This is a genomic window from Paenibacillus sp. BK033 (assembly GCF_004345425.1).
Classification (GTDB): Bacteria; Bacillota; Bacilli; order Paenibacillales; family Paenibacillaceae; genus Pristimantibacillus.
The window spans coordinates 57,672-115,342 of sequence record NZ_SLVP01000005.1 but is presented as its reverse complement, the minus strand read 5'-3'; the positions used below and the strand labels follow the sequence as shown (position 1 = coordinate 115,342).

General features: G+C 51.9%; 55 protein-coding genes and 2 riboswitches (2 of these 57 cut by a window edge). Of the genes, 10 read left to right on the top strand and 45 right to left on the bottom strand.

From position 1 onward, the window contains the following. Positions 1-177, bottom strand: the 5' portion of a protein-coding gene (locus EV294_RS17880; protein WP_207918163.1) for a DUF2935 domain-containing protein. 621 nt of this gene lie to the left of the window's left edge; the window shows 177 of its 798 coding nt (coding positions 1-177); its start codon is at positions 175-177; its stop codon lies beyond the left edge, outside the window. 64 nt (positions 178-241) lie between these two features. Then, positions 242-1,438 carry an MFS transporter gene (locus EV294_RS17875; protein ID WP_132309166.1) on the bottom strand — a complete coding sequence of 399 codons (1,197 nt, stop codon included), beginning with the start codon at positions 1,436-1,438 and terminating at the stop codon, positions 242-244. Between the two features lie 154 nt (positions 1,439-1,592). On the opposite strand from EV294_RS17875, the gene EV294_RS31005 reads away from it, so the two are divergent. Next, complete coding sequence (locus tag EV294_RS31005; RefSeq protein ID WP_132309164.1) at positions 1,593-2,012, top strand: hypothetical protein; 420 nt, start codon at positions 1,593-1,595, stop codon at positions 2,010-2,012. Between the two features lie 47 nt (positions 2,013-2,059). Here EV294_RS31005 and EV294_RS17865 read toward each other — a convergent pair whose 3' ends face one another. From EV294_RS17865 to EV294_RS17825, 9 genes are all read right to left on the bottom strand, one after another. Continuing rightward, on the bottom strand, positions 2,060-3,166 hold the full coding sequence (locus tag EV294_RS17865) for a Ger(x)C family spore germination protein (RefSeq protein ID WP_132309162.1): 1,107 nt from the start codon (positions 3,164-3,166) through the stop codon (positions 2,060-2,062). After that, positions 3,159-4,256 carry a GerAB/ArcD/ProY family transporter gene (locus EV294_RS17860; protein ID WP_132309160.1) on the bottom strand — a complete coding sequence of 366 codons (1,098 nt, stop codon included), beginning with the start codon at positions 4,254-4,256 and terminating at the stop codon, positions 3,159-3,161. Before EV294_RS17860 ends, EV294_RS17865 begins: the two co-directional genes overlap by 8 nt. 4 nt (positions 4,257-4,260) lie before the next feature. Next, positions 4,261-5,751 carry a spore germination protein gene (locus EV294_RS17855; protein ID WP_243711697.1) on the bottom strand — a complete coding sequence of 497 codons (1,491 nt, stop codon included), beginning with the start codon at positions 5,749-5,751 and terminating at the stop codon, positions 4,261-4,263. A 112-nt stretch (positions 5,752-5,863) separates the two neighbouring features. Beyond that, positions 5,864-6,244, bottom strand: coding sequence for a hypothetical protein (locus EV294_RS17850; RefSeq protein ID WP_132309158.1), 381 nt, complete (start codon positions 6,242-6,244; stop codon positions 5,864-5,866). A gap of 90 nt (positions 6,245-6,334) precedes the next feature. Then, the gene (gene modA / locus EV294_RS17845; RefSeq protein ID WP_132309156.1) at positions 6,335-7,186 is read right to left on the bottom strand and encodes a molybdate ABC transporter substrate-binding protein; all 852 of its coding nucleotides are present in this window, start codon (positions 7,184-7,186) and stop codon (positions 6,335-6,337) included. Positions 7,187-7,387: 201 nt separating this feature from the next. Next, the gene (locus EV294_RS17840; protein WP_132309154.1) at positions 7,388-7,927 is read right to left on the bottom strand and encodes a GNAT family N-acetyltransferase; all 540 of its coding nucleotides are present in this window, start codon (positions 7,925-7,927) and stop codon (positions 7,388-7,390) included. Positions 7,928-7,932: 5 nt separating this feature from the next. Then, a complete protein-coding gene (locus EV294_RS17835; RefSeq protein WP_132309152.1) occupies positions 7,933-8,490 on the bottom strand; it encodes an NADPH-dependent FMN reductase in 558 nt (185 codons plus the stop codon). Between the two features lie 61 nt (positions 8,491-8,551). Next, positions 8,552-10,564 (bottom strand): Na+/H+ antiporter, encoded by a 2,013-nt coding sequence (locus tag EV294_RS17830; RefSeq protein WP_132309150.1) that lies wholly within the window; start codon positions 10,562-10,564, stop codon positions 8,552-8,554. A gap of 74 nt (positions 10,565-10,638) precedes the next feature. Next, the gene (locus EV294_RS17825) at positions 10,639-11,532 is read right to left on the bottom strand and encodes a manganese catalase family protein (RefSeq protein ID WP_481856080.1); all 894 of its coding nucleotides are present in this window, start codon (positions 11,530-11,532) and stop codon (positions 10,639-10,641) included. Between the two features lie 87 nt (positions 11,533-11,619). On the opposite strand from EV294_RS17825, the gene EV294_RS17820 reads away from it, so the two are divergent. After that, entirely contained in the window at positions 11,620-12,471 is an 852-nt protein-coding gene (locus EV294_RS17820) for an MBL fold metallo-hydrolase (RefSeq protein ID WP_243711696.1), read from the top strand. A gap of 49 nt (positions 12,472-12,520) precedes the next feature. Here EV294_RS17820 and EV294_RS17815 read toward each other — a convergent pair whose 3' ends face one another. The 9 genes from EV294_RS17815 to EV294_RS17770 form a co-directional block, all read right to left on the bottom strand. Then, on the bottom strand, positions 12,521-13,228 hold the full coding sequence (locus EV294_RS17815; RefSeq protein WP_132309146.1) for an MOSC domain-containing protein: 708 nt from the start codon (positions 13,226-13,228) through the stop codon (positions 12,521-12,523). Positions 13,229-13,242: 14 nt separating this feature from the next. Further along, positions 13,243-13,701: a putative immunity protein gene (locus EV294_RS17810; RefSeq protein WP_132309144.1), complete on the bottom strand. Its 459-nt coding sequence runs from the start codon at positions 13,699-13,701 to the stop codon at positions 13,243-13,245. A 7-nt stretch (positions 13,702-13,708) separates the two neighbouring features. After that, a complete protein-coding gene (locus EV294_RS17805; RefSeq protein WP_132309142.1) occupies positions 13,709-14,224 on the bottom strand; it encodes a DinB family protein in 516 nt (171 codons plus the stop codon). A gap of 276 nt (positions 14,225-14,500) precedes the next feature. Further along, a complete protein-coding gene (atzF, locus tag EV294_RS17795) occupies positions 14,501-16,270 on the bottom strand; it encodes an allophanate hydrolase (RefSeq protein WP_132309138.1) in 1,770 nt (589 codons plus the stop codon). After that, positions 16,267-19,914, bottom strand: a complete 3,648-nt coding sequence (gene uca / locus EV294_RS17790) for an urea carboxylase (protein WP_132309136.1) — start codon at positions 19,912-19,914, stop codon at positions 16,267-16,269. Before uca ends, atzF begins: the two co-directional genes overlap by 4 nt. 27 nt (positions 19,915-19,941) lie before the next feature. Beyond that, positions 19,942-20,592 (bottom strand): urea amidolyase associated protein UAAP2, encoded by a 651-nt coding sequence (locus tag EV294_RS17785; RefSeq protein ID WP_132309134.1) that lies wholly within the window; start codon positions 20,590-20,592, stop codon positions 19,942-19,944. Positions 20,593-20,708: 116 nt separating this feature from the next. Further along, positions 20,709-21,428, bottom strand: a complete 720-nt coding sequence (locus EV294_RS17780; RefSeq protein ID WP_132309132.1) for an urea amidolyase associated protein UAAP1 — start codon at positions 21,426-21,428, stop codon at positions 20,709-20,711. 40 nt (positions 21,429-21,468) lie between these two features. Then, a riboswitch (guanidine-I (ykkC/yxkD leader) is annotated at positions 21,469-21,591 on the bottom strand. A 98-nt stretch (positions 21,592-21,689) separates the two neighbouring features. Next, positions 21,690-23,042 (bottom strand): APC family permease, encoded by a 1,353-nt coding sequence (locus EV294_RS17775; RefSeq protein WP_132309130.1) that lies wholly within the window; start codon positions 23,040-23,042, stop codon positions 21,690-21,692. 115 nt (positions 23,043-23,157) lie between these two features. Beyond that, a riboswitch (guanidine-I (ykkC/yxkD leader) is annotated at positions 23,158-23,263 on the bottom strand. Between the two features lie 209 nt (positions 23,264-23,472). Next, the gene (locus tag EV294_RS17770; protein ID WP_132309128.1) at positions 23,473-25,050 is read right to left on the bottom strand and encodes a bifunctional metallophosphatase/5'-nucleotidase; all 1,578 of its coding nucleotides are present in this window, start codon (positions 25,048-25,050) and stop codon (positions 23,473-23,475) included. Positions 25,051-25,222: 172 nt separating this feature from the next. Between EV294_RS17770 and EV294_RS17765 the strand changes: the two genes are divergently transcribed. From EV294_RS17765 to yjcZ, 6 genes are all read left to right on the top strand, one after another. Then, on the top strand, positions 25,223-26,230 hold the full coding sequence (locus tag EV294_RS17765; RefSeq protein WP_132309126.1) for a phosphate/phosphite/phosphonate ABC transporter substrate-binding protein: 1,008 nt from the start codon (positions 25,223-25,225) through the stop codon (positions 26,228-26,230). Positions 26,231-26,346: 116 nt separating this feature from the next. Beyond that, positions 26,347-27,120, top strand: coding sequence for a phosphonate ABC transporter ATP-binding protein (gene phnC, locus EV294_RS17760; RefSeq protein ID WP_132309124.1), 774 nt, complete (start codon positions 26,347-26,349; stop codon positions 27,118-27,120). 14 nt (positions 27,121-27,134) lie between these two features. Further along, positions 27,135-27,932 (top strand): phosphonate ABC transporter, permease protein PhnE, encoded by a 798-nt coding sequence (gene phnE / locus EV294_RS17755; RefSeq protein ID WP_165930747.1) that lies wholly within the window; start codon positions 27,135-27,137, stop codon positions 27,930-27,932. Continuing rightward, complete coding sequence (phnE, locus tag EV294_RS17750; protein WP_132309120.1) at positions 27,929-28,723, top strand: phosphonate ABC transporter, permease protein PhnE; 795 nt, start codon at positions 27,929-27,931, stop codon at positions 28,721-28,723. Before phnE (EV294_RS17755) ends, phnE (EV294_RS17750) begins: the two co-directional genes overlap by 4 nt. A 190-nt stretch (positions 28,724-28,913) precedes the next feature. Then, complete coding sequence (locus tag EV294_RS30340) at positions 28,914-29,081, top strand: hypothetical protein (protein WP_165930718.1); 168 nt, start codon at positions 28,914-28,916, stop codon at positions 29,079-29,081. 248 nt (positions 29,082-29,329) lie between these two features. Then, positions 29,330-29,452, top strand: a complete 123-nt coding sequence (gene yjcZ, locus EV294_RS17745; protein ID WP_132309118.1) for a sporulation protein YjcZ — start codon at positions 29,330-29,332, stop codon at positions 29,450-29,452. 43 nt (positions 29,453-29,495) lie between these two features. Here the strand turns inward: yjcZ and EV294_RS17740 are convergent, their stop codons facing one another. The 5 genes from EV294_RS17740 to pdxR form a co-directional block, all read right to left on the bottom strand. Next, on the bottom strand, positions 29,496-30,278 hold the full coding sequence (locus EV294_RS17740) for an SDR family oxidoreductase (RefSeq protein WP_132309116.1): 783 nt from the start codon (positions 30,276-30,278) through the stop codon (positions 29,496-29,498). Between the two features lie 127 nt (positions 30,279-30,405). Further along, positions 30,406-31,299 carry an anti-sigma-V factor RsiV gene (gene rsiV / locus EV294_RS17735; RefSeq protein ID WP_132309114.1) on the bottom strand — a complete coding sequence of 298 codons (894 nt, stop codon included), beginning with the start codon at positions 31,297-31,299 and terminating at the stop codon, positions 30,406-30,408. Continuing rightward, complete coding sequence (locus EV294_RS17730; protein ID WP_132309113.1) at positions 31,296-31,802, bottom strand: RNA polymerase sigma factor; 507 nt, start codon at positions 31,800-31,802, stop codon at positions 31,296-31,298. The genes rsiV and EV294_RS17730 overlap by 4 nt, the downstream gene beginning before the upstream one ends. Before the next feature lie 27 nt (positions 31,803-31,829). Beyond that, the gene (locus EV294_RS17725; protein WP_132309111.1) at positions 31,830-33,854 is read right to left on the bottom strand and encodes an acyltransferase family protein; all 2,025 of its coding nucleotides are present in this window, start codon (positions 33,852-33,854) and stop codon (positions 31,830-31,832) included. Positions 33,855-33,975: 121 nt separating this feature from the next. Beyond that, a complete protein-coding gene (pdxR, locus tag EV294_RS17720; protein ID WP_132309109.1) occupies positions 33,976-35,415 on the bottom strand; it encodes a MocR-like pyridoxine biosynthesis transcription factor PdxR in 1,440 nt (479 codons plus the stop codon). A gap of 124 nt (positions 35,416-35,539) precedes the next feature. On the opposite strand from pdxR, the gene EV294_RS17715 reads away from it, so the two are divergent. After that, a complete protein-coding gene (locus EV294_RS17715; RefSeq protein ID WP_132309107.1) occupies positions 35,540-36,154 on the top strand; it encodes a LysE/ArgO family amino acid transporter in 615 nt (204 codons plus the stop codon). A gap of 52 nt (positions 36,155-36,206) precedes the next feature. Here the strand turns inward: EV294_RS17715 and EV294_RS17710 are convergent, their stop codons facing one another. The 6 genes from EV294_RS17710 to EV294_RS17685 all read right to left on the bottom strand — a co-directional run bounded on the left by EV294_RS17710 (position 36,207) and on the right by EV294_RS17685 (position 42,202). Further along, positions 36,207-37,433, bottom strand: a complete 1,227-nt coding sequence (locus tag EV294_RS17710; RefSeq protein ID WP_132309105.1) for a Ger(x)C family spore germination protein — start codon at positions 37,431-37,433, stop codon at positions 36,207-36,209. Further along, positions 37,430-38,833: a spore germination protein gene (locus EV294_RS17705; protein WP_132309103.1), complete on the bottom strand. Its 1,404-nt coding sequence runs from the start codon at positions 38,831-38,833 to the stop codon at positions 37,430-37,432. Before EV294_RS17705 ends, EV294_RS17710 begins: the two co-directional genes overlap by 4 nt. Then, positions 38,830-39,921 (bottom strand): GerAB/ArcD/ProY family transporter, encoded by a 1,092-nt coding sequence (locus EV294_RS17700; RefSeq protein ID WP_243711717.1) that lies wholly within the window; start codon positions 39,919-39,921, stop codon positions 38,830-38,832. Before EV294_RS17700 ends, EV294_RS17705 begins: the two co-directional genes overlap by 4 nt. After that, a complete protein-coding gene (locus tag EV294_RS17695) occupies positions 39,905-40,171 on the bottom strand; it encodes a hypothetical protein (RefSeq protein WP_132309099.1) in 267 nt (88 codons plus the stop codon). The genes EV294_RS17700 and EV294_RS17695 overlap by 17 nt, the downstream gene beginning before the upstream one ends. A gap of 107 nt (positions 40,172-40,278) precedes the next feature. Continuing rightward, positions 40,279-40,575 (bottom strand): chorismate mutase, encoded by a 297-nt coding sequence (locus tag EV294_RS17690; RefSeq protein WP_132309097.1) that lies wholly within the window; start codon positions 40,573-40,575, stop codon positions 40,279-40,281. A gap of 151 nt (positions 40,576-40,726) precedes the next feature. After that, positions 40,727-42,202, bottom strand: a complete 1,476-nt coding sequence (locus EV294_RS17685) for a DHA2 family efflux MFS transporter permease subunit (RefSeq protein ID WP_132309095.1) — start codon at positions 42,200-42,202, stop codon at positions 40,727-40,729. A gap of 252 nt (positions 42,203-42,454) precedes the next feature. Between EV294_RS17685 and EV294_RS17680 the strand changes: the two genes are divergently transcribed. Further along, positions 42,455-43,036 carry a TetR/AcrR family transcriptional regulator gene (locus EV294_RS17680; protein WP_165930721.1) on the top strand — a complete coding sequence of 194 codons (582 nt, stop codon included), beginning with the start codon at positions 42,455-42,457 and terminating at the stop codon, positions 43,034-43,036. 62 nt (positions 43,037-43,098) lie between these two features. On the opposite strand, the gene EV294_RS17675 is transcribed toward EV294_RS17680, so the two are convergent. From EV294_RS17675 to EV294_RS17610, 14 genes are all read right to left on the bottom strand, one after another. Then, complete coding sequence (locus tag EV294_RS17675) at positions 43,099-43,548, bottom strand: VanZ family protein (protein ID WP_132309091.1); 450 nt, start codon at positions 43,546-43,548, stop codon at positions 43,099-43,101. 61 nt (positions 43,549-43,609) lie between these two features. After that, on the bottom strand, positions 43,610-43,807 hold the full coding sequence (locus EV294_RS17670; protein ID WP_132309089.1) for a helix-hairpin-helix domain-containing protein: 198 nt from the start codon (positions 43,805-43,807) through the stop codon (positions 43,610-43,612). Between the two features lie 18 nt (positions 43,808-43,825). Continuing rightward, the gene (locus EV294_RS17665; protein WP_132309087.1) at positions 43,826-44,728 is read right to left on the bottom strand and encodes a DMT family transporter; all 903 of its coding nucleotides are present in this window, start codon (positions 44,726-44,728) and stop codon (positions 43,826-43,828) included. A 182-nt stretch (positions 44,729-44,910) separates the two neighbouring features. Beyond that, complete coding sequence (locus EV294_RS17660; RefSeq protein WP_132309085.1) at positions 44,911-45,759, bottom strand: NAD-dependent epimerase/dehydratase family protein; 849 nt, start codon at positions 45,757-45,759, stop codon at positions 44,911-44,913. Between the two features lie 18 nt (positions 45,760-45,777). Beyond that, on the bottom strand, positions 45,778-46,716 hold the full coding sequence (locus EV294_RS17655; protein WP_132309083.1) for an aldo/keto reductase family protein: 939 nt from the start codon (positions 46,714-46,716) through the stop codon (positions 45,778-45,780). A gap of 210 nt (positions 46,717-46,926) precedes the next feature. After that, the gene (locus EV294_RS17650) at positions 46,927-47,643 is read right to left on the bottom strand and encodes a YebC/PmpR family DNA-binding transcriptional regulator (RefSeq protein ID WP_132309081.1); all 717 of its coding nucleotides are present in this window, start codon (positions 47,641-47,643) and stop codon (positions 46,927-46,929) included. A 98-nt stretch (positions 47,644-47,741) separates the two neighbouring features. Continuing rightward, positions 47,742-49,973, bottom strand: a complete 2,232-nt coding sequence (locus tag EV294_RS17645; RefSeq protein WP_132309079.1) for a heavy metal translocating P-type ATPase — start codon at positions 49,971-49,973, stop codon at positions 47,742-47,744. A 183-nt stretch (positions 49,974-50,156) separates the two neighbouring features. Continuing rightward, positions 50,157-51,713: an ABC-F family ATP-binding cassette domain-containing protein gene (locus EV294_RS17640; protein ID WP_132309077.1), complete on the bottom strand. Its 1,557-nt coding sequence runs from the start codon at positions 51,711-51,713 to the stop codon at positions 50,157-50,159. Between the two features lie 120 nt (positions 51,714-51,833). After that, positions 51,834-53,276, bottom strand: coding sequence for a bifunctional 2-methylcitrate dehydratase/aconitate hydratase (locus tag EV294_RS17635; protein WP_132309075.1), 1,443 nt, complete (start codon positions 53,274-53,276; stop codon positions 51,834-51,836). 36 nt (positions 53,277-53,312) lie between these two features. Further along, entirely contained in the window at positions 53,313-54,431 is a 1,119-nt protein-coding gene (locus tag EV294_RS17630) for a citrate synthase/methylcitrate synthase (protein WP_132309073.1), read from the bottom strand. Between the two features lies 1 nt (position 54,432). After that, positions 54,433-55,332 (bottom strand): methylisocitrate lyase, encoded by a 900-nt coding sequence (gene prpB, locus EV294_RS17625; protein WP_132309071.1) that lies wholly within the window; start codon positions 55,330-55,332, stop codon positions 54,433-54,435. Positions 55,333-55,343: 11 nt separating this feature from the next. After that, complete coding sequence (locus tag EV294_RS17620; protein WP_132309069.1) at positions 55,344-56,468, bottom strand: acyl-CoA dehydrogenase family protein; 1,125 nt, start codon at positions 56,466-56,468, stop codon at positions 55,344-55,346. A gap of 27 nt (positions 56,469-56,495) precedes the next feature. Beyond that, entirely contained in the window at positions 56,496-57,359 is an 864-nt protein-coding gene (locus EV294_RS17615; protein ID WP_132309813.1) for a 3-hydroxybutyryl-CoA dehydrogenase, read from the bottom strand. Between the two features lie 32 nt (positions 57,360-57,391). Next, positions 57,392-57,671, bottom strand: the final stretch of a protein-coding gene (locus EV294_RS17610; protein ID WP_132309067.1) for an acetyl-CoA C-acetyltransferase. 899 nt of this gene lie beyond the right edge of the window; the window shows 280 of its 1,179 coding nt (coding positions 900-1,179); the start codon falls outside the window, past its right edge; its stop codon occupies positions 57,392-57,394.

Below are 57,671 nucleotides of genomic sequence, written 5' to 3'. Positions count from 1 at the left end.
CGTCTCCGATGAGGATTGTCTTGCATACTCGAGCAGCTGATCAAAAGCCGTTATAAAATAGTTGGCAAGCTTGATATCATTGCTCTCTACCGGCGACAGGGTATTTAAAATAAACCTGCCATGATCGCCCAAAATTTGCAGCCAGAAGCGATGCTCATACCATTCAGACTTGGCCAATCGCTGATCCCTCCTCCGCTTCATTCCTATAGATGGTATGAAGGGAACCGCCCGGATATAACGTTTAACCTTGCTTTGGCTTGATTGTAAATAGAGCGATAAGCGCGGCGGCAACGCAGCATGCGGTTAACAGCCAGAATAAGGAGGATTTCGTATGCGCGATAAGCAACGCGGCTAAGGGAGGGCCTGCCGCAACGCCAAGAAACCGGATACTGCTGTATATGGAGGTGATCGTGCCGCGCTGCTCCTTCTCAATTCCTTCCGTCAGCAGGGCATCAAGGCTTGGCAATGCCGCTCCAAGGCCAATGGAACCCGCGAAGAGGATGATAATAATGAACCATATCGAGTCCCTTCCTCCAAATGCCAAAAAAATAAAGCTGCCTGCCGCTTCAATGAACCCTATGACGCTAATCCATTTCATCAGCTTCTTGTTCTGACCGATCCATTTGCCGATCGCCCATGAGGTGGAACAGAGGGCAGCAAGCGGAATAGCAACGAGACAGCCCTTCAGAATGCCGTGACTCCCCCGTTCCTCCAAAATCTCGGATAAATAAAACAAGGAAGCGAATATCGCAAACATATTGATTCCGCCCGCCACGTATACGCCCCAAATCCATCTTCCCTTTTCATGGAACAAGGAAATGACATTCCGCACGAACTGGCCAAAAGGAACAGCCGGTTTTTTATCCTTCGGAGCTTTAACCCATATGGCAACTAAAAGAAAGGAGATCAGGCTGAATACCGGAATGAACCAAAATGGCATATACCACGTCCACATGGCCAAAGCCGACCCTATAATCGGGGCAAGTACTTTCCCAAACGTATTTGCCGTTTCGACAAGGCCAAGTCCGTTGCTTACATCCTCTTCCTTCTTGAATAAGTCCCCGACAAGCGGAAGCACGACCGGGAAGCAGCCTGCCGCTCCCAATCCCTGAAATAATCTCCCCGTCATAACAAGAGCATACGGTTTATCGAACGAAATAGCGGCAAAGCCGCAAAAAGCGCCGGCGGCCGCAACAAGCAGCAGCCCGGGCAGAATTACTTTTTTCCGGCCAATGCGGTCTGACAAATATCCGGCAATCGGAATAAATATGATGGCTACAGCCGCATAAGCCGTAATTAGCAAACTGGATTGTACCGCGGTTATTCCCATCGCTTTCTGCATGGAAGGAAGGACTGGAATCAAAATGGAATTCGCCAAGGTCATCGTTAAAGGAATAGTTGCGATGGAAGCCAAATCTAATTTTTTCTTCTTCTCCATTACATCCTCCAAGTAAATCAGTCGGGATTAAGTTGAGCACCGCTTATTAGAATGTCCTCTGCCGCGCAGTTTATGACGGAGAAAAATAATTGAATAGTAATTGAGTTGCTTGGGACTCTATACGTGTTCGTCAAACCAAAGGAGGAATTAATCCATGCAATTCGCAAACAACAATCAAGCAAGCCAGTCCCTTCATCAATGCGAGCAAATGATTCAACAGCTGGTTAACCAAACGCAGCAAGCCAGCCAAAATTATTCGATGCTGCTTCAGCAAGAGCAGCAAAACGCGCAGCGTCTTCAAGAGCTTGCGGCCCGCGAGCAAAAAGCAGCCCAAATCATTCAGACCGCTCTTCAAGGTCATCAAACGGCTATCCAGCAGCTACAACAAGTATCGCAGATTTGCAAACAAGTGGAGAGCATGATTCATACGCAATTCAACTCCTCCGTTTCGCAATCCTTTAACGCCCATACTCCGTCCTACAACACGGGTTATGCATCGCAGCATTCGTATACGAATTCGAACTTCAACTCCAACAACGAAGGCATGAACTCGCCATACCGTTCGATGCAATAAGACACAAGAGCCCGCTTAAGGCTGGTGCCTGAAGCGGGCTTTTTTATTTACCTGATTTTTCCGTAATCCTTCGCTTTGAATTGAAGCTTGCATTCAATCTCTACTTTGGGATACTCCTCGCGCCAATCCAGCTTCTTCCACGCTTCGTATGACATGCTGTTTCGGACATGCATGCCGATGCCAAGACTGTCCACCTTGTGCTGCTGCAGCTGCTTCACCAGCCGATTCGCGCTTTCGGACATTATCTCCGAAACTTTACGTTCCACCTCATGTCTCTGAGCGTCGATGCTAAGTTTTTTGTTCCCGATGTATTCATGAACAGAGCCTTTGAAATAGGCCTTGATCGTAACGTGCATCTTGCCGCCGGCTTTGCGTTCAACATGTACCTTGCGGTTGCTGAGAACGGAAGTGAACATGATGTATTCCGGCGAACGCCCGTCTTCGCCGTTGCTCAAGTCCAAGCTCATGTCCCCTTTCTTGAATTTCCCCTTCAAAATCGAAAACAACAAGGCATCGCGATTCGGGATTTTGGCGATATATTTGTAATCCTGAAATAAAGCAATGCCATCAACCGTAATATCTTCGCCCGTTTCCTTCAGAATGGGTGCGACCGGATCGATTCCGTCCTCATAATAATCCCGCTCAAACTCGTATAGCGTTGTTTTCGGAATGCGGTTGTTGCTGCTCGATTTCTCCAGCAGCCGATTGATGTATTTGTCTGTAGACAAATGCTGCTTGTAATTCTTGATCAGCATTTCCTTCGCGTTCCCGTTTACCAAAGTGATCTTGACTAAGGGGGAAATGGAGGTGTCCCTTAATATGCTGTTTATCTCATTCGACAGGTCTTTGCGAGCAAGCGCCTCGGAATAAAGCAGTACGCGGATTTGTCCGTTAACAAGCAGCAGATCGGTTTCGTTGGCAAATTTAACTCTCGCGTCCTTTGAGCTTTTTCCGATTGCGGAATGGACTTCCCTTTTCACTTTTATCGTCGGTTCGGCTCTTGGTATACTGACGGTAATTTCCACCTGGTTCTCCGGAGCCGTATCATAACTGGCCGCGTAGGTAAAACCAATGCGCTCCAATATCCGGTAATCGCATCCGGGAAGAACGACAAGCATCAATATCGCCAGCAAGCTTATCAGTAATTTATTCATGAGCGGCACTTCTCCCCATATTCTGAAACATAAGAACGACCAATAACAGAATGGGCAGACCAAATGCGATTCCGCATTCGATCATGCTCAGCGTGCTTAGCCAATCCCCAACCTCGTTTAGCGTCTCCGGAATATAAGCGATCAGAAAGCATGTCAACATGACTATAAAAGCAAGGAAGTTTGCTTTCAATTTCGGGAAAATTTGCTTCAGTACCTCCAGAGCGCACCATTCGTACATCAGGATCGAGAATAAGACGGTAAACAATATAAACCCGTACAGCAAATTCTCCATCCGCTCCATAAACGGAAAACGGATATAGGCTAACATTTCAAGCACGGGAAATGCCTTGTTCTTCAATTGCTCGAGACTATATACCCCGAAAGTAACGATCGAGAGATAGGTATAAGTCATGGTGGTCATGCCATTGCCGATCAGGACCGATTTTACGAACTTAGTCTTCTGGTTCGTATAGGCAAACATGAGAAGGACAACCTCGTAACCAAGAAGCGACGAAAAAATATCCAGGCTTTCAAGATAAGTGAAATGCCCTCCTTTGAATAAGTATGGCGTAAGCCTAGACCAGTTGAAATCCGTATAGAAAAAGAACAGAAGAAAGAACATCCACACAAACAGCCAAAAAAATACCGTTGAGGCTTTCGTAATATTGTATAAGCCTTTTGTTAGCAGCCAGAAGACCAGGAGATCCATGATGAAGTTGAATTCCATCGGATCCGTAGTCGGGAAGGCATACATCTGGAAAATAAGAATATATTCCTTCCCCGCCATGCAGCCAAGCATGATCCATACCAAAGCCAAAGCCAAATAAACGGGTACCAGCATAAATTTGGGAATCGACTGCTCCAGGATTTGAAATATTGATCGCCCTTTCCCCAGCTTGTATACCGCCGCAATCAATAAAATATTTATGGTGGCGATAAGACCAAACCCCAGCATCGTAATCCAGCCGTTAGTGCCGAAGGTCTCCGCGAGCAGCTGCGGAAGAATTAACGCCATGACACCCGTTTGAATCATATGGACGAGGATGGTGGTATGGAATGGGGAGAGCTTTTCCTTCGTCTCCGTATTCATATGGTCACTCCTTGGTTTTATTTCGCACCATATTCGGGGAAGAGCTTTGCGAAGGTCTTTCCCGCAAGGCTGTGAAGGGAGCACGAATAAAAATGTCCTTCCAATCTTTTGGCTTAAACGGGGCAACCGGATTCAGATATGACGTCCCCATGCTGGTTAAGCCGCTCAAGTGAATGACGATAGCCGCGATGCCAAACACCAGTCCCAGATTGCCTAAGAAGCCTGCCAGCATGATGAGTCCAAACCGGATTAACCGAATCGAAGCACTCATCACATAACTCGGAATCACGAAAGACGCAATGGCGGAGGAAGCAACGGCAATGATAAGAATGTTACTGGTCAGCCCCGCCTGTACGGCTGCCTGTCCGATAACGATACCGCCTACGATGCCAATCGTCTGTCCGATTTTGGTTGGAAGTCTGGCTCCCGCTTCGCGAAGCAGCTCAATGGTTACTTCCATTAACAAAGCCTCGTATAATGGCGGGAAAGGCACCCTGCTCCGGGATTCCGTTAACGTCATGAGCAAATTTTCCGGAATCATCTCGTAATGAAACGTCGTAACCGATACGTACAACGCGGTAAAACTGATCGTAATAACAAACGCGATGAAGCGAAGCAGTCTGATGGCGCTGCCCAGTATCCACCGCTGATAGTAATCGTCCGATGAAGAGAAAAACTCGAAAAACGAGGTAGGCAGGGTCATGACGGACGGGCTTCCGTCCACGATTCCCGCTACGCGTCCCGCCACCAGCTTCGAGACAATCGCGTCTGGACGCTCGGAAGTCAGATACTGCGGGAAAATCGAATATTTATTGTCGTCCATGTACTGAATGAGCATATTCGTGTCAAGAATGGCATCAACCTCGATTTGCTGGATGCGCTTCTTCGCCTCTTCGACAAACTTCATATTGACGATATCCTTCACGTAGAGCAGATACACGTCCGTCTTGGAAACCTCGCCAACGGAGAGCTTAATCACCTTGAGATGCGAGCTCTTCAGCCTGGCGCGAATCATCGCGAGGCTTGCATTGATTTGCTCGGTGAAGGCATCATGAGGGCCTGTAATGACCGTTTCCGTCTCCGATTGGCTAATCGCTCTTGCTTCCGGGCTATAGACATTGAATACATAAGCATCCGGACCGTGAAAGATGGCTATGCCGCCGGACAATACATCCAGAATCAGCGTTTTGCTGCTGGTTGTTTTAAAGGGTTGCAGATGCTTGAGCATCTTAGCGACATCCTCATCGCTACCGCTTAGCAACGGTGACAAAATATGCCGGCTGAGCTTATCCTTATCCGTCAGTTGATCGAAATAAACAAGATCAACAAGGTGATCCGGAAACGTTCGGTGCGTAATATCGCTGCAGTCTATAAACTCGTCCATCGTGTGCGCAAGCGTCGGCGGCTGGGAGTTCTGCTCGGGCGGAGGCTGCTTATCCTGATTGTTCGCCGATTCTTTAATGATCATGTTTCGCAATGCTTTAGAAAAGGTCATCCGCGCATCCTCCTGACAAGGATAGAATAAAACTTAGTTTGCATAATCTTCCTGAAAATTAACCAAAAAAAACCGCGATCCGAGATCGCGGCTTCTTAATATAGTCATCAGCTTAATAAAGTTGGTTATCTGTTTTCACCTTGACCTGCAGCGCACCGTTAACCGCTATCGAATCAATCGTGACGTCGGCTTTTCCTCTATAATTATTTTCGATGTAGCCAAAAATCGTGATTTCCTGTTTCGTAAGCTCATCCTCATACCTTAGCGTTATGGAGCCCTCACCGAAATTTTGGGGTAGGACATGGAGTTTTTGCTCCGAATGAGCCTTCAACCCGAAGGTTTGCGTACCGTTGGGAAAAACAAGAACCAGCTGGGAAATGTCCTCCTCCAGTTGATTGTGGACCGTAATCCGAAAGCCCTCGTCACTCTTATGGGATAAGACCATAATCGCCAGAGTAAACAAAATAAATGCGGCAGCAACAATTTTACGCATGACTACCTCCTCTTCTCGCTAGTTACCAGTGTAATCTCATTGCCGCCGCATGTAAAATAAACCAAAAAGAGAAGTTTGCCCGTTCTTTTGTTAAGCTCCTTGTTTTGCAGGTACGGAGAAGCCGAATTTCAAAAACACGTCAAGCGCTTCCTGCGTTTGCAAATAGGTATAGAAATCTTCCGCTTCCTTGCCGTGCTTCGTTGCTTTCACGATTCCCACCGGATACTGGATAGCCATGTAGGTTGCCGGATCTACGGTAAACGCGATTTTTACTTTATCCGAGGTTAAGGCATCGGTCTTATACACAAAGCCTGCATCCGCGTTGCCCGTCTCTACATATTGAAGCACTTGCCTAACGTCCTTGCCCTGCACGGCTTTGGATTGCAGCGAATCCCACAGCTTTGCATTCGTTAACGACTCTTTCGCGTAATTGCCGGCAGGAACGCTCTCCGGAATACCGATCGCAACATGCTTCACTTCCGCATTGGTTAGATCGGCTTCCGTTGCAAGAGCTGCGCCGCCATCAGCCGGAACTACGACAACAAGCTCATTGCTGAGCAAATTCGTTTGCTTATCCGTATCGATAAGCTGCTTGTCAACCAGTGTCTTCAAGTTCTTCGCAGCGGCGGATAGGAACAGATCTGCCGGAGCACCTTGTTCAATTTGCCGCTGCAGAGCGCCCGACGCGCCGAAGTTGAAATTCAGCTTCACATTCGGATTTTTCTCTTTGTACGTGTTTTGGATTTCGATAAGCGCGTCCGTCAAGCTCGCCGCCGCGGATATCGTAAGCTCAACTTGCGTTGTGCCGGCATGACTGCTGTCTGCGTTGGTCCCGGCTGCGTTCTTGTCTGCCGCCGTGTCGTTGTTCCCGCAAGCCGCCATAACGAGAACGGTGATAGCCAGACCTATTAAAACCAAACTGCTTTTAAACGTTTTCCTCATCCGGTCTCCTCCAAATATATCTGTTTATATCTATTTTTAACTAGTTTATATCATAGGTCATTATGCATTCCATCAGAAAATTGACTGTTTGCTACGGATGCGATCGCCATTGCTCGTGGATTCCTTCAATAAGTTATAGCGTTGGAATTCACGAGCAAAAGCGAACGGCTGTGCAGATTACAGCTGCACAGCCGTTTTTTGTTAAGTCAAGTCTTCTTTCGTGATTGCAAATAAGAGATGATCTTCCCATTGACCGTTAATTTTTAGATAACGCTGAGCCAAGCCTTCTTGCCGAAAGCCGGCTTTTTGGAGGACGCGGATCGAACGCTCGTTTTTTGGCATTACGCCAGCCTGAATACGGTGGAGCTGCAGCTCGGCGAAGGCTTTGCTGACCGCTTCCGATACGGCTGATGTGGCATAACCGCGACCGTTATGAGCCTGATCGATAAAGTAGCCCATATACGCATTCTGGAACACGCCGCGGGATACGCTCGTCAGGGCAATCCGGCCTATCAGCTCGTCCCCTTCCCTCAGGAATACGCCGTAAAAATAAGCCTGCTCCCGCTGTGCCGCGGAAATACCGTTGCTAATTTCCTTCACCTGTTCTTCGAGCGTATAATGCCCTTCCCCTCTAATAGGTTCGAAAGGCTGGGAAAAAGCGCGGTTCCTCAGCTTCAATTCAAGCATCGGCTTGGCATCTCCGAGCTCGAGCAAGCGCAAGTAAATCCCGTTCGTACTCATTGGCGCTATTCCTTCGAACGCTCGACCTTATGGACGAATTTATCCACTAATTGCTGCAGCACTTGCAAGGTGGCAAAGTCCGTTAACCGGCCGTCATCGTCAAATTTCAAATGCGCCTGGGCAAGCTTCAGCTCAGGACGGTTCACCGGATCCATATCGAGGGCGAAAATGAGCTGGCGCAGGTTGGTTTGCGCGCGTGCCGTGCCGCTTGGACCGGTTGTAGCACCCATTACGGCCACCGGCTTCGCAGCTAGCGGCGCGCCGATATTTTTCCGGGATACCCAATCAAGCGCATTCTTGAGAACGCCCGTGATAAGGCCGTTGTATTCGGGAGTACTGATCAGAAAACCGTCTGCGGAGCTGCACAGCTCGGCGAACTGCTTGACGGATTCCGGCAGATCCTCCTCGAGATCCTGGTTGTACAGCGGCAGATCGCCAAGGTCGGCGTAGGTGTATGTATAATTTTCCGGTAGAAACACCGCCGCGTTTTTCAGCAGCGTTTTGTTCAGGGAAGCCTTGCGCAAGCTGCCTGTCAGGCCAACAATATGATAGGATTGCGTCATGATGTGCATCTCTCCTTCAATTCTTAAAGTATACGGTGCAAATTACGGCACAGCTTTAAGATTAACCGATTTCATCCTCCTCGTACATAGCCGCCTCGCGGTCCCGGATATGCCGCCGCAGATTTGAAGCAAGCTCCCGGTCGATGGTTCCTTTCTCGTACAAGGTCTGAACCTCATCCCTTTCGGCCTGAATGGCCACCCAGTGCAGCTCTTTCCTCGCTTCGTTGAAATCATGCGTCTTGTTTTTCGTATGAACAGGCATCGCCTTCATCCGTTTAATAATCTGATGATAATACGCCGTTACGCATTCGGTGGGATCGTCTTTCGTGTCGGGCTGGCATCTGGCATCCATCTCTTCAAGGACGGCCTCCGAACATTGAAGTCTTAATCCGCGCAGCGTGGCAATATCCGCATCGGTGAACGCCAATTTTCGGCCCGCGCTTGTAAAGTTTGCTTTCACTTTGCTCCATAAACCCTTCAGCACCATTCGCCATAGATGGAGCCGGTTGGCCAAAATCAGCTCGATTTGATCCAGCATCTTATAATAGAAATTCGCATGCTTCTCGCTGATCGTACCTTTCTCGAGCTGCTCGTTAACGTATTTCCGCTCGATATCGAGCGCGATCATCCGCATTTCCAGCTCCTGCTGGCGGCGGCGGGGCAGCGGCCGGTTCTGATTTTCAATCATCTCCAGCTCCAGAATCATCCTGCGGTATTCCGCAATAACGGACTCGATCGCCTCCTCGTTGGCCTCATGAGTTACCCGTTCCAGATGACGAATAGCAGCCCCCATCACCTTCATTTGCCATTCCCGCTCCTCATGCGCCTTCTCGGATTCGTCGGCGGCAACCCGTTTTTTCGCGATGAGCGGCAGCAGAATGCTGGCCGTCAGAAGCGATAACAGAATAATAAAGGCGGCGAGAAAAACGATTAAGTCTCTTTGAGGGAACGGATCGCTATTGTTCAGCACAAGCGGAATCGAAAAAGCACCAGCGAGCGTAACGGCTCCCCGCACGCCGGAAACCGTCGTCAGAACGATGACTTTGAGTCTGAGCTTATCTTTTCCAAACCAGGTGAACAGAAAGGTCCAGACGAACCGAAGCACCAGCAGCAGGACGAAAATAACGATCGCGTAACCGATGACGACCCCGTTATTAAAATTGGGATCCTTGAAGATCACCGAGGCGACCTGCGGGATTTGAAGACCTAAAATAACAAAAACAAGCCCGTTCAAAATAAACAGGATAACCGACCAGGTATTGACCGACACCGCCTTCATCCTTGGCATGCTGTGATCAACCCGGTCATCTTCAATGGCATGGACGATTCCGCCAGCGACTGCCGCAAGGATACCGGATACGCCAAGCTCCTCCGCGATAAGATAGAGCAGAAACGGCGTAACGAGCTGCAGCAGCATATGCATCGTCTCGTCTTCCAGTCCCGCCCTTCTAAGCAGCTGCCGGATTCCTATGATGAGAAACGCCAGCACGGCCCCGATCAGCAGTCCGCCGGCAGCAATCATAATAAAGCTGAACGTTGCTTTGTGCAGCGAGAATACGCCCGTCATCGCTGCAGCAATCGCGAATTTGAAGGCAACGAGGCCGGAAGCATCGTTCATCAGGGCTTCGCCTTCCAATAGGCGCATCAAGCTTTTGGGCAGCTGAATCCGGCCGGCCAAGGCGCCTACGGCAACCGCATCCGTCGGAGACAGAATAGCCGCGAGACCAAAAGCGGCTGCAATAGGTATCGTCGGGATCATCCAGTGTATCGTGTAACCCACAACAACAACCGTTGCAAACACCAGCCCCACGGACAGCAGCAGAATGGGTGCCCTCAGCCTCCACAGCTCGTCGCGCGGAGTATTTCTTCCGTCGTTGTACAAGAGAGGAGCGATGAACAGGATAAAGAACAGTTCTGGCTCCAGATGCAAATGGAACCCAATCGGAATAACGGCAATAAGAGCTCCGAGAGCAATCTGTATAAGCGGAACCGGCACAAATGGAATAAAGCGGTAAATGACGTTGGAAACGCCAATCAGGACAAGCATAACGAGTACGATAATAAAAATTTCCAAGCGGGCTCCTCCATCCTTTCGTATTACAAAAGGGACCAGCCGCGTAATGCGATCGATCCCTTCCGTTCTTTCTGCTACCTGCCCATGTCCGTCAGTCCGGGAGCATGCTCATTTGGCAGCTCGGGATTGTATGGTACCGGATAACCGTTTGGCGGAGGCACAACTTGCAGATCCCCGCCGTTGCGGCTTGGCGATTTTCCGGTAAAGATCTCGCCTATTCTCGTCTCGTCCAACCGGAAGTTGAATTGGGCGTTATGAAAGCCCATTTCCACGTACTTCCGGCATTCCGGATATTTGTTAATATCGTAATTCGGTACGGGGAATAAATTGCCCCAATTGACGCCTAAGGTTTCCAAAGCCTTGGCAAACGCATTCTGATGGGCATTATCCCGGACAATCAGGAAAGCCAAGGTTTCCCGGAAGGCTTTATTCGAGCTCATCTCGTAGATCCGGGATTTTTGGAGTACGCCCGTTGATTCAAGCAGAAGATTGTCCAGAAGATCGGCAATTAAGTTGCCGTGATTATAAACATAATTGCCAAGCCAGGGATTGCCGCCTGCGTCTACCGGCAAAGAACCCTGTGCGCCAACAATAAAGTGATGCGGGTTCGCATGCTTCACCGCCTCGTCAAGCGGAGCATTGTCTACACCAGCATTACCCGGAATTTCTTCGCCTGAACCAGTCAAGAGTTGATTAATGGTTGTCTGCACCAGCTCGACATGGCTGATTTCCTCCAAGAACACGCCTCTAATCAAGTCGCGGTATTGCGTCGCTTTCCCTCTAAAGTTCGTGCTTTGGAAAAAATACTGCATCATCGTACGCATCTCGCCGTAATGACCGCCCAAAGCCTCCTGCAGCACTTTAGCTGCGGCCGGATCCGGTTTATCCGGTACAATCATGTTAATCAAATCTTGTTTGTAGAAATACAAGGTGAAACCTCCTTTAGTTGGCTTAAGCGATAATAGCATGCGTCTTAAGAAAGTAATTCATTCGATGGTAATGATTTGCCGGGGAATGGGACAAATTACGGGCAATCAGGAAAGCGAGGGATACCGATGCAAGAGCATGAAGAGATGTCTTACGGCGAGGATTATCATTACCTCCCGGTTACTTCAATAAAGAGCGGTACGGGCCAGGAGGTTCTGCCCGACTTGTACGGTCTGACCGTCCAAATCGTGAATGTCTGTTTTATAGGGCTGCCCGGACAAAAAAACTGGGTCCTCGTCGATGCCGGCATGCCGCATGCTGCCGATACGATCATCGCGGAAGCAGAAAAACGCTTTGGTCCGGGAGCAAGACCGGACGCTATTCTTCTGACGCATGGACATTTCGATCATGTCGGATCGGTTGTGGAGCTGGTTCGCCATTGGAAGGTTCCCGTATACGCCCATCCGCTTGAGCTTCCATATCTCACCGGCCAGCGCAATTATCCGGAGCCTGACCCTACGGTAGACAGCGGGCTTGTTGCGAAGCTGTCCCCTTTTTTTCCGATCGAGGCTATCGATTTAGGACTCCATATAGCAACTCTGCCGGAAGACGGCTCCGTCCCCCATCTGGCGGGATGGCGGTGGATTCCTACCCCCGGGCATTCTCCGGGACATGTATCCTTCTTCAGGGACAGTGACCGGACCTTGCTCGCAGGGGATGCTTTCGTAACCGTTAAGCAAGAGTCGATGTGGAGCGTCATTACGCAAGAGCTTGAAGTAAGCGGCCCTCCTCGCTACTTAACGACGGATTGGAAGGCGGCTTCCGAATCGGTCCGCAAGCTCGAGGCTCTAAAACCGGCCGTTGCCGTTACCGGGCACGGGATGCCGATAAAGGGAGATTTGCTCGCGAGCAGTCTGGAAAATCTGGCGCGCAATTTCGATATCCTGGCCGTTCCGGAGCATGGGAAGTACGTTCAATAACAAAAATAGACCGCGGATGGATGTCCGCGGTCTATTTTTGTTTGAGGATTTAATCCAGAAACACCTTATCACCTTGCTTGACGGTGCCGGTCTTGACGACAGAAGCGTATACGCCGAAATGCAGGTTAAACTCTTCGTTCACTTTTCGAAGCAAAGAAGGATCCTTGACTTGCGTGTCCGGATTCATGGTAATGAGCACGCAGCGCTGGCAGAAGCTGTCCACCTGCAGCCGCGCATCGCCAATCTTCAGCCTTCGGCCGATCCATTCTCCTTCGGTAATCGAGTCGTCCGCGACCTTAACCACGAAGTTGGCACGGAAACGGCGCTCGTCAAGCTCCTTGCCCCAAGTCTGCTGAAGCTTGTTCAAGGAGCTGTCCGTAATGATCAGAATACTCGCTCCGTCCACGGACAGCAGCTGCGGATGCTCGGGATGCGCTTCTTTCATAGCCGACATCGACAGCCTTGTCTTTGTCTGGCCCTGGACCTCCTCCAGCAGCCGTTCATCCCAGCCGTACTCTTGCCCGTCCGGTCCCGTAATCCGGATTTCCCCATTCTGGAACGTCGCCCGATAGTTCAATAGATTAGGGATGTTCCTTGCCGTTATATATTTATGCCAATCCTTCTTCGTCTCATCGTAAAAGGTGACAAACCTGTCACCGAGCATGCCGTACTCTTCGATAGCGCAATGCTCAAGCTTCTCGCCCGCAAACGATTTCACCGGATAACGGTAAATCTCTTGAATCTCGCCGATTTGCACGTTCTTATACTCCTTTATCTTAACTGCTCAAGCAATTCAATAAGGCGCATGTATTGCCATTCCCGCTCCTGATCGGCAATAAGCTTGGCTTGCGCTTTATCAGCCAGATCCCGGATGGCCGTAGCCGCATAAGACGCGGCATGCACCGCATGACTGGCAACATGGGCCGTTGCGGCCGCATGACCGGCCGCCCGGGCGGCACGGGATGCTGCGCTGCTCGCGGCAATGACATCCCGAGCAGCGGTATGCGCGGCAGTTGCCGCCTTGCGCGCGGAGGACATCGGAAGCTCGCCTCGCGACCAGGCGCGGGCTGCAAGAATAGCCTCCCGCATCCGGTTATCCTCGGAGAGGACAACTTCGAAGCATGGACGGGCGCGGTCGGCACAATCTGCCGCCCATAAAGCCAGGACGCGATGATCGACCTGTTTGACCAGGTCTGCGATACGTCTGTCCGGATCGATTAGCCCCTTCATATTCTGCTCACCTGTCGACTGTCACTTTGTTCCATTGTTCCTCGATCTCCTTTATTTGTCGTAAATGATGACGGGTATGCATGTCGATCAGATCATGCCACTCTCTGGCATTCAACCAGCCAAATCCTCCATGTCTCACCTTATAGGAAGGAGGAATGGCGGCAATCCGCAAATCCCAAGCCCTTATGTTATCTATTAATTGATTCAGATCATGAAGATGATCGGCTTTATTTTTCGCGTCGTTAGGACTGTACTCCATGCCTTCCGGCAACTTGATCTTAACCGGCGGAAAAGCTCCCTCTCCGAACAATCTCTCCCCTGCTTCCGTTTTGCCGAGCGGCTGCTCGCTGCAGGACTCTTCGCATTGCCTGATATTGTCCAGATATTCAAGAGCAACATCAATGATATGCGAATAGACCTGGCCGATGGACCAGGTTCCGGGCTTCTTCCGGTAACGTAATTGTTCTATAGTATACTGATCAAGCTTCTCCATATAAGTATAAATAACTTCCAGACCTCTCATTGGCCACCTCTTTATGCACGCCCTACCTACAGTATATACCGTTCGCCAGAGATATTCATCTCTATGACCTGTTCAATAGAGCGGCTGTTGTTATTTACAATATGCCGGTTCTCCACGCCCGATTCCTTCCCTACTCCTGATGGGTAGGAAATGATATAAACTTGGTTGATAGCAAGCCTTTCCCCTCCCGGAAAAAGAAAACGCACTTTCCGTCAAGGGAGAAGTGCGTCTGTCTTCTTAAATTATAATAGTTCGCTATTCTTGCAGTCAATCGAGTTACAGCGTTGCTTCCGCTTTCGCTTTCGCTTCGGCAATGGCGGCAAGCGCTTTTCTCCAGCCTCCATAGGCAGTAATGTCCTCGCCATCAACCGTTCCGTAAGCCTCGCAGATAAAGCCTGGTACGATACTGCCGTCAGCGAGCTCAACTTTGCCAATCCCAAGCGGCGCCGGTATAGCAGCCGTGAAGGCTCCGAACGTGGCAATAGGCATCTCCCATACCTCTACTTCAATGGACGCCCCGCCCTGCGGCAGCTTTAGCAGCCCCGGCTTGGGCGGAATCGTCTGAAGCTTCATCAGCTTATAAGTCGGTGAAGTCCGGTCCTCGCGGATAAAAACGGCCCCATGCTCCTGCATTTGGCGTTCCAGAGGCAAACCTCGCATATGCAAGCCGCAAACAGCCACAAGCGTAGATGGCTGAGATTCTTGCGCCGTCCGAATAGTCTCGGCCAAACGGAACAGCATCCCTTCCTCACCCGATGCCGCAAACAGCGTAATCCCAAACGGCAAATCCGGTGCCGCATCGCCGGAAGGAACGGCAAGCGCGCTTTGATCCAGCAGGTTGCAGTGATTCGTATACAGCCCCATCGCGCTATTCGTGCTGACCGGGTCAGCCGCGACTTGCTCGCGAGTCCACGTTCCCCCTGCCGTCGGCATGATCAGCACCGCGTCTTGAAGCAGCTTTTTGGCTTCCAGCTTATAGCCCTGCAGCTTGTGAAAGGCGGTGAACACGGATGCCGCGTCAAATTCCGGCTTAGTCGCGCTGCGGAGTACCTTCTCCGTTACCGGAAACGTAACGCCGGGATGGGCCTCAATGAAGCTTCCCAGCGCCGACCAGCGCTCGGCTACCCATGGACCTTCATATAATAAGGCGGCCGCAGCCTGGAACAATTGAATATCGACGTATTCAACCGGAAGCTTGATCGCCTTAAGCTTGTTTACGGATTTCTCCCAAGCCAAGCGGTACGAATCGGCAAACGGTCCATAAAAAGTCAAGGGACCACCCGGAAGAAGCAGCTTTGCCGGGAGCTTGCGCTTGCCAGCCGGTATCTCCTTCGACCATGGATCATCCGCATGAATGCCCCGGACAACTTGGTCCACCAGCTCCGCATCCTCGAGATTATGGGCAAATACCGTCACGCAATCCAGACTTTCGCAAGCCGGAACAACCCCTTTGCTCGGCCATGCGCCAACGCTTGGTTTCAGACCAACCAGATTATTCAGCGCGGCAGGCACCCGGCCGGAGCCGGCCGTATCCGTTCCAAGGGAAAATACCGCATGCCCCAAAGCGACAGACACGGCAGAACCCGAGCTGGAGCCGCCGCTGATTAGCTCTGGACGCAGCGAATTATGCGTATCGCCGTAGGGACTTCTGGTCCCGACCAGCCCGGTTGCGAACTGGTCGAGGTTCGTTTTGCCGACCGGGATTGCGCCTGCTTGGATAAGTCGTTCGACAACCGCCGCGTGGGCGGAAGGCAGGTACGAATATTCTTCGCAGCCGGCCGTTGTGGGCATGCCGGCGACGTCGATGTTGTCTTTTACCGCAAACGGGATTCCCCACAGCGGCAGCTGCACACGATCCAGCTCCTGCAGTTGGTCCAGATAACACTGGATGTAAGCCAGCGACGGCGGCGTTATCCAAATATGCTTTTCTTTATCGGCTTCGGCACGTTCAATAATGGACTCAATCACTTGCGAAGGCGTTAGCGTACTGTTTAAGTATTGCTCTCTAAGCCAGGAAATGGTCAATACCGATTGAAGTTCGCTCATATACGGGTCAGCTCTCTTTCCGCTAGTTTCGAAATGCCAACAATCAATTGGCCGGCATTAACGCCGTCCCCCGGCTTAACATGCACGGAATGAATAATGCCGTCAAACGGAGCATTTTGCGAGAACTCCATTTTCATCGATTCTACGATAATAAGCGCATCGCCTTTCTTGATCGCATCGCCCGTACTTACAAGCACCTTCCAAACGCTGCCCGGCATGGAGCATTTCATGGCATCCACGTCAGAAGGCAGCTCTTCGTCGCTGACCGGCTTCGCGGAATCCTGCTCCGACACGTACTCGGCAAGTCCAAGCTCCTTCCAGCGCTCTCTTTCTTCATTAAATGCCATTTGCTGCCGGCTCCGGAACTTATCCGCGCTCTCCTCGATGGATTCCAGGAATTGCAGATATTGGCCAAGGTCAAACGTGGTTTCCGTAATATCCGCTTCGAACCTGCCGCGCGGGAAATCCTCCCTCAGCTGCAGCAATTCCTCAGCCGTAACCGGGTAAAATTGAATCTGGTCGAAGAAGCGGAGCAGCCACGGCCTGCCGGCCTTGAAGCTTTCCGTCGAACGCAGCTTGTTCCACATTTGGATCGTACGGCCAACAAACTGGTAGCCGCCAGGGCCTTCCATGCCGTACACGCACATGTAAGCTCCGCCGATGCCGACGGCATTCTCCGGCGTCCAGGTGCGGGCCGGATTGTACTTCGTTGTTACCAGCCGGTGACGCGGGTCGATTGGCGTAGCCAGAGGCGCGCCAAGATAGACGTCGCCGAGACCAAGCACCAGGTAACTGGCGTCAAATACAATGCGCTGAACATCATCGATGCTGTCAAGGCCGTTCACGCGTCGGATAAACTCCAGATTGCTCGGGCACCAAGGCGCATCCGGGCGAACATTTTGCTGGTAACGGTCAATCGCGAGCTGCGTAGCCGGATCATCCCACGATAAGGGCAGTCGGACAATACGGGACGGTACGCGTCTCGATTCGAGCGGCGGCAGGCCGCCGTCAATGGCAAGCAGCTGTTTGGCCGCTTCGCGGACGCTCATCCGCGAGGCATCGATATGCACCTGCACCGAACGGACGCCAGGCGTAAGATCAAGCACCGGAATAACGCCGTTCTCGCGGATCGCTTCTACAAGGGCATGCACCTGGAAGCGAAGCAGAAGATCCAGCTCCAGGGAACCGTACTCGACAAGTAGATTCTCGTCGCCGCTGCAGCGGATGGTAATCGGGAACTTGCGCCCTGCGGCCTCGCGGTACAGAACCGGATATTCCGGCGAAAAGGCATCATGCGCCGCCGGCAGTCCGCCAGCTTGAAGCTCATTGGCACGCCCTTGCCCAATTGCGTCCAGCAGTTGCTCCTGCCGCTTGCGAAGCTCCTCCGCTTCTTCCAGCGTTACTAGCTGGAAGCGGACTTTATCGCCCGGATGAAGCTGGCCCAGCTTCCAGAACTCGGCCGAAGCCGTTGTTACCGGACAGACGAAGCCGCCGAGGCTAGGTCCGTCCGGACCAAGCAGAATCGGCATATCGCCGGTCAAGTCGAGCGTTCCGACCGCATAGGCATTATCGTGAATATTGGATGGGTGAAGGCCCGCTTCCCCGCCGTCTTCTCTCTCCCACAGCGGAGCCGGACCGATCAGCCGCACGCCGGTTCTCGAGCTGTTGAAGTGAACCTCAAAGCTTGTTTTCGCAAGCTGCTCCAAATACTCCGGCTTCAGAAACTCGCTTGTGCAATGCGGCCCCGGAATAACGCCAATCGTCCACTCGCGGGAAATTGACGGCTGCAGCTTTGCAGGGAGCGAAGCTTTAACTAAGCTCTCCGTCGTTCCTTGTTGGCGGTTCACGCCAAGGACATCGCCGGTTCGCAGCGCGCGGCCGCCATGACCGCCAAAGCCGCCAAGCGTAAACGTTGACGCGCTGCCCAGAATAAGCGGCATGTCAAATCCTCCTTCGATCAGGAGGTACGTGCGCAGACCTTCCTCCGACTCACCGAAGCTTAGCACTTGTCCGCGTTCCGCCCTTACCGGCGTGTACATTGGAATTGCCTCATCATCCAGAGCCGGCTTCATATCAGCACCGGTTACGCAGAACAGCATGCTCTCACGGAATTTATACGAGCCGCCGCGCAGCGTCAGCTCGAGACCGCTCGCTTGATCCGCGTTGCCGAGCAGCTTATTGCCGATCCGAAAGGCAAGCGGATCCATCGGTCCGCATGGCGGTACGCCTACATCCCAGTGGCCTACCCGGCCCGGATAGTCTTGAACCGTTGTCTGAACGCCGCCGTCCAACACTTCAAGCGCGGACTCTGCCGGGGCAAATCCGTTTAACAGCTGCGTATATACATCGCCTGCAAGGAACCGACTCTCGTCGAGAAGCGCCTGAACATATTGCAGATTCGTCGTAATGCCATAAAAACGCGTCTCGTTTAAAGCATGTTTCAGCTTGGCAATGGCATCCTCGCGGTTCTCGCCATGCACGATTACTTTAGCGAGCATGGGATCATACAGCGTGGTTACCGTAATGCCGTCGCGAACCCAAGTTTCCGTACGGGCTTCGCCGGAAAATAACGCCTGATCCAGCTGACCCGCGCTTGGACGGAAGCCTTGCAAGCAATCCTCCGCGTAGATGCGGGCCTGAATACTATGACCCTTGGACTCCGGAACAAGAGCTTCCAATCCGTTCAGCTCTCCCGCCGCTTCCTTCAGCATCCACTCCACGAGATCAAGACCAAGCACTTCCTCGGTTACGCCATGCTCCACCTGCAGGCGGGTATTTACTTCAAGGAAGTAGAACTTGCAGCTCGAAGGATCGTACAGGAACTCAACCGTTCCCGCGCTGCGGTAACCGGCCACGGCCGCAAGGCGCTTCGCGCAGGCAAGAATTTCAGCCCGCACCTCCTCCGGGAATTGCGGAGCCGGACTTTCCTCGACAACCTTCTGGTTGCGGCGCTGCACCGAGCAGTCCCGTTCGCCGAGAGCTACAACCTCGCCATTGCCGTTACCGAAGATCTGTACCTCCACATGGCGCGCTTTCGCAATATATTTCTCGAGGAACATGCCGCCGTTCTTGAAGTTAGCCTCCGCAAGATGGCGCACGCTATCGAAGGCAACGCGCAGCGCTTCTTCGTCCGTGCACACCCGCATGCCGATTCCGCCGCCGCCTGCCGTGCTTTTCAGAATTATTGGATAGCCGATATCGGCTGCATGGGCAACCGCTTCATCCAGCTCGGTCAGAAGAGGAGTACCGGGCAGGAGCGGAACGCTTGCTTTCTCGGCCAGCTCGCGGGCGGAATGCTTGAGGCCGAAGGCTTCCATTTGCTCTGGAGTAGGCCCAATAAAGACAATGCCGTTATCGCGGCATGCGCGGGCGAAATCCGCGTTTTCGCTCAGGAAACCGTAACCCGGATGGATAGCTTGCGCTCCGGTGTCTTTGGCAATCCGCAGAATAAGATCCGCGTTCAGATAGCTCTCCTTAGCCGGTCCTTCGCCCAGAAGCACCGCTTCATCCGCCATGTCTACATGCAGGCTGTCTTGGTCGGCTTTCGTATATACGGCAACGGAGGCAATTCCCATGTTGCGAAGGGTTCTTTCGATTCGAACCGCAATTGCTCCCCGGTTGGCAATCAGTACTTTAGTAAACATGTAATCTCTCCCCTTCTCCCCAGATGGCTAGTCGTTCCAGATCAAGACGCGAATCGGCGTCGGATTATAGGCATTGCACGGATTATTCAGCTGTGGACAATTGCTGATCAGAACAGCCGTCCGTCCGACGGATTGCATTTCCACGTAAGCTCCCGGCGAAGAAACGCCGTCGTCGAATTTCAAGCCGCCTTGCGGCGTAACCGGCACATTCATGAAAAAATTAACGTTCGGCGCCAAATCGCGCTTGCTGTAGGGCTCGCCCCGCCGTGCCAGCTGAAGCATGAACGTATCCCGGCAATTATGCATGTGCAGTTTCTCATGGGCGTAACGGACGGTATTGCTCTGAGCGGAGCAGGAGCCGCCAACCGTATCATGCCGGCCGCAGGTATCCGCAACGATCTTCACCAGTTCCTTGCCCGATTCGGCAAGCAGAACCGAGCCGGTGGTCAGGTAAATGTTCTGTTGATTCGTCATCGTAGCTACGGCACTGTAATGATCCTCCGGATTATCCGCATCGAAGAACAACGTATCCGCTGCTTGATTCCCCTCCAGATCCACGATGCGGAGCACTTGACCAGGCTCCAGATCATGCATCCAGCCATCCCCTGCCAGTACTACTTCGTTATAAATCGCTGCCTCAGGCAAGCGCGTGCTTTCTACCCGGTTAAAGCTTCCCATAGGTTGTATCCTCCTTAAATAAATTGCGAAGCCATTTATACTTCGTAAGCGTCCACTTAATGAATTGCGAAGCCATTCAGCTTCGTAAGCATCGATTTTTCTTAATATTCCGTCTATTAAAGCCCCAGCAATTGATGGTAGCTCCATGTATTCTCGAATGCCCTGCGGTTCTCCGGCCTGAAGTTCAAGCAATAATCTTCCTCGCTTACCGGTTCGGCTGCCGACACTTCAATCGCAACCGGCACTGCCGGGTATTCCGTTCTTGGATCAAGCGGATTAGGAGTATTCGATACGACTAGCAGAACGTCCATCTCCGTGCGAAGCACGACCGATGCGCCCGCCTCGCAATGACCAAGCTCATAATGCATTTGCCCGTCGTCATCCACATACACCTTGGAGAACAAGTTCACAACCGGCGACATATCTCTCAAGCCAAGACCGCTCCGCGTTAGCTCGACAGCGAAGTTCTCTTGTCCGGACCGGAGCCATTCATTCCGAAGCTCCTGGTAGGTCGTCTTGCCGTACTTGCGGTCGGTTAACGCTCTTGTCGTGTAGCCGCTGATCGTATCATGCCAGCCCAGGCTGTCTTCCACGATGCTTGCAAGCACTCTGCCGTTATCGCTCATAAGCGTATTCCCTTTCGTCAAATGCGCGGTATATTGTGCCTTCAACGAATCCGGCATATTGTAGCGTTCCGTCAAATCCTTGGCGTTAAAAAGCATAATCGACAGGTTCGCGCCTGCTTCCATAGCCGTGAAGCGAATCTGTTTGCCCTTGCTTACGGCTCCCGACCATTTTTCCCCTGCGCGAATCGATGTTTTCCAAGTGCTGCTCATCGTTATTTCCCCCTTTGAATAAAAAAAGCCCGGGAGAATGATCTCCCAGGCTTTTGTCCTTCCGTGTCATATGGCCGGGCTGCTTCGGTAAGCTACCGCCATACGCCGTCTCTCGGACCAGACTTGACGTTTACCCGTCAACGGAACCCTAGACAGCTTTTTCGCTCCGTCAATTCCGGAGCTTATTCAAATGTGATGTTTGCTAACATATTGCAAGTATAAGTGGATCGATTTTCCGTGTCAATATACATTACATAAAAATTATTTAAATTCCGTCTCGATCGCTGGCGTTGCCGGGAAGATTGGAGCTGATGGCGTTTCCTGCGCCGCGCGCAGCTTTCTGGTGCGGAACAGGTAATACGCAACGCCGAAAACGAGCCAAATGCAGCCAAGAAGCAGCGCTTGAGAGTCAAGCAGCGTGATGAGCCAAATAATGAACGACGCTCCGATCAAAGGGAAGATCAAATATTGGAACGTTTGCTTGAGCGAGCGCTGTTTGCGTTTGATGAAGCATTCCACTATGACAGAAATGTTAACAAAGGCAAACGAGGTTAAAGCGCCAAAGCTTACGAACTTAACGGCCATATCCAGACTGATAACAAGGGCAAGAAGCGAAATGACGGATACAAGCACGATATTGTTAACCGGGGTACGGTATTTGGGATGCAGGGCTCCAAAAAACTTTTTCGGCAGAATCGAATCGCGGCCAAGCACGTACATCAAACGGGAAACGCTCGTTACGGATGTCAGACCTTGCGTGAATATCGCAAAAATCAAAACGGTCGTAAAAATCGCCCCTAATGCCGCCCCGCCCGCAAGCTTCATCAGTTCAAAGCCGGCTGCGTCCAGATTATTAAAGGTCAGGTTAGGATATCTTACCTGAATCAGGACGGATGTTGTAATGTAGAGGATACTCGCTATCAAAATGATGAGCATAATCGCTCTTGGGATCGTCTTTTTCGCGTCGATGGTCTCCTCCGACAGGGTCGACACGGTATCGAACCCAAGGAAAGAGAAGCAGATCAGCGAAGCGCCCGCAAGCAGCGTCGACAGTCCGGTGTCCATGTGGGTGAACGGCAGCACGACGTCATGCACGCCAGACAGGCCTTTCATCAGGTATCCGCAGAACAAGGCAATAAAAATAATTTGGAAGAGTACAAACAGCTTGCTTAAGCTGGCGGAGAATTTTATTCCCGCAATGTTGACGACTGCCAGAATAATATTCAGCAAAATGATCCACACATAGGCTGGAACCGCAGGGAATTGGGCATTCAGATAAATGCCGAAGGTCAGGCAGGCAATAATCGGGGAGAACAAGTAATCGAGCAGAATCGCCCATCCTACCGTAAAGCCGGGAATAGGATGCATCGATTTCTTGACATACGTATAAGAGGAACCGGAACCCGGGAAGATCTTGGCCATAATGCTGTAGCTGTACGCCGTAAAGAAGATGGCAACGATCGAGAGCGAGTAGGCTTCCGTTATCATTCCTTTCGAAGCGTCGTAAGCGATGCCGAATACCGAGAAGTAAATCATTGGCGTCATCCAGGCCAATCCAAGAGCAACGACCTGAACGAGCGTAAGCGATTGGCGCAAAGTAATTTCTTGTTTCATCTCCATACTCCTCCCTTTCTCTGGACAAACAGGCGAAACGGCTTCGCCGTCTTTAGGCGGCAGAACGCGTTTCAATCCGGAGAATAAAAAAAGCCGCGGGAAGATATTATTCATATCCTCCCGGGCTTTTCTCCCTCCGTGGACACAGCCTGCCGGCTGTGCGTCCTCTCTCGGACCAGGCCAGCGGAATAGATCGCTGCGGAACCCTAGAGAACAATGGCTATTCAGTTGTTTGCGTAATGTAAGCTTACATACTTTATTTCAACTTGATGTTATTTAATATAACATGTATATTTTGTTTTTCAAGCCCTTTGTTTAAATTTAATTGCATTTATGTTCGATTTGTTCACATCAAAGCATTTACGCTTACCCGTAAGCGCAGAAAAAAGAGGGCCACTCTTCGCTGGAAGAGCAGCCCTCTTTCTGTTTCCTACCGCATTATCCGCCAGTTTCGATCCTCTGATGCCGTCAGCCGGCCTTTCGAACGAATATAACCAACTGCGATGTCGGCCATATCCTCCGCTCCTTCATAGAGAACGGGCTTCCCTCTAAACATATCGAAGTTTCCGCCGCCGCCAGCGCGGTAACTGTTCATGACGACGGAATATTCGGCTGTCATAGCAAGCGGTCTCCCGTTTCGAAAAAGCCTTGTAATGCGTTTGCCAATCGGCAATGACAAATCAATGTCATATTCGATACCCGCCCACATGTCGTAATTGTAATGCTGGGCTTTGGGCTGGAGATAAGCCTTGCTTACACCTGGTTTTCCGTCCGCCCCAAGCTCAAAGTATGCGGCAGACTGCTCAAGCGCCAAGCGGATATCCTCTCCGGTCAACCGAAGAACCGTTAGCGTGTTTGGATATACAAAGGCCGACAGCACATCCCTTACCGTGATGACAGCTCCAAAGCCCTTGGATTCTTCGCTAAGCAGAGCCGCAGCGGATATTTCCGCGCTAGTCGCCTCAAGCTGGACTGCATGAATAAATTGCACGAAAGGATGCGGTGACCTTCGGCATTCAAACGGATCGCGTACGGACAAGTCGCCTTCCGTTGTTCCGATAGGCTGGTCCAGCCAATCCTGCGTCCTTTTCTCCATCTCACGGGTTAGCGCTTCTACCTCTTCATCCGCCGCCGTATTCGCTTCCGGCTTAAGCAGCCGGGCCGTCTTTGAAACCGTCCGCCAGCCGTCATCGCCGTGCTCGAACTCAAACGCAAGATGTCCCAGAGCTTGTCCGTTGCTGCCCGTCTGCACAACGAGCACCCCGTTTAGCTCCTCCGCGATCAAGCGGTGCTGATGACCGGTAATTAGCGCATCGATGCCGGGGACTTCCATGCAAATCGCGTAAGCCTGGTTCTCGCCGGTTAACCGCTCTGTGGCTTGGCCATTGTCCAAATCGCGTTCGAAGCCTCCGTGATAGCTGACAACGAGAAGATCCGGCTGCTCATGCTCCCGTATGTAGGCGACCCATGCCGTGACGGCTTCAAGGGTGTCCCGGAAATCCAGCCCTTCAATATGACTGCCTTTCTCCCAATGCGGGATATAATGCGTCGTAGCTCCAAGGATAACCACTTTCAGCTTGTCCTCTATCCGCTTCACGATATATGGACGGCCTAATGCCGGTACTCCCGATTCCTTAGTAAGAAGATTGGAGGATAACCAGGGGAAACGGGAAGCCTCAACGGCTTTCGCCAACTTGGCAAATCCATAATTGAACTCATGATTCCCCGGTACGGCCGCGTCATATTGAAGGCTGTTCATGACTTCAATGCACGGATGAATGCCGGCGGCATGCGCTGCCGCGTAAGCGGCGAACGGCGAACCCTGAAGCATATCTCCGTTATCGATAAGCAGCAGATTCGGACATTTCGTTCTCTCTTCCTTAATAAGCGTGGCCAGCTTGGCAAGTCCGAAAGGAATCTCTTCTCTTGTCCGGTAATCCACCGGTTGAATATAACCGTGTATATCGCTGGTAACCAGGATGACGCATTTCACGCTTTCTCTTTCCACAGTCCGTCTTCCTCTCCTTTCGAATAAGCGCTATTGTATCAGAGCCCTATACGCCAAGATACGACTTTATGCGTATTTACAAATACTTATCTCCCCATTGACCTACCGTTAATAGAGATTACCTATAGTGGACGAGTATTTAAAATATAGAAATTTTTGGAGGGTTCTGGAAGTGAAGAAACTGCACTTGATCGTCCTACCGCTGTTATTGCTCGCTTTATTGGTTAGCGCCTGCGGCAACAACAGCAACTCGAGCGCAAGCAACAATGCCTCGAACGCTGCAAGCCCGTCAAACGAAGCATCCACCGAGCCGTCCGAGACCCCGACGCCGGAAGAAAGCAAAGCTCCGGAAGGTTATGTTCCAACCGAACTGACCGTTCAATTCGTCCCTTCGCAAAACGCGGATACGCTGGAAGCGAAAGCAAAGCCGCTTGAAAAGCTGCTTGGCGATAAGCTTGGCATTCCGGTGAAAGTAAGCGTATCGACCGACTACAACACCATCATCGAAGCTATGGCTTCGAAAAAGGTAGACGTAGGCTTCCTGCCTCCTACCGCTTACGTGCTTGCAAAAGAAAAAGGCGCAGCCGAGGTTATGCTGCAAGCGCAGCGTTTTGGCGTAGACGACGCTACAGGCGCTCCTACTACGGAGCTGGTAGACAATTATAAGTCGATGATTATCGTGAAGAAGGATTCGCCAATCAAAACGGTTGCGGATCTGAAAGGCAAAAAAATCGCTTACCAGAACGTGACTTCCTCCGCAGGTTATGTATGGCCGGCAGCCGCGCTGATGGACGCGGGTCTTGACCCGCTGAAGGACGTTCAACCGGTTACGGTAAAGGGCCATGACCAAGGCGTTCTCGCTGTATTAAACGGCGACGTGGATGCCGCCGCGATTTTCCAGGATGCACGCACGCTCGTATCGAAGGATTATCCGAAAGTATTCGAAGATACCCGCGTTCTTACTTTCACGGAGCCAATCCCTAACGATACCATCAGCGTTCGCTCCGACATGAATGCGGATTGGGTCGCTAAAATTCAGCAGGCTTTCATCGATATCGGCACTGACCCGGAAGGCCATCAAATCATTTTCGACGTCTATTCGCACCAAGGTTATGTGAAATCAAGCGACAGCGTATTTGACATCGTGCGCCAATACAACGAAAAAGTAAAAACCGAGTAGTATTCTATTCTTCGTCAACTGACGCCAACTAAGGCATCGGACAAGCCAGTACATCGCCGCCTGCGGCCTGTACTGGCTTGTCCCGTTACCGAAACTTTCTAAAAGGATGGGTTCCCATGATCGAGCTTCGCCAAGTATCGAAAATTTACCCGAACCAGACCAAAGGGTTAAACCATATCAACTTGACCATTCAAGAAGGAGAATTTATCGCGATTGTCGGTTTGTCTGGCGCCGGCAAATCCACCCTACTCCGCTCCATTAACCGGCTCCATGATATTTCCGAAGGCGAGATCTTGATCAACGGCCAATCGATTACGAAAGCGAAAGGGAAGAAGCTTCGGCTGATCCGCCGGGATATCGGCATGATTTTCCAAAGCTTTAACCTGGTCAAGAGATCTTCCGTCCTTCGCAATGTTCTGGCCGGAAGAGTTGGTTATCACTCTACCCTCCGAACCTTAACCGGCCGGTTCCCGAAGAAGGATGTCGATCTGGCTTTTGAAGCGCTGAGCCGGGTTAACATTACGGAAAAGGCTTACTCCCGCGCCGACGAGTTGTCGGGCGGCCAGCAGCAGCGCGTCGCAATCGCCCGCGTGCTTGCCCAGGAAGCCAAAATTATTTTGGCCGACGAGCCTGTTGCTTCCCTGGATCCTCTAACGACCAAACAGGTTATGGACGATTTGAAAAAGATTAATCAGGAGCTTGGCATTACGACGATCGTGAACCTTCATTTCATCGATCTGGCCAGAACGTATGCGACCCGGATTATCGGCCTCCGCGCCGGCGAGGTAGTATTTGACGGGCCCGTATCGGAAGCGACGGATGAACGGTTCGCCGAAATTTACGGTCGTCCGCCAGCGCGGGACGAGCTGCTTGGAGAGGTCGTCGTATGAGTCTTCACGTCAATATGAAGCCCGCCGCGCCCCAAAAGACGGCTCGTCCCAAACCGCCAGGCCGGATCAAGCATTATTTGACCATCGCATTGATTCTTGTTCTGCTCTGGGCGAGCGGCAAGCAAACCGAAGCATCCCTTCCCGACTTGATTACCGGCATGCCCAATATGTGGGATCTGCTGAAGGAAATGTTCCCGCCGCGCTGGAGCTACTTCGACAACATTGTTCACGGCATGCTCGAAACGATTCGCATGGCTTTGATCGGCACAACGATTGGCGCGGTATTGTCCGTTCCGGTATCCTTGCTGTGCGCGGCTAATCTGACGCGTTACCGCTGGCTGTATTATCCGTCCCGGTTTCTTCTTAATCTTGTTCGCACGGTACCGGATTTGCTTCTGGCCGCGATCTTTGTAGCCGTCTTCGGCTTGGGCCCGATTCCGGGGATTCTGGCTCTAACCGTCTTCTCGGTGGGCCTTATCTCCAAGCTGACGTACGAGCTGATTGAAACCATCGACCAAGGACCGCTTGAAGCCTTTACGGCCGCAGGAGGCAATTTTGCGCAAAAAATCGCGTACGGCGTCGTCCCGCAAATCCAGGCGAACTTTATGTCCTTCGTGCTCTATACCTTCGAGATTAATGTTCGCGCCGCCGCCGTATTGGGTCTTGTAGGCGCAGGCGGCATCGGTCTTTATTACGAAGCAACGCTTGGTTTCCTGGAATACGACAAGACAAGCGTCATCATCCTCTTTACGCTTGCCGTAGTACTTGTTATTGACTATGCCAGTACGAAGCTAAGGGAGAGACTGCTGTGAATAATGTCATTATCCAAAAACCGAAAAAAAATCCTTATCGTTGGCTGTTCTACGCCGCTCTGCTCGCTGTGTACGTATGGGCATTTAGCGGCGTGCCTTTTACGGGCATTAAAGAAACAGCGGGAACCATTATGAAATCGATTCTTACCGGTCTTTTTCAGCCGGATTGGGATTATGTGTATTTGCCGGACGGCGAGGATTTATTGCGGGGATTACTGGATACGCTGGCTATTTCGGTTCTGGGAACGATAATCTCTGCGATAGTCAGCTTTCCTTTTGCCTTCTGGGCGGCCAGAAATATGAGCAGATTTCGGATGGTTCCGGGGTCGGGTAAAATCGTTTTGAGCTTTGTGCGCACCTTTCCCGAGCTCGTTATGGCCCTCCTCTTTATCAAAGCCGTTGGTCCAGGCTCGTTCGCTGGCGTTCTCGCCCTTGGCATTCATTCCGTCGGCATGCTGAGCAAGCTGTATGCGGAGGAGATCGAGAGCATCGACCGCGGTCCGTCAGAAGCCTTGCTTGCATCCGGTGCCAACCGGTACCAGCAATTATGGTTCGCCGTGCTGCCTCAGGTGCTCCCAAGCTTTTTATCCTATACGCTGTACCGGTTTGAGATTAATGTCCGATCTGCGACCATCCTTGGTTTTATTGGAGCAGGCGGAATCGGCACTCCGCTCATCTTCGCTTTAAGCACGCGCCATTGGGACCGTGTCGGCATTATTTTGCTTGGGATTATCGTCATGATCACCATCATTGACCTTATCTCCGGCGCGATCCGCAAGAAACTCGTCTAATAAGCGAACCCCCGGTTGATCCGTTCATCCGGGGGTTTTTACGCTCAATATGGACCATCGTCTTGCCCTGACTCCTGTACCGGAGGGGCAAACGGAATTGGTTAAATGCCTCCGAGGCAAATACCCAATCACATCCGCTCCCCCCACATATATTAAAGTATACTCCAGACGTAAGGAGGTGTTGTGAATTATGTCAGGTATTGGCCATGGATTTAACAACGTTGGTTCAATTCTTGTGCTGTTCATCTTGCTGGTGATCATCGTCTGCGGTTGCGGTTTTGTAGGCGGTTGGGGTGGCGGCTGCGGCGGCGGCTATCCAGGAGTTGGAGGCGTAGGTACAGGTAAAGGCTACTACTAATCCATGCAGCATCATGCCTCCATGAATGCTGATGAATGTTAATCTCTAAATATATGCATGAAACAGAAGACCCCTTTACGGGGTCTTCTGTTCGCTTTCGCATGGCCTGTCAAACTTCCTACCAACTCATTTATCCTGGCAGGATGATTCCAAATAGTCTTCTATATACGAGATAGAGGTCCAAGCACTTGCTAACCTAGAAGCATAATCTATAGTGTATTCTAAATTACTAGGAGGTTTTATTCTTTATGGCATCTTCCGGTTTCATTCTTGTTCTGTTCATCTTGTTGGTCATTATCGCTTGCAGCTGCGGTATCTTTGGCGGTGGCTGCGGTACTTCTTACGGATATCGGGGTAAAAAAGAAAGCTAATTCAACAGACTAAACCAAAAGACTCCGTGAGGAGTCTTTTGGTTTAGTTGCCTGATTCCGCGTGCATGGCATCAACCGATTTGCTCATTAGCTTGAATATAAAGTTAGGCGCAACCCGGCTCATCAGCTTAAGCAGATTGCTTTGTCCCGGACGGATTTCAAACTGGTCCTTCTCCATAGCTTTAATGACATGATTAACTAGCTCGGATACCTCCATCGCTGTGCTGCCCTTCATATCATTGGCTTCAAACGCGTCAACCAGCGTCGTTTTCGTTAATGGCGGAGCAAGCTCAAACACTCGAACACGCGTGTTCTTGAGCTGGACCCTCAGAGAGCGGGTAAAGGAATGAATGCCGGCTTTCGTAGCCCCGTATACGGGCGAGATCGCGAATGGAACAAAGGCCAATGCGGACGAGACATTCATAATGGCCGCGGAAGGCTGCTTTAACAAATGGGGCAAGAACTGGTTCACCATGCGGACCGGGCCGCTCAGATTCGTCTCGATTTCGCGGCTGATGTCGTGAAGATCGGCTTCCTTCCGCTGCAAATTGATTTTCCGCATCAATCCCGCATTATTTATTAGCATGTTCAGCTCCGGGAATTGGGCGGTTACGCTGTCGTATAACTTTGCGATAGCTTCGGGCTCCGTAACATCGCAAGGGAACGCATGAAGCATAGGGTATTGCAATCTCGCTTGATCCAGCTTGGCCTGATCCCGGCCGGATACGATAACTGTGTTGCCGAGGGCCGATAAGCGGCTGGCAAGCTCTAGACCGATGCCGGATGCTCCTCCGGTAATAAGAATGGTATTGGAATGAAGTTGCATTGGGTTTATCCCTTCGATTGTGAGTTTGTCGGCTGTATTTTACCATTCCGCGACCTGCTTTGTCACCAGAATAAGGAATTGCTGCAACAAAACAAAGCAGAGGAGCCTCATGCCCCTCTGCTTGTCGTTATTTAATATAATAGTTGCTGACGAGATCGCCTTGGATAACGTCTGTCGGGATTACGAATTCCGGAAGGCCCATAGAGCCCGGTGCAACTTCGTATTTGTTAAAGACGATGACCAGCTTGCCGTCCTTGTTAATATAGAAGCTCTGGTCCTTCTTGATCGACGAGAACGTTTCCTCTATCGGGAGATAGTCGACCGCTCCGGCAATCCAATAGATCTTGCCGTCTTCGCCTTTCATCTGTTCTTTCATTTGGGCTATAATATTGTCGCTCACCAGTCTCAGATACTGATCATCCTTGAACAGCATCGGCAGCGTAATCAGTCTCTGGTTCTTCTTATCGATCGTATCGAACTGCATCACCGTGGAAGAGGATGCGGCCGTCTGCAGAAAATAACGACCGATTGACAAAATCGTATCGTTATCCGTCTTCACTTCATATCCGGCATCTATGCCGACATGAGCGCCGTTCAAGCCTTGCTTCTTCAAATCTGCAATCTCATCCTGAAATTGGTCATACAACGCTTTGCTCTCGGCCAAATATTTCTGGTTAAGCCCCAGCTGCAGCTCCTTGTTTTCCATATTCGTGATCGCCGGTACTTTGATATCGGCTTCGTAATTGGACTCCTTCAGCTTGAACTCCTGCAAGGTAAGCACTTTGACGATCCGTTCCACGCCAGGAATGGAAGCCAGCGCATTGGCAACCGTCGTACTGGCATTAATCGCAATCAGAAATACGAGTATCGCCGCAGCTATCGTCATCCCCTTCACCTTCAAACGTTTCGCCCTGCGGGTATGCAAGGCTTGTTTGATGGAACGGTTAACGATAAGATCCAGCTCCTCGGGAATCGGTACCGAATGATACTCCTTCCGCAGATGCTCCAATAAATCACTCATCCATTAGTCTCCTTTAAGGAAGTATCCTTCAGCTTCGCGCGAAGCAGTCTCAACGCCTGGTACAACCTTGTTTTGACCGTATTCACATTCTCCTGAAGCACCTCCGCCACTTCTTCGATCTTCATATCCTCGAAGAAGCGGAGGACAACAACTTCCCGATATTTAGGGGGCAAATCCGCGAGTGTCCTGACCAAATCGATGTCCATATAAGAATCCTCGGCGCCAAGCGCGTAAAATTCCAGCTTTTCCAGGTCCATCGGATGAACTCTCTTGTGCTTGCGCAAGAAATCCAAAGACGTATTCACAACGATCCGGTAAAACCAGCTTTTCACCGCGGTGGAGTCCTTCAGCAGCTCGATACTGGTCATAGCCTTATAAATCGAGTCTTGAACAATATCGAGCGCATCCTCTTTGTTTTTGACATAGCTATATGCCAGCCGGTATATGTTTTCCTTGTTTTCTGTAATGCAATTGGTCAGTAGTTGTTCTGACTTTCTGTTCATGGCCGGCATACCCTTCTCTATTTATGGTCACTTGGAGATCGCATCGATTAGCATGGACGCATAATACTCGGCGCCTTCACGCTTCAAATGAACGCCATCCTTCGCGAAATAATCTTCCTTCCCTTCGCTTGCAGAATACCAGTCTACTATGGTTACATTGCCGTACGCCTTAGCAACTTCTGGAAGCATCTGATTTACTGTATCCTGCCAATTCCGCGGAACCCGCGTATTCACGAGATAAATATGCTCAACCTGATCAAGCGACTCGATTAAAGCCTTCAGTTGCTTGTTGGTAAACGCTCCGTTTGTCCCCAGCTCCAGAACGACCGTGCTGCCTAGCGTATGATCGGCCTTCATCTGGTTGATTACGTCCTGCGCCTGCCTCATCTGACGGCCAACTTTACCGTCCACGACAATGCCGGGCATTCCCTTTTCAAGAAACGGTGCGGCATCGAGAATAACGGAATCGCCGATCACGGTAATTCCTTTGCCGTTACCCGTTTGATGGACGGGAGGCTTTATCGTTTCAACAGGTGGCTTATTCGGGTCATCCGATCCCTTTTGAGGCGGCTCTGTTGAGCTATCCTTTGTCGCACCGGCATCCGCTTCCGGTTCTTTGGACGGTTCGGGCGTATGCTCCGGCTTAGACGTCTGAACAGGCTCCTTTGTAGGATCCGGCGTCTCGTTTTTCGTCGGTTTGCTTGTTTCGGTATTCGTATCCGGTTTATCCGTATGCGGATCGGGAGTCTCACCGATAGCATCATTTTCCGGCTCCTTGGCAGGAGGCGGAGTTGGAGATGGCGGCGACGGCTTCACGTCATCATGCTGGATATTATCCGAAACAACGGTAACCGGAGCCGATGTGGCCTTCAGAAGCGAGCTGCCGAAGCTTGGCGTAAATAATAATGGAATAATAATCAAAAAAGCTAGAGGCTGTACGCCAAGCCATCTGACGGATAATACCGTCCGGAATTTTGCCCGAAGCGAGCCGCGGCGAAGCGGTTCCTCCACGTATTTGTAAGACAAGGCTGCAAGCGCAAAGCTTGCCGCAATCTGGACGACAATCAGTAACGGACCCGGGGTAACGGCCTGATTGGAAGGGTTCGTTAAAATAATTATAGGATAATGCCAAATGTATAAGCTATAAGAACGAACGCCGATCCACTTCAGCGGTCGAAGCCCCATGGCTTTGGCCAGGAAGCTGGCAGGATGCGCCAGTACGGCGATTGCAATTGCAGTAAGTAACGACAAGCCCAGAAAACCGCCGCGGTATAACGAAGCATCGTATTCGTTCATTCGGTGCATCATGGCGATAAGCGCAATTATGCTTATGCCTCCGATCGCATCCATTGAAAACCGGGAGGCTTTGGAAACCGCTGCATTCAGCTTATGACTCGGCCATACAACCGCCAATGCCGCACCGATCAAAAGACCAAACATTCGGGTATCCGTTCCATAGTAGACCCGGCTTGGATCAGACCCTGGCACGTACAGGAATGCCATTGCCAACGCCGATGCGACAGCCGCGATAAGAATCATGACGAACAGCTTGCCGCGGCGGTGGGTCAGAAGCAATAACAACGGCCAAATCAGATAGAACTGCTCTTCGATGGACAACGACCATAAATGTCCGATCGGGGACGGCGGGCCAAAGCTTTCGAAATACGAGACCTGATGGAAAATCAGCCACCAGTTATTAACGTAGAACAGCGATGATAAGTAGTCGCCCTGCAGATGGTTTAATCGGTTGGGATCGAGTAACAACAGCCATATGGCAACGAACAACAGCATGCAGAACATCGCAGGAAGAAGCCTGCGTGCTCTTCTTATCCAGAAATCCTTTAAATCCAGCCTTCCATGGCGCTGCTTCTGAATAAGGATTTGATCGGTAATGAGGTAGCCGGAGATAACAAAAAAGATGGCAACTCCAATTAATCCTCCTTGCGCCCACTTCATGTTCAGATGGTAGGCGATGACGGCGAGCACCGATAAAGCCCGCAGTCCGTCAATTCCCGGCATGTAACGTTTCTTGCTGTTCATGTTGTCTTCCATTGCTGTTTCCGTCCCTTACATATTAAATAATTTTGTTATGTATTCAAGACGCTTTAAGCCGCCAAAAAGTTTGAGCTTTTTTCATGAAAATTTAGAACAAAAAAAACAGCATCCCGACACTTCAGGGTATGCTGCGGGCAAGCCTCTCGATTCCTGTTTTCATTTGCTCAAAAGAAGCATAGGAGTAAGATAGACGGAGATGATTCCGATCCGCTTTATCATACAGGTATCCGGGATTTAGCAAGACTCCGTCCTTAATCGCGGCATCAAACAAGGCAGGGACGGAAATGTCGCGTTTGAACCGAAGCCAAATATAGAAGCCTCCCGTCGGCACCTCCCATTCCGCCGCCTCTTTCAAATAAGACTCCAGCAGCTGAAGCATATAGGCGCGGCGGGACCTCAGCTCCTTCCTCACCTGGTCTAAGTGCTCCTCGTACAGCCCTTGCCGAAGAAACTGCATAACCGTCCATTGGGATAACGTGCTGGCTCCGTAATCGGACTGCATCTTTACGTCGGCAAGCCGGTGGATGACCTGCTCCGGCCCGATAACCCAGCCGATCCGCAGTCCTGGACTTAACGTCTTGGACATGCTCCCGATATACAAGACCAGCCCGTTCTGATCCAGCGATTTCAACGGCGGAGGGGATGGCTTGTCCAGCCAAAGATCGCGGTACGCATCATCCTCCAATATCGGCAGCTTGTGCTTTACGCATAATTGGTACACGTCCTGTCTTCTCTTCAAGGACATCACCTTCCCCGTAGGATTATGGAAGCTTGGGATAGTATACAGTAACGTCCCTTTTCCGCTTGCCGCATAACGCTCGAGCGCGATTGCGTCCAGTCCTTCCTCGTCTAAAGGCAAGCCCCACATACTCATGCCGGCAGACTGAAAGACTTGAAGGGACTGCAAATAGGAAGGAGATTCGGTTAGAACGGATGAACCGTTCTTCAGCAGGCCAAGGGCTATGAGCTGCAAAGCTTGCAAGGCTCCGGAAACGATAAGGACCGAATCCGGCGAAACGCTTATTCCATAGCCCGTCATATGCTTGCTGATCTCCTCCCTAAGCGAATACAAGCCGCGGGGCTCCGGATAGCCGAATATATCCGTTTGCGAAGGCTGCTGCCGAAAAATCCGGTTCATTGCCTTCGGAAATAAATCCGGGGAAGGCTCCCCTGTCCCAAGACGAATGATGTCGGGAATAAACTCGGCATGGTTGATATCCTGAATGGTCCGTTGGTTGGGCCGATGAACTCCTGTTTTTACGTAAGACTCCCAGTCCGGTAATTTGGGTACCTGCTTGTCCCAAGCCGAAGCTGCGGAGACGATGGTCCCGCTCCCGCTTTTCCCTTCAATCAGACCGTCTGCCGCCAGCTCCGCGAAAGCTTGCACCACGGTACTCCGATTCACGCCGAACACTTTCGCGGCTGCCCTTTCCGTAGGGATACGGCTGCCCGTCGGCCACTCTCCGCTTTCGATTTTCGAACGGACATAATCCGCGATTTGCCGGTAAATCGGAATGCCTCTGCTTCGGTCCGGCCTCCAGTTCGTTTCAAACTTCATCGGTATCTCCAATCTTTGATTTCGTATTGGTTGGTATGCGGCCCAACCATTTGGATGGCGACAATGTTTCCTCCCGCCCTTACAATAAGTCCATATTTTCAAATAACGAAAGGCTGTGTTTCCTTTGCCATTCCTGCACGGTTTATTGCTGTCCATCGGGCTCATCCTGCCCCTTGGCGCGCAAAATGTATTTATTTTCTCGCAAGGCGCGCTGCAGCCCAAATTCCGTACGGCTCTTCCGGCCGTCATTGCCGCGGCGGTATGCGATACGCTTCTCATTCTGCTGGCGATTCTTGGCGTCTCTGTTCTTATTATAAGCGTACCCGTACTCAAAACCATTCTTATTATCGCCGGAGTCCTGTTTCTTGCTTATATCGGCTGGGTCACTTGGCGTTCGGGCGGTGGAGTCCCCTCATCCTCAGAAGCCAGCCAGTACTCTCCGCGCAAGCAGGTTATGCTTGCCGTTTCGGTATCTCTCCTTAACCCCCATGCGATTATGGATACGATCGGGGTCATCGGCACAAGCTCCCTGCATTACAGCGGCCTCTCGAAAGGGATGTTTGCCCTTGCCTGTATTTTCGTTTCCTGGCTTTGGTTTTTCTCGCTTGCCACGGCCGGACGGCTGCTTGGCAGACTGGACTCCGGCGGCCTGATGCGAGCGATGAACAAAATCTCTGCCCTGCTTATATGGGCTTCGGCTATTATGATGCTTGCTTCAAATGCAGGGGATATCCGGTAGTGCCGTTATGAGAAAAAGGCCGGCTGCATGCTGCATGCTGCCGGCCTTCTTCTCATGGCCCGATATTTTCCTTCACGACCTTCTGCGTTTTCAAATCCGGTCTTCTTAGCGTAAAGTCGCTCGACGCCTCCAATTTCGCTTTTTTAAACAGGTCGTCCCATTCCTTGGCAAGCGACTTGTACTTGCGGAAATGAAACCGGTAATAATGCTGACCGAAGCCAAATACGTCAACGCCAAGCTCGTTCTGAACGTAGCGGAACGTCTCCTGCATTTCCCCGTTTATATATTCGCTTGTCAGCTGCTCAAGCTTCTCGTAGCCTTTAATGGTAGTAAGCTTGATGTCGCGGTCGATGCTTGTAATTTTACCGTCCCCTTCCACATGAAGCCTAAAGACGGGCTGATCCCCGTTCATCCCGACTTTGACTCTGCTGTGCATATGGTAGAATTGCACGGCAATCGCTCCCGGACTGGTTGGTTTGCCTCCGGGTCCAGGCAATGAGAACAGACTGTTATTGACATAATCGCTTGCCAGCATGACCATACGCGTCTGATCGTTCGTCAGGAATCCTATTAGCTTATCTCCCCTAAACACGGCCGCGCCGGACAGTTTGACTATAGCAACGGGATGGATCGTTTTTATGGCATCCAGACTCTCGCTTTTTTCGACATCTCCCGTTATAGTGACGGCGCCTAGCATAAGCGCCCGGCCTTCGCTTAGAATGGCCTGTGCGATGTCGTATAAATGGCTGCGGGGGATTCCGCCGTAAACCTGCCGGTAGGTTTCCACCTGCGTTTGAATTTTATAGGTCGCGTACTGCCCCCTGGCATAGACGGTTTTCAAAAAATCCGACGCAGGAGCTCCCTTGCCGACAAGCACGAGAACGTCTTCTCGTATGTAACGGTTGCGCTGCAATACGTCCATGAATTGATTGATTCCCTCTCGGGCCAGCTTCTCGTCAATAATGATGACGCGGATATGGGCTAGTATCGGATAACGTTCCTGGCTTTCGTTCAATCTGGAGACGGCCTCCGCAATCGAGTTCCCTTCCTTCGTGTAAATCGCCGTAGGCGTACCTCCCTTCCCGCCTTTGTTCGGGTCCGTCTCCAAGGCGTTGACAATTTCGAAGGTCACCCTGTATTTCATGTGATGCCCCTTCTCCAATGCCACACCCGTTACCAGGGAAGCTCTGTTAAGCTCGATCTGGTCCCAGCAGCCCGATACCGTCAACATCAAGGAGAAAGCGATGAACAGAACGACAATACGTCTCAACGCTCTCATGTAACCCTCCTTTTATCCCATTTGGAGTATAGGGACAAATAAGGCACTCCAAACGATTCAATGCGGGTCAACTGTATCATCAGCAGGCAGCATCCCATTACAAGGCCGTACAGTCCGATGACCGAGCTGAGAATAATCATGCCGAAACGGAAAAATCTCACTTTGGAGCCAAACGTATAGATCGGCGCGACAAAACCGGAAATGGCCGTCAGCGAGACCACAATGACCGTAATGTTGGAGACAATTCCCGCTTGCACGGCCGCCTCCCCAAGCACCAACGCGCCTACGATGGAGATCGTCGGACCGACTATGCGAGGCATCCGCGTTCCGGCTTCGCGCAAGATCTCGAACGTAATTTCCATTAGAAGAATTTCGATGCTGGCGGGGAAAGGAATCCCTTCGCGCTGCGCGGCTATGCTGGTAAGCAGAATACTGGGGATAAGCTCTTGATGATAACTGGTCACCGCGGTGTACAGGGCTGGCACGATGAGAGACAGAATAAAAGCAAAGTACCGCAAATAACGGGAAAAGGAACCAATAACAAACCATTGGTACTCATCCTCCGGCGACTTGAAGAAGTCGGTGAAAATAGAGGGAACCACCAGCACAAACGGACTTCCGTCCACAATAACCGCTATCCGCTTATTTATCATCTGACGGCAGACGGCATCCGGACGTTCGCTGTTGTATACCGTAGGAAACAGCTGTATCCCTCTGCTCTTGGAGTGTAGCAATTCCTCGATCCGACCGGAATCAAAAAGACTGTCAACCTGCGAGCTGTTCAGCTTCTCCCTCACCTGTTCCAGAATCTGCGCATCCACTTCACCTTCCAAATAAGCGATATACACCGCGGTATGCGTCATATAACCAAGCTCGAACTTCTCGAAACGGAGGTTTATATGATTAAACCGCCTGCGAATCAAGCTCATGTTCGTATCCGCCGACTCGGTAAACCCGTCCTTTGGCCCCCGTACCACATTTTGAGTGGAGGGCTCTTCGATCGACCTTGAATTCAGCGATCTGACGTCTACGGCAAGAACGAGGGAAACGCCCTCGATCATAATCGCGGCATATCCAAGGACAATTTTATTTGCGGCTTCATCCAAGCTGTGCAGAACTTCGTGCTGAAGACCGGAAAAGTGACAGGCGTTGAGCCGGTGGAAAATCTCTGCTTGGGTAAAGTTCTCGTTGTTTTCGGGTAAATCAAACTCACTCAAGACCTGCTTCTTTATAAAATCCGAGCTAGTCATGGTAGTCAAATAGCATAACAGCCCTTCAAACGGACCGATACGCACGGAAACCGCGGCAAAGTCGGTGGTCTGTCCAAATTTTTCGTTTAACGTTTGCTTCACTGTTTCCAGATCGCGGAGTTGCTCCCCGGAAGTTGTCTCCGTATTCATGTCGTGGCTCCTTTCCGGTAACGGATTCGAACGATCACCAGGGTTAAGAGAGGCACCAGCAGCTGCAGCGGAATATGAAGCGTATAAATCACGTACTTCAAGCCCTCTGCGACATGCTCGGCGCTGTTACGCGTGACAAGGATGGAGAAAGCCCCTGCGAGAATGGCAAGGGGGAAGGCGAAATCCTCCGGTTTTCTCTTGAGTACGTAAGATATCCCTTCCATGGCGGCGTATAGGAATACCGCGCATTTCAATAATGTGCCGAAAATGATAATAAGCGCGATTAACGCATCCATCCGGGTAATGATGTTTGCGATATTGATGAGCCTTGCCGCATCCAGCAACGCGAACACCGAATATTTCTTCATCTCGATACCCAGCGTACAGATCTGGATGAGATCGGTTATGGATAAAATGAAACAGGTGCTGATAAAAGCGTACAGGGTTACTTTACGGAACCCTTTAGCACCGCCCAGCTGCGGCTGAAAGACAAGGAATACCACACTTTCGCCATAAGGAAACCAGATGGAATGGGTGAACGCCGATTGAATGACCGGCCATAGCCCTTTGGACAAGAAGGGAAGCATTTGTTCCAGAATGATCGAGCTGCTGAACAGCAGCAATATGCCGACGGTGGCTAGCATAAACAGTACAATCCACAGAATGAGGGACGCAAATCGGGCAATGGCGTGAATGCCGCCTAAAGCGCAATAAGCGACCAAAAATACAAACAACGTGGTCAGAAACGGAACGGGCGTCATGCGCAGCAATGTGCTCATGATAAGCTCGATCATATCCCTGACGTTGCGCGCGGCGATATAAAGGAAATAAGTCGAATAAATTAGGATAAAGACTTTGCCCGTCGCTTTCCCCCACGCTTTTTCCAACAAGGGGTAAAGCCCGAGATTATCCGTCGACGCCAGCATGGCGCTGTAGATGACAAGCAATAAACAAGCGGGAAAAAAAGCGAAGATGCCAGTCAGCCAAGAATCGGGGACTAAGCTGGGCGTCCCGAAAATAATGGATGTGCTGAGCAGAAAAACAAGCTGCATCGCAAACGTGTCAATCGTATTAACTTTGCTTGGCATCACGCTTCTCCCCACCTTGATTTTTGGGTTTACTGCCGAATCTTTTCTTTAATCGTTCAGATATTCTGAAGTTAATCCACGCGGCTATTGCAAAGGCTCCTATGAACATAAAGATTGTCGAGGTATCCGGATACACGGGAAGCAAATGCACAATTGCCCTGGAAAAAGGCTGTTGAAACACAAGCATATCCAGCATAGCCATCATCAGCAAACCAAGCATCATCATGATGAAAAGCCCGAGGATGATCATTCGACACCCTCCCTTACGTTTATGGTTATTGTCATTTTGCTCCAATGACATTGGAAATATGTACAAAAAAAGCACCGCGGCGTAACCGAAGTTACAACCGCAGTGCTTTAAACCGCCTGATCCGTGAAATTATCCGTAAGCAGCTCTTCATGTCTCGAAATCGCGATGTCCATAATTTTCCGATATATGTCTACGGCATATTCGGGCCTTAAGCCGTACTGCTCGGAGAGCTCGACAATTTTCTTGAACTGCTGTTCTTCCCGCTTGGGATCTTGCGCGTGGAGCTGATTTGCCGCTTTGTATTCCCCTACCGCCTCAGTAAAGATGAATCTTTGTGCCAATAAGGCAACAATCTGTTGGTCCGTCTTGTCAATGGCCGATCGCAGTCCTTCTAATACTGTCATGTGCACCCTCCGTAGTCTGATGTCGCGTAGACGCTTTATAGCAGTAAAGCAAACCATATATATTGAAGATAACATACAGATGTATAGTCTGTAAACGAAAAAAACCATCCATTCCTGAACAATTCAGAAATAAATGGTTTTTTCGTTCGGATTAGTGCCCCATCATCATAGGAGCTTCCACGACGGAGCCTTCATCGCCTTCAGCTCTGACCGGTTTGCGCAGCAGCAAGCCCAGCAATGCTCCCGCTACGGCGATTACGACTACAACCAGGAAGGTTTCCCCGTAGGAATGATACAAGGCGTCAAGCTCCGGAGCCTGACCGGGCACCGTCGCATCCTTAATCTTCGTAGTCAGATAGGTGCTGAGTCCGGCTATCGCAAATGATGTCATCACTTGCTGCGCTGCGGAGGTTAGCGAGGTAACGCGGCCAACCAGGCTCGGCGGAGACGCTTGAATCAGATACGTATTCATCGGCATCATGGACAGCCCCATCCCGACGCCAAACAGTCCGGAAGTCATGAGGATAAGCGATAACCCGTCATCCGCGGAAATGTTCGATAACAGGAACGAAGCAACTCCAACAATGCTAAGCCCGGTAACAAGCAGAGGTCTTGCCCCAATCCGGTCGAACAGCCTGCCTCCAATCGGCATAAAGACCGCGGAAGCGATCGCTTGAGGCAGCATGATCAGCCCGGACTCCGTTGCCGTATGACCCTGGACTTGAATGAGAAGCATCGGAATGAGGAAAAACGTTCCCATAAGCGCAATCTGCGTAAACCACTGGACAATGATTCCCTTGCTGAAATCCATCGAGCGGAATACGCGAAGTTCAAGAAGCGGCTGCTTGCTGCGCAGCTCAACGAACACAAAGATAATCAGGGAAGCGGCGCCTACGATGAGACCGGTCAAAGTCTGAACCGACGTCCAGCTTGTTCCTCCTTCGCTTACCCCGTACGATAAGGCCGCAAACGCGAGCGGCCCGAAAATAATGCCCGGAACGTCCAGCGATTTTACCTCCTGGCGTTCAATGTTAGGCAAGGTGCGCATGCCTGCAAAAATTCCGATGATGCCAAGAGGAATATTGATAAGGAAGATCCAATGCCAAGTGGCGTAATCGATTAACGCGCCGGCCACAACCGGACCTAATGCGGGAGCGATCAGAACAGGAATCCCCAGCATCCCCATCACCGAGCCAACCTTCTCAGGAGGACTAAGCTTGTAAATGATCGCGAAGGCAATCGGCATAACCATGCCGCCGCCAAGACCTTGAATTACCCGGAATAAGATCAGCATTTCGATATTGCCTGCGAAGGCGCAAAGCAAGGAACCAAACGTAAACATCCCCACTGATACGAGGAAAATCCGCTTAGCCCCAAACCTGTCGGACAGCCAGCCCGCCAGCGGAATTACCGCAGCTTGCGCAAGCGCATAGCCCGTTGTCGTCCACTGAACGACGGACAAGTCCTTGCCGAACTCCTTCATGAAGCCGCTTAACGCGACATTCATCGCCGTCCCGTCCAGAATTACCATAAACAAACCAACGATAACCGCAATTAGAGGCGCGATGATCGATCGGATCGTAAACGTACTCGCGTCAGGCACGGCTTGAATAGTTGATTTCGTCATTTATATCCTCCATTCTCAACTTCTTTCATTTGGATTATAACCACAAAATGACCAATGGTCAACATTATTTTATACCGAAGGTCATCTTTTTATTTTGTTAAAAATATCGGAAAATATCTCATTTTTCGGCTCCGATTGTCATAGTCACGTTGCCCCTGACATCAAATTATTGTACCATTGGTCAATAAAAGTTTGAACCCATAATAACCGTGGATATGCTATACTGTAGGCAATAAACGGAGGATGATGGCTGTGAACCGAGAAGAGAAAAAGCTCGAGACCAAAAACCGGATACTTGAAGCGGCGATGTGCCTGTTTGCCGAGCAAGGCTTTGAATCCACCACCGTCGCCCAAATTACGGAAGCTGCCGGCGTTGCCAAAGGCACTTTCTTCAACTATTTCAAAACCAAAGAGGATGTCCGCGGCAAGCTGAACAAGCTGGTTGCCATTGATGAAATCGTAAATCTGAAGCATAAGCCAGGGCCTTACGCCCCCCGCTTCCTGGCGCTGGTTAAGTCGCTTGGCGATGCCATGGCCGAGAATCAAGGCATGCTTCTGCTATCGATTCAAGGTATGCTCGCGAACAACCAGAACATCGAGGAAAGCAAAGAAGGCTTCTGTCTGATTATGGACAATCTGATTCCCGTATTCGAGAAAGGCCAGCGGACGGGCGAGTTCACGACAACGATTCCTGCCCCGACGATGGCGTGCATCGCAACGCAAATCTATTTGGGAACGATGCTTAACTGGGTAATGGGCATATCGAAGGAAGGCTTTGGAGACCAGCTGCTGATCTCCTTCCAGGTGTTTTTCGATGGGATTCTGAAGAAATAACAGGCAAACCAAAAAACCGTGCCAATGGCACGGTTTTCTCTTTTATTCCTTGATTAACTCCTTCAACGGGACATGAACTGCTTGATTATGACCAGTCCAATGCCAGCCCCAAACGTATTCAAGATAATATCGTCAATATCGAAGCTTCCGACTCTGGTTACGAGTTGAATCGCTTCTACAAGGAAAAGTGTAAGGATTATAGCCGCGAGACTTCTGGCTGCATGGAACAATCTGCGACTAAGCAGCGGGAAGCAGACGCCAAGCGGAATGAACAAAACGATATTGCCGAACAGGTTCTTCATCCAGGCATCGGCATTGTAAGCATGCCGGTGGTAGATTAACGATTTGATCGTATGAAACGGGACAAGGTTGTAATTATAGTCCGGCCATCTGTAACTGCTGCCGCGAATAAACAACAGCTTGATCATAACGAGACTATACAGCATGAACAAGACAAGAACGATGACATGCACGGGCTTCGTCAAGAGCCTGTTCGTTTCAATCTTTCGCATAAGGCATACCCACCTCTTTCACCGTGCCAAAAAAAGCAGCGGTTGCCCGCTGCTCTCTTCGTTATTTGCGGAAGGCTAATCCCTTCTCGGCAAGCGCCTGGCGAAGCAGGACGATTGCGGTTGGGCCGACGCCATGGAGCGTCAGCACCTCGGCTTCGGTCAGCCCTGAAAACTGCTCAAGCTTCAAGTAACCCGCTTGAGTAAAGGCGCGCTTCGCCGGCTTGCTTAGCTTGGCCGGAAGGTCACTCGCTTGATCCATCGTATTCGCTCCTTTGCTCTATACCGCTGCTTCTACGTTATCTACCTGCTTCACCGTCTTCTTTCTTGGACCGGAGAAGTTAAGAAGCAGGAAGCCCGCCACAAAGATGAGCGTACCGATAATGATATAGCTGGTAATCGGATCCTGGAAGAAAATATACGCCCACAGAATCGAGAATAACACGGAGCTGTTTCCAACGATGGCTACCACGGCGAACGGCACCCGCTTCATCGCCTCCGCGAACCAGAAGAAGCTTAAGCCCGTAATAACGCCAAGGCAGACCAGTGCCAGCCAAGCACCTGCCGTCGACACTCCCGTAAATCCTTCGCTTTGGAACGGAATGGGAATCGATACCATCAGCGTTGCAATCAGGAAGACGGAGAAGTTCATATTACCGTTATCCATGGTCTTGACCAGCATGCGCTGGCTCATGACATGAACCGCCGCGCCGATTCCCGCCAGAGTAAACAAGATGGTGGTTAATCCGCTGCTTCCCATCAGCTCGTCGAGCGGAACGCCGTTCCAACCGACGACGATAACGCCAACAACGCATAATGCCGCGGAGATCCATCCTGCGCGCGTCACCTTTTCCTTAAAGACGAAGCTGCCTGCAAACAGCAGAATGACGGTCTGAACGGGTTGTACGAGAATATTGCCATAAGAGTAACCGATCATCAGCGCGATGTTCTCGAATATATAATTGGCGGATTTGCCCGCCGCCCCGTACCAGAGCCATTTCATCCGGTAGCGGAACTCAATCCTCCCATTTTTCATCAGCAAATAAATCCCAAGCACAACAACGCCAAAGAAGAACCGGCAGAAGGAGATGATGGAGCTGTCGACCATCGCGGAAGCTGTTTTTACAAGCACGCCAACAAAGCTCCATGCCAAAGTTGCCAAAAATAGAAACAGATAACTCACAAGCAGCCGCACCTTCTTATGTCCATTAAGTAAGTTCCATTACGCAAGCGTATAAAGTATACTCCCCGTTTGGGAAGGCTGTCTATATAAAAGACGATTTTCGCCAATCAAATATGGCCATGCGAACGCCGTCTTTCCGCAAAAAAAGGCCCTTACCCCACTGGATAAGGACCGTTTTGCATTTATTTCTCCAGCTGCTCGCGCCAGAAATATTTCGGCTGCCAGCCAAGCAGCGATTTCGCTTTGTCGCTGTTCAGCAGCGACTCAAAGCCTTCGAGCGGCGCCCGGAAATCGGTAACTTCCGGGTAACGGGCAGCCATCAGCTCACGGCTGGCGATGTCCATGCTGGACTCGTCGTTCGCAAGGTTTATCGCTACCGAACCAAGCCCCTCCGCTTTAATGGCAAGCTCGCAGGCTTCCGCAACGTCGCGCGTATCGATGTAGCTCCACAGAATGCGCTCGCGTTCCTCCGGCTTATGGATAAACGAAGGGAACCGTTCATACCATTCCGGCGGGATGACGTTGCCGAGGCGCAGCGATACGACCTGCATGCCGGTACGGCGGTTGAACATATCGGCTGTTGCTTCGTTAACGATTTTGGACAATCCATAGCTATCCTGCGGGAGCTGCGGGTGAGCCTCGTCCATTGGTACGTATTGCGGACCAAACGGGTGCTCCGCGAAGCAGATGCCATACGAGGATTCGCTGGACGCAATAACAGCCTTTTTGATGCCAAGCCCAGCCGCGGCTTCCAGCACGTTGTAAGTAGACATTACATTGTTGCGGAAGGTGACCTCCGGCGGCACCATGCCGGCTCTCGGAATAGCCGCCATATGAACGACCGCATCTGCGCCAGCCAGCGCTCCGTAGGTCTGACCCAGATCCTCCAGGTTCACGATTAGGGTCGGACAAATCGATTCGTCCGGTTGACGCGTATCTACGTTTAGCACCTCATACCCTCGGTCCACAAAATGCTTAACGATCCATCGTCCAAGCATCCCGCTTCCGCCGGTAACTACGACTTTAGCCATCTGGGATGTCTCCTTCTCTTACTTCAGAATAGTTTCGATTTGCTCCAGTACGTCTTCGCTCAAGGTAATGCCCGAAGCTTTCGCATTTTCCGTCACTTGATCCGGACGGCTTGCGCCAACAAGCGCGCTTGCTACGTTTGGTTGACGGAGAATCCAAGCCAGCGCGAGATTGCCTACGCTGATGCCGAGCTCTGCAGCAATGGTTTCCAGCTGGCGAACCTTATTGATTTTCTCTTCCGTGATGCCTTTGCCCATCCAATCGATCTTAGCCGCGCGGCTGTCCGCAGGGAATTCGGTTGCAGACGTGTATTTGCCGGTCAGCAGGCCTTGCGCCAGCGGCGAGAAGACGACTTGGCCGATGCCGGAGCGTTCGCTAAGCGGAATGATTTCCTTCTCGATATAACGCTCAAACATATTATAGATCGGTTGGTTAACCACAATACGGTCCAGCAGGTAACGATCTGCTACGCCAAGCGCTTCGGCGATTTGCGACGCCTGCCATTCGCTTACGCCGACATACAGCACTTTGCCGGAACGCACCAGATCATCGATCGCGCGAAGCGTTTCATACAGCGGGGTTTCCGCGTCATGACGGTGGCAGTAGTAAATATCGATGTAATCATGGCCAAGACGCTTCAAGCTTGCATTCGCCTGCTCGATCACATGCTTGCGGGACAAGCCGCGGTCGTTAGGGCCATCGCCCATCGGCCAGAACACTTTCGTAGCCAGAACATAGGATTCGCGCGGATACGCTTTCAACGCTTCGCCAACCAATTCCTCCGCGCCGCCACGCTCGTACACATTTGCCGTATCGAAAAAGTTAATTCCCAAATCGTAAGCCGTGCGAATCGCGTTTACCGCATTTTCGCGTTCCACGTAACCGCCATATGTAAGCCAGCTGCCTAAGCTGATTTCGCTAACCTTCAGACCTGTACCGCCAAGTTTCCGATATTTCATCGTATTGCTCCTCCATTCGTTTACCGAAAATTTTTATTCCAAACCCAAACGGCTGTTCTCCAGCCAACCTTATTCTAAAGGACATCCGCCGGGCTGAAAAGAACTGAAATGTTTTTCATTAGATTGGTTCGAGGTTACCTACTATACTTGGATATACCTCGATACATACAAAAAAACGGCCGCCCTCAGGCGACCGTCTCGCAAACTCGATTATTCAAATTCAACGTTATGATAAACCTGTTGAACGTCTTCCAAATCCTCAAGCGCGTCAATCAGCTTCTCGAAGGATGCGACCGCATCTTCCGGAAGAGTAACGAAGTTTTGCGCAAGCATCGTTACTTCGGCTACCGCAAACTCCGAAATGCCGGCATTTTTGAATGCCTCCTGCACCGCATTGAATTGATCTGGTGCCGCATAGACCATGATAGTCTCGTCTTCTTCCACGATATCGCGAACGTCAACGTCTGCTTCCAGCATAATTTCCATTACTTCATCCAGCGATTTGCCTTCCACGCCGATTACGGCGGTTTGGTCGAACATGTACGATACCGATCCGCTTACGCCCATGTTGCCACCGGCTTTGTTGAAAGCCGAGCGCACTTCCGGAGCCGTGCGGTTCACGTTGTTCGTCAGGGCATCCACGATAATCATGGAGCCTGCAGGACCAAATCCTTCGTAACGAAGCTCGAAATATTGTTCGTCCGAGCCGCCTTTAGCCTTCTCGATCGCGCGGTCGATAATCGCCTTCGGTACGTTATACGTCTTCGCGCGCTCAAGAACGAACTTCAAAGCGCCGTTGGATTCGGGGTTAGGCTCGCCTTTCTTCGCCGCTACGTAAATTTCAAGACCGAATTTCGCATAAATGCGGCTTGTGTTAGCGTCTTTCGAAGCTTTTTTTTCTTTAATGTTATTCCACTTACGACCCATGCTGCACCACTTTCTTCATTTTTCTATATGCCTATTATAACGGCTTTTCCTTGTATTGGACAACCCTAATCCGATTGCGGCGCAGAACGGCAAACTCCTTAACGTCTTACTTGGAGCTTCTGAAGTCTTAGAGCATTCAGGACGACGGATACGGAGCTTAAAGCCATTGCCGCTCCGGCTACCCAGGGCGCAAGCAGGCCGATTGCCGCAATCGGAATGCCAAGCGTGTTGTAGCCAAGCGCCCAGAACAGATTCTGCTTAATATTCCGCATCGTCATCCGGCTGATGTAGATCGCATCCGGGATGCTCTCGAGATCGCCGCGCATCAGCGTAACGTCCGCCGCTTCCATCGCCACATCGGTCCCGGTCCCTATCGCCATGCCGATATGGGCGGTAGCCAGCGCGGGCGCATCGTTAATGCCGTCGCCAACCATGGCAACGATATGGCCCTGCTGCTGCAGCTTTTTCACTTCCGCCGCCTTGCCTTCCGGCAGTACCTCGGCCAGCACATGATCAATTCCGGCCTGCGCGGCAATCGCTAACGCGGTGCGTTCATTGTCCCCGGTAACCATAATAACCTTGATTCCAAGCTCTTTGAGCCGCCCAACCGCGGATACCGAGCTCTCCTTAATCGTATCCGCAGCCGCGATGATCCCGGCGTATTGCCCATTGATGGCAACCAGCATCGCCGTCTTGCCCGCTTCCTCCAATTGGTTCATGACCGGGTAAACCTCCTTCGCATGAACACCGTTTTCCTCGAGCAGCCTGCGGGTTCCGATCAACACCGATTTCCCCTCCGCGACGGCCCGGATCCCAAAGCCCGGCAAAGCTTCAAACGACTCCGCGGAAGCAAAAGGTATACCCCTCTCCCGTATACCGTCAGCTATCGCAACGGCGAGCGGATGCTCGGAGAGCTGCTCCGCTCCGCCAACCAGCCGCAAAAATTCCGTTTCGTCCCCTTCGTCCGCAACAAGGATATCCGTTAACGACGGTTTTCCGTTAGTTACCGTCCCTGTTTTATCGAGAATAATCGCATCCACCTTGTGGGTCTGCTCGAGATGCTCGCCGCCCTTGAACAATATGCCTACCTCCGCCGCACGGCCGGAACCCGCCATAATCGAGGTGGGGGTCGCGAGACCAAGCGCGCAAGGGCAAGCGATTACCAGGATCGCGATTGCGGTCTCGAGCGCGGCGGTCAAATCTCCCGGCTTGACAAAAATCAGCCACACCAGGAAAGCGACAACCGCTATACCCGTTACAATCGGGACGAAAATGCCGGAAATAACGTCTGCAACGCGTTGAATCTGCGCTTTGGAGCCTTGCGCTTCCTCCACGACCCGGATAATCTGGGCAAGCGCCGTATCCGCTCCTACCTTTGTCGCCTGCACCTTCAAAACGCCGTTCCCGTTAATGGTTGCTCCGATTACGGTATCGCCAGGGCTTTTCTCCACCGGCAGGCTTTCGCCCGTCAGCATCGCTTCGTCAACGGCCGAAGCGCCTTCCAATACCAAACCGTCAACGGGAATCTTCTCGCCCGGCCGGACCATGACGATATCGCCTTTGATCACTTGCTCAAGCGGAATGTTCCATTCCTGTCCGTCCCTTACGACCGTAGCCGTCTTCGCTCTCAGTCCCATAAGCGACTTGATCGCTTCCGAGGTCCGCCCTTTGGCCAATGTCTCGAACAGCTTGCCAAGCAATACAAGGGTTATCAGAATCGCGCTGGTCTCAAAGTACAGCTCTGGAGCATGGTGCATGGATGAGCCTTCCGTTTCCCATTTGACCGTTGCGTATAAGCTGTAGAAATAAGCAGCCGACGTGCCAAGCGCGATGAGTACATCCATATTGGCGCCGCCGTTGCGCAGAGCTTTATACGCGCTCACATAAAAGGAACGGCCGATATAGAACTGTACGGGCGTTGCCAGAACAAGCTGGAACCACGGGTTCATAAACAGCTCCGGCACATACAGCCAGGAAGTAAACGAAAAATGTCCAACCATGCTCCAAATAAGCGGAAGCGATAATAAGGCTGATATGGCGAGCTTCCTGATTTGCCCCTTTTTTTCGGGATGCTTCTCGTCCGCTGCTCTTTCCACGCGTTCGGACGCAGAATAGCCCAGCTGCTCGACCTTGCGTTCTATATCTTGGGCGGAAACTTCACTTGGCGCATATTCCACGCGGGCCGTTTCCATCGCGAAGTTCACCGTTGCGGAGGCAACGCCCGGAAGTTTGTTCAGCCCTTTCTCTATGCGGTTCGCGCATGCGGCGCAAGTCATTCCGGTTATATCAAAGGTGGTCTGGTCATGATCATTCGTTTGCACGGGAGCCATAAGCAACACATCCGTTTCTTATTATCGTTGATTGGCTTCAGTATACCCCCCACCCGTATATATGTCAATCATTAAAAATACCTATAGGGGGTATATTGAGCGGTTATCCCGTCCGCTCAAAAAAATCCTGCCTGACAACAAGCTGTCAGGCAGGATCCGTTCTATCTATTATGCGCCAAACGATTAGAATACTTTCGTCGTCCAGGACTCGCAGTTCCACGTTTCCGTAACAACCTGCTGATAAAATTCAGGTTCGTGGGAAATCAGGATAATGCTGCCTTTGTACGCTTTAAGCGCACGGGCGAGCTCTTCCTTCGCGTCTACGTCCAAGTGGTTCGTAGGCTCGTCGAGCACAAGAAGGTTCGTCTCGCGGTTAATCAGTTTGCAAAGGCGCACCTTCGCTTTCTCGCCGCCGCTAAGCACCGCGATTTTGCTCTCGATATGCTTGGTCGTGAGACCGCATTTCGCGAGCGCCGCGCGAACCTCGAACTGCGTAAACGACGGGAACTCGCTCCAAATCTCGTCGATACAGGTATTGTTGTTTGTTTCTTTCATTTCCTGCTGGAAGTAACCGATGCTCAGGATGTCGCCAAGCTGAACCGAGCCCTCAAGCGCAGGGATTTCACCAAGGATGCTGCGGAGAAGGGTTGTTTTGCCGATGCCGTTCGCTCCGACAAGCGCAATCTTCTGGCCGCGCTCCATGCGGAGGGTCAGCGGTCTCGACAGCGGTGAATCATAACCGATAACCAGGTTATTCGTCTCGAAGATCAGCTTGCTGGACGCGCGTGCCTCGATAAAGTTGAACTGCGGCTTTGGCTTTTCCTTCGCCAGCTCGATCACATCCATCTTATCCAGCTTCTTCTGTCTCGACATCGCCATGTTCCGGGTCGCAACGGATGCTTTGTTCCGGGCAACGAAGTCCTTCAGCTCGGCAATCTCCTGCTGCTGGCGCTTGAACGCCGACTCCAGCTGCTGCTTTTTCATTTCGTAAACTTCCTGGAAATGATCGTAGTCGCCGACATAACGGTTCAGCTCCTGATTTTCCATATGGTAGATCAGGTTGATTACGCTGTTCAGGAACGGGATATCGTGGGAGATCAGAATAAACGCGTTCTCGTACTCCTGCAGGTAACGCTTCAGCCACTCGATATGCTGCTCGTCCAAATAGTTGGTAGGCTCGTCCAGGAGCAGAATGTCCGGCTTCTCGAGAAGAAGCTTCGCGAGCAGAACCTTCGTGCGTTGGCCGCCGCTCAAATCATGCACGTCTTTATCGAGGCCGATGTCGGTGAGGCCAAGGCCGCGTGCCGTTTCATCGATTTTCGCATCGATTAGGTAGAAGTCCTGGTTCGTCAGCGTATCCTGAATCGTGCCGACATCCTCCAGAAGCTTCTCCAGCTCCTCCGGCGATACTTCGCCCATGCGGCCGTACATGTCGTTCATCTCTTGTTCCATGTCAAACAAATATTGGAATGCGCTCTTCAGTACGTCGCGCATGGTCATTCCTTTGCTAAGCACCGCATGCTGGTCGAGGTAACCAACGCGAACCTTCTTCGACCATTCGACCTTGCCGTCATCCGGCTGAAGCTTGCCGGTAATAATGTTCATGAACGTGGATTTGCCTTCGCCGTTTGCGCCGATCAGACCGATATGCTCCCCTTTGAGCAAACGGAACGATACGTCGTTAAAAATCGCGCGGTCGCCAAATCCATGGCTTAATCTTTCAACGTTTAATATACTCATGAATGCACCTTTTCTTTTTAATCTTTTTTCCTCGTTATATTATAAGCGTTAGAGGGCTCATAACTCAATGAAGGATGTCAAGAAAAGATGAAAAAAGCGGCCTTTTGCAAGGCCGCGCCGTCAAATGACGAATAAATCGGAAAATCGATCCACCTCTATGCGCTCCAAAGCTTCCTGATCGAGGCATAAAGCGGCGATCCGACCGGCTTGCTTCGCCGGGAACCGCGTCCGCAAATTCTCCTCGAATTTGCTCACCAATAAAGGTATGCCTTCCTCTCTCCTTCTCCGGTGGCCGATCGGATATTCCACCTCTACTTTGCCGGTTGAGGAACCGTCCGCGAAAAACACTTCAATCGCATTGGCGATCGAACGTTTCTCGGCATCCAGATACTCTTTGGAATACCTCGGATCCTGAGCCGTGCGCATCAGATCCCGAAGCTTATCGATCCGCGGGTCGGAAGCCGCCGCATCCTCGTAATGATCCGCCGTTAATTCGCCATGCAGCAGGCCGATCGCAACCATGTATTGCAGGCAGTGATCGCGATCCGCCGGATTATGGAGCGGTCCCCGCTTGTCGATGATGCGGATCGCCGACTCATGGGTCGTAAGCTCGATCGCGGCAATTTCGTGAATCCGGTCTTTCACAAGCGGGTGCAGCCGAATAGCCGCCTCAACGGCAGTTTGCCCGTGGAATTCCGCCGGAAACGAGATTTTGAACAAAACATGCTCCATGACGTAAGACGCAAACGGCCTTGCCTGAACGACAGGCTTTCCTTTAAACAGCGCGTCCTGGAACCCCCAACCCGGGGCGGTCAGCACGGACGGATAGCCCATCTCGCCACGCAGAGCCATCATGGCGAGCCATACCGCGCGGCTTGTCGCGTCGCCGGCAGCCCAGGATTTTCTCGAGCCCGTATTAGGGGCATGACGGTACGTCCGCAGAGCATGACCGTCAAGCCAGGCATGCGAGACGGCATTTACGATCTCGTCCTTGCTTCCCCCAAGAAGCTGCGCCACTACGGCGGTCGAAGCGATTTTGACAAGCAGCACGTGATCGAGCCCTACCCGGTTAAAGCTGTTCTCAAGCGCGAGTATTCCTTGAATCTCATGCGCCTTGATCATCGCCGTCAGCACTTCGCGCATCGTAAGGGGCGCTTTGCCTTCGGCTCTGTTCTTGCGGCTTATATAATCGGCGGCAGCCAGAATCCCGCCAAGATTGTCGGAGGGATGGCCCCATTCGGCGGCCAGCCACGTGTCGTTGTAATCGAGCCAGCGGATCATGCAGCCGATCTGAAAGGCCGCCGTGACCGGATCCGTCTGCGTTGAAGTACCCGGCACCCGCGCGCCGTTCGGCACAACGGTGCCCGGTACAAGCGGACTTAGAAGCTTGGCGCATTCCGGATAACGGAGCGCCAAGAGTCCGCAGCCGAGCGTATCCATCAGGCAAAGCCTAGCCGTGTCGTATGCTTCCTCGCTCGTCAGCTCCTTATGAAGTACGTAGTCCGCGATATCGACCAGCAGCGGATCGGGCTCGGGACGGTTCGTTTGAAACGTTACGGACATTTAAGTCGTGCTCCTTCCTGACAGGTCGTCACTGAACTAGCGCTGATCGAGCGGCAGCCACTCCTGCGGATCGGGTCCGATATAATCGGCGCTTGGACGGATAATCCGGTTCCCTGCCCGCTGCTCCATGACATGCGCCGACCAACCCGCAAGACGGGACAACACAAAGACAGGAGTAAATAACGGTGTGGGAATCCCCAAATGAAAGTACGCCGAAGCGCTGTAGAAATCCAGATTGGGGAACAGCTTCTTCTCGCGGCGCATCACCTGTTCGATTCTCTCGGAAATCTCGTACAGCTTCCGGTCGCCGGCCTGCTCCGACAGGGCAAGCGCCCACTCCTTAATCACATCGGAGCGGGGATCCGAAACCGAGTAGACGCGATGGCCGAACCCCATGATCAGCTGCTTTTGCCGAAGAGCCTCCAGAATACCCGCCTCCGCGTCATCCGGATTGTCGTATCGCTCAATGAGCGCCATCGCCGCCTCGTTGGCACCGCCGTGCAGCGGTCCGCGCAGCGTGCCCACTCCGGTTGTAATCGCGGAATAATAATCGGATAGCGTGGAGGCCGTAACCCTTGCCGCGAACGTAGAGGCATTGAATTCATGCTCCGCGTATAACGTCAGGGAAACATCCAGCGCTTTGGCATGCTGCTCCTCCGGCTCCTTCTGATGCAGCAGCTGCAAAAAATGCGCAGCCGTATCGCCACCGGCTCCGGCCGTGTCGATTCGTATGCCTCGATTCTGGTAGTGATACCAGTACAACAGAATCGATGACGTGCAGCCAATCAACCGGATCGCAATATCCAAAGCCAAGCGCCCTTCCTCCTCCGGCTCGAACGAGGCAAGGGCAGAATAGCCGGTCCGGAGCACATCCATCGGATGGGTGCTGCCAGGCAGCAGCTCGAGTATGCCGGTTAAAGCGGGCGGCAGCTCCCGGCTTGAGGCGAGCTGCTTCCGGAACATGCCAAGCTGCTCGGCATCCGGAAGCCATCCGTACAAGAGTAAATAAGCTGTCTCCTCAAAGGCTGCGAATCGGGCTAAATCGTAGATGGAATAACCGCGGTACGATAATCCCTTCCCTTCCTTGCCGACCGTCGAAATTCGAGTCTGGCCGGCGATAACAGCCGCAAGGCCTCCTTGCTTGGGTACCGGCATACTACCCCTCTCCCTTCTCCTCCTTTTGCTCCGCTCCAAACAACGCGTCAAGCTTATGTTCATAGTCATAATAGTGAAGAAAATCGTACAGCTCCGCCCGCGTCTGCATCAGATCAACGACCTTCTGCTGCGAACCCTCTTCGCGAATTGCGCGGTAGACGCGCAGCGCCGCAGCGTTCATGGCCCGAAACGCCGATAAAGGGTACAGCGCCAGGCTGACTCCCGCATCCCGGAGCTGTTCCACGGTGAACAGCGGCGTTTTTCCGAATTCCGTTATATTCGCCAGAATAGGTACCTTCACGGCCTCGGCAAACCTCTTGTATTCGTCCAGACTGCCTACCGCTTCGGGAAAAAGCATATCGGCTCCCGCTTCCACATACCTCTGGGCACGCTCAATGGCGGCCTCAAGCCCTTCGGAAGCCAGAGCATCCGTTCTCGCCATAACGACAAAGCTGCCGTCGGTCTTTGCGTCTACCGCGGCTTTGATCCGGTCGACCATCTCTTCCGTCCGCACCATGGCCTTGTTGGGGCGGTGACCGCATCTTTTTTCCGCTGCCTGGTCCTCGATATGGACGGCCGCAACGCCGGCTCTCTGCACTTCCTTTATCGTTCTGGCGATCTGAAAGGCACCGCCAAAGCCGGTATCGATATCGACTAGCAACGGCAGCTCCGTTACGTTCGTAATCCGGCGAATATCCTCAAGCACGTCCTGAAGCGTCGTTATTCCCAGGTCAGGAAAACCAAAGGAAGCATTGGCGACACCCGCACCGGATAAATACAACGCGCGAAAGCCTACCTGCTCCGCCATCATGGCGGCATACGCATTTATCGCCCCCGCCACCTGAAGAGGCTGCTCCGCCTGAATCGCTTCCCGAAGCTTAAGTCCGGGGCTACTTCGCATACAAGTCACCTTCATTTCATCAATCTGCCGCTGATCACAAGGCGGTGAATTTCATTGGTACCCTCGTAAATTTGCGTTACCTTGGCATCTCTGAACAGCCGTTCGGCGGGATGCTCCTTGGATAACCCCTCTTCGCCCAACAGCCGGACGGCTGCTCCGGACACGGCAACGGCCGTATCGGAAGCAAACATCTTGGCCATTGACGCTTCCTTCGTGCAAGGCCTGCCTTCCTGCCGAAGCGAAGCGGCACGGTAGACCAGGAGCCTGGCGGCCGCCGTTCTTGCCAGAAGCTCCGCCAGCTCGGTGTCCCGGGAAGTATAGGGAGAGCCCTTTGGCGGACCAAACCGATCGCGGAGGAGCTGTATCGAGGCTTCCGCAATTCCAAGCGCTTGCGCGGCTATGCCGATGCGGCCGCCGTCAAGCGAGCCTTTGGCAATCGCGAATCCTTCGCCGTCCCGTCCCAGCCGGTACTCTGCGGGAATACGCAGCTGTTCGAAATGCAGCTCGCAGGTATTGGAGCCATGTAGACCCATTTTCCGTTCCGGCTTGCCGATATGAAGCCCCTTCGCATCCCCCGGCACGATAAATGCGGTAATGCCGCCTGCACGCTTCGTCCCGTCCGTGACGGCAAATACGACGTATACCCCGGCCGCCCCGGCGTTGGTAATAAACAGCTTGGAGCCGTTTAGTTCATAATGGTCGCCTTTCCGTTCGGCTGACGTCCGTATAGCCGCAGCATCCGAGCCCGCATGCGGCTCCGTTAAAGCAAAGGCCCCAATCCACTCGCCGGAAGCCAGCTTTCGCACGAATTGCCCGCGCTGCTCCTCCGTGCCGTAATTCAGAATGGGAAGCGTGCATACGGAGGTGTGCACGGATAAGATAACGCCAACCGCAGCGCTGACTCTCGACACTTCGTTAATCGCGATAATATAAGAGATAAAATCCGATCCGGCACCGCCCCACTGCTTCGGAACGGGGATTCCCATCCACTCCCGCTCCGCCATCCTGCGGATGATCTCGGCAGGAAACCGCTCCTCGGATTCCATACGTGGCACGGCCAATGCGATTTCCTGAGCGGCAAACCGCCGAATAGCCTGCCGGATTGCTTGCTGCTCCTTCGTAAACCGGAGTTCCATGGACAATCGCTCCTTTCGGGTGCGATTCTAATCGTAGTTGTAAAAGCCCTTCCCGGTTTTCTTCCCTAACCAGCCGGCGGAAACATAGTTGCGCAGCAGCGGGCACGGCCGATACTTCGAATCGCCAAACCCCTCGTGCAGCGTCTCCATAATGTACAAGCAAGTATCCAGCCCGATAAAGTCCGCGAGAGCAAGCGGGCCCATCGGATGATTCATGCCCAGCTTCATAATCCGATCCACCGCTTCAGGCGTTGCCACGCCTTCATATACGGCATACACCGCCTCGTTAATCATCGGCATGAGAATCCGGTTCGAGATAAAGCCCGGATAATCATCAACCCGTACCGCCGTCTTCCCAAGCGATTCGGCAAGGGCAACCGTCGCTGCCAGCGTTTCGGCAGAGGTGGCAAGCCCCCGAATCACTTCCACAAGCGCCATTACCGGAACCGGATTCATAAAATGCATGCCAATCACCTGCGAGGGGCGTTTCGTCACGCCAGCGATAGCCGTAACCGACAGCGAAGAGGTATTTGTCGCAAGAATGGCATGCGGCGGGCATAGACGGTCCAATTCCTTGAACAGCTTCCGTTTGAGCTCCAGCTGTTCAGGGATGGCTTCAATCACAAAGTCGGATTGCCGGCAGGCTTCCAGCGTAACAACCGGCGTCAGCAACCGCATGGCGGCTTCCTGCTGCTCCTTTGTCAGCCGTCCTTTCTTGACGAACCGTTCCAGGGAGCTTCCGATCGCGTACATTCCCCGCTCAACCGCCGCTTCCGTAATATCGTAAAGCGCGGTCTCATAGCCGTATTGCGCCAAAGTCTGGGCGATGCCGCTTCCCATTTGCCCGGCTCCCAGAACGGTCACCTGACGGATTTGCCGTACCTGCTCCATCGCCTTCACCCCGTTCTCGTTCAAGCTTTCGTTCAAGCATCAACCTGCAGCAACATCGCGTCGCCTTGCGCTCCGCCGCTGCAAATCGCGGCGATCCCTAATCCGCCTCCCCGCCGCTTCAGCTCGTGAATCAGCGTCAGGACAATGCGGGCGCCGCTTGCGCCAATCGGATGTCCAAGCGCGATCGCCCCGCCGTTAACGTTTACCTTTTCGGGATCCCAGCCAAGCATTTGACCGCTGATCAGCACCACCGAAGCGAAGGCTTCGTTCACTTCAATAAGATCGATCTTCTCCAGCGGAACCCCCGTCTGC

Bases quoted from the DNA above. Each gene is read 5' to 3' on its own strand.
- modA (WP_132309156.1), bottom strand. From the start codon at position 7,186: ATGAGGAAAACGTTTAAAAGCAGTTTGGTTTTAATAGGTCTGGCTATC.
- EV294_RS17780 (WP_132309132.1), bottom strand. From the start codon at position 21,428: ATGAGCAGCACTTGGAAAACATCGATTCGCGCAGGGGAAAAATGGTCG.
- EV294_RS17855 (WP_243711697.1), bottom strand. From the start codon at position 5,751: ATGACCTTTTCTAAAGCATTGCGAAACATGATCATTAAAGAATCGGCG.
- EV294_RS17835 (WP_132309152.1), bottom strand. From the start codon at position 8,490: ATGACGCAATCCTATCATATTGTTGGCCTGACAGGCAGCTTGCGCAAG.
- EV294_RS17620 (WP_132309069.1), bottom strand. From the start codon at position 56,468: ATGGAACTCCGGTTTACGAAGGAGCAGCAAGCAATCCGGCAGGCTATT.
- EV294_RS17705 (WP_132309103.1), bottom strand. From the start codon at position 38,833: ATGAATACGGAGACAACTTCCGGGGAGCAACTCCGCGATCTGGAAACA.
- EV294_RS17615 (WP_132309813.1), bottom strand. From the start codon at position 57,359: ATGGAGCAGGTACGGCAAATCCGTCAGGTGACCGTTCTGGGAGCCGGG.
- EV294_RS17840 (WP_132309154.1), bottom strand. From the start codon at position 7,927: ATGAGTACGAACGGGATTTACTTGCGCTTGCTCGAGCTCGGAGATGCC.
- phnC (WP_132309124.1), top strand. From the start codon at position 26,347: ATGATCGAGCTTCGCCAAGTATCGAAAATTTACCCGAACCAGACCAAA.
- yjcZ (WP_132309118.1), top strand. From the start codon at position 29,330: ATGGCATCTTCCGGTTTCATTCTTGTTCTGTTCATCTTGTTGGTCATT.
- EV294_RS17645 (WP_132309079.1), bottom strand. From the start codon at position 49,973: ATGGCTCCCGTGCAAACGAATGATCATGACCAGACCACCTTTGATATA.
- EV294_RS17710 (WP_132309105.1), bottom strand. From the start codon at position 37,433: ATGAGAGCGTTGAGACGTATTGTCGTTCTGTTCATCGCTTTCTCCTTG.
- EV294_RS17875 (WP_132309166.1), bottom strand. From the start codon at position 1,438: ATGGAGAAGAAGAAAAAATTAGATTTGGCTTCCATCGCAACTATTCCT.
- EV294_RS31005 (WP_132309164.1), top strand. From the start codon at position 1,593: ATGCAATTCGCAAACAACAATCAAGCAAGCCAGTCCCTTCATCAATGC.
- EV294_RS17690 (WP_132309097.1), bottom strand. From the start codon at position 40,575: ATGACAGTATTAGAAGGACTGCGATCGGCCATTGACAAGACGGACCAA.
- EV294_RS17740 (WP_132309116.1), bottom strand. From the start codon at position 30,278: ATGCAACTTCATTCCAATACCATTCTTATTACCGGAGGAGCATCCGGC.
- EV294_RS17700 (WP_243711717.1), bottom strand. From the start codon at position 39,921: ATGCCAAGCAAAGTTAATACGATTGACACGTTTGCGATGCAGCTTGTT.
- EV294_RS17775 (WP_132309130.1), bottom strand. From the start codon at position 23,042: ATGAAACAAGAAATTACTTTGCGCCAATCGCTTACGCTCGTTCAGGTC.
- EV294_RS17825 (WP_481856080.1), bottom strand. From the start codon at position 11,532: ATGCTATTATCGCTTAAGCCAACTAAAGGAGGTTTCACCTTGTATTTC.
- EV294_RS17635 (WP_132309075.1), bottom strand. From the start codon at position 53,276: ATGTCCGTAACGTTTCAAACGAACCGTCCCGAGCCCGATCCGCTGCTG.
- EV294_RS17675 (WP_132309091.1), bottom strand. From the start codon at position 43,548: ATGCGAAAGATTGAAACGAACAGGCTCTTGACGAAGCCCGTGCATGTC.
- EV294_RS17685 (WP_132309095.1), bottom strand. From the start codon at position 42,202: ATGACGAAATCAACTATTCAAGCCGTGCCTGACGCGAGTACGTTTACG.
- EV294_RS30340 (WP_165930718.1), top strand. From the start codon at position 28,914: ATGTCAGGTATTGGCCATGGATTTAACAACGTTGGTTCAATTCTTGTG.
- atzF (WP_132309138.1), bottom strand. From the start codon at position 16,270: ATGAGCGAACTTCAATCGGTATTGACCATTTCCTGGCTTAGAGAGCAA.
- prpB (WP_132309071.1), bottom strand. From the start codon at position 55,332: ATGCGAAGTAGCCCCGGACTTAAGCTTCGGGAAGCGATTCAGGCGGAG.
- EV294_RS17655 (WP_132309083.1), bottom strand. From the start codon at position 46,716: ATGAAATATCGGAAACTTGGCGGTACAGGTCTGAAGGTTAGCGAAATC.
- EV294_RS17860 (WP_132309160.1), bottom strand. From the start codon at position 4,256: ATGAATACGGAGACGAAGGAAAAGCTCTCCCCATTCCATACCACCATC.
- uca (WP_132309136.1), bottom strand. From the start codon at position 19,914: ATGTTTACTAAAGTACTGATTGCCAACCGGGGAGCAATTGCGGTTCGA.
- EV294_RS17805 (WP_132309142.1), bottom strand. From the start codon at position 14,224: ATGAGAGGTCTGGAAGTTATTTATACTTATATGGAGAAGCTTGATCAG.
- EV294_RS17660 (WP_132309085.1), bottom strand. From the start codon at position 45,759: ATGGCTAAAGTCGTAGTTACCGGCGGAAGCGGGATGCTTGGACGATGG.
- EV294_RS17650 (WP_132309081.1), bottom strand. From the start codon at position 47,643: ATGGGTCGTAAGTGGAATAACATTAAAGAAAAAAAAGCTTCGAAAGAC.
- EV294_RS17820 (WP_243711696.1), top strand. From the start codon at position 11,620: ATGCAAGAGCATGAAGAGATGTCTTACGGCGAGGATTATCATTACCTC.
- EV294_RS17850 (WP_132309158.1), bottom strand. From the start codon at position 6,244: ATGCGTAAAATTGTTGCTGCCGCATTTATTTTGTTTACTCTGGCGATT.
- EV294_RS17630 (WP_132309073.1), bottom strand. From the start codon at position 54,431: ATGCCGGTACCCAAGCAAGGAGGCCTTGCGGCTGTTATCGCCGGCCAG.
- phnE (WP_165930747.1), top strand. From the start codon at position 27,135: ATGAAGCCCGCCGCGCCCCAAAAGACGGCTCGTCCCAAACCGCCAGGC.
- rsiV (WP_132309114.1), bottom strand. From the start codon at position 31,299: ATGAGTGATTTATTGGAGCATCTGCGGAAGGAGTATCATTCGGTACCG.
- EV294_RS17695 (WP_132309099.1), bottom strand. From the start codon at position 40,171: ATGATCATCCTCGGGCTTTTCATCATGATGATGCTTGGTTTGCTGATG.
- EV294_RS17640 (WP_132309077.1), bottom strand. From the start codon at position 51,713: ATGAGTATATTAAACGTTGAAAGATTAAGCCATGGATTTGGCGACCGC.
- EV294_RS17785 (WP_132309134.1), bottom strand. From the start codon at position 20,592: ATGGGAAGCTTTAACCGGGTAGAAAGCACGCGCTTGCCTGAGGCAGCG.
- EV294_RS17810 (WP_132309144.1), bottom strand. From the start codon at position 13,701: ATGAAGGGGCTAATCGATCCGGACAGACGTATCGCAGACCTGGTCAAA.
- pdxR (WP_132309109.1), bottom strand. From the start codon at position 35,415: ATGAAGTTTGAAACGAACTGGAGGCCGGACCGAAGCAGAGGCATTCCG.
- EV294_RS17730 (WP_132309113.1), bottom strand. From the start codon at position 31,802: ATGAACAGAAAGTCAGAACAACTACTGACCAATTGCATTACAGAAAAC.
- EV294_RS17670 (WP_132309089.1), bottom strand. From the start codon at position 43,807: ATGGATCAAGCGAGTGACCTTCCGGCCAAGCTAAGCAAGCCGGCGAAG.
- EV294_RS17865 (WP_132309162.1), bottom strand. From the start codon at position 3,166: ATGAATAAATTACTGATAAGCTTGCTGGCGATATTGATGCTTGTCGTT.
- EV294_RS17725 (WP_132309111.1), bottom strand. From the start codon at position 33,854: ATGGAAGACAACATGAACAGCAAGAAACGTTACATGCCGGGAATTGAC.